This window comes from Cyclobacterium lianum (assembly GCF_900143075.1).
Classification (GTDB): domain Bacteria; phylum Bacteroidota; class Bacteroidia; order Cytophagales; family Cyclobacteriaceae; genus Cyclobacterium; species Cyclobacterium lianum.
Window position 1 is genome coordinate 403,701 of record NZ_FRCY01000004.1, and the last position, 57,671, is coordinate 461,371.

47 protein-coding genes and 1 riboswitch (2 of these 48 cut by a window edge) are annotated in these 57,671 nt (G+C 45.7%); of the genes, 24 read left to right on the top strand and 23 right to left on the bottom strand.

The features are described 5' to 3' along the window. The 3 genes in view from BUB19_RS08845 to BUB19_RS08855 are tightly spaced (at most 13 nt apart) and all read left to right on the top strand, a layout consistent with a single transcriptional unit that may run on beyond the window. On the top strand, positions 1 to 2,871 hold the 3' portion of the coding sequence (locus BUB19_RS08845; RefSeq protein ID WP_073094133.1) for a TonB-dependent receptor. It extends 18 nt beyond the left edge of the window; only the last 2,871 of its 2,889 coding nucleotides appear in the window; the start codon falls outside the window, past its left edge; the stop codon is at positions 2,869 to 2,871. Between the two features lie 11 nt (positions 2,872 to 2,882). Next, the gene (locus BUB19_RS08850; protein WP_073094134.1) at positions 2,883 to 4,355 is read left to right on the top strand and encodes an SGNH/GDSL hydrolase family protein; all 1,473 of its coding nucleotides are present in this window, start codon (positions 2,883 to 2,885) and stop codon (positions 4,353 to 4,355) included. Positions 4,356 to 4,368: 13 nt separating this feature from the next. Further along, positions 4,369 to 4,974: a nucleotidyltransferase family protein gene (locus BUB19_RS08855; RefSeq protein WP_073094135.1), complete on the top strand. Its 606-nt coding sequence runs from the start codon at positions 4,369 to 4,371 to the stop codon at positions 4,972 to 4,974. A gap of 1 nt (position 4,975) precedes the next feature. Here the strand turns inward: BUB19_RS08855 and BUB19_RS08860 are convergent, their stop codons facing one another. From BUB19_RS08860 to BUB19_RS08870, 3 genes are all read right to left on the bottom strand, one after another. After that, entirely contained in the window at positions 4,976 to 6,292 is a 1,317-nt protein-coding gene (locus BUB19_RS08860) for a sugar MFS transporter (RefSeq protein WP_073094136.1), read from the bottom strand. A gap of 15 nt (positions 6,293 to 6,307) precedes the next feature. Continuing rightward, positions 6,308 to 7,060 (bottom strand): glucosamine-6-phosphate deaminase, encoded by a 753-nt coding sequence (locus BUB19_RS08865; RefSeq protein WP_073094137.1) that lies wholly within the window; start codon positions 7,058 to 7,060, stop codon positions 6,308 to 6,310. 79 nt (positions 7,061 to 7,139) lie between these two features. Beyond that, a complete protein-coding gene (locus BUB19_RS08870; RefSeq protein ID WP_073094138.1) occupies positions 7,140 to 8,540 on the bottom strand; it encodes a Gfo/Idh/MocA family protein in 1,401 nt (466 codons plus the stop codon). Between the two features lie 172 nt (positions 8,541 to 8,712). Between BUB19_RS08870 and BUB19_RS08875 the strand changes: the two genes are divergently transcribed. Next, positions 8,713 to 9,870 carry an acyltransferase family protein gene (locus BUB19_RS08875; protein WP_143155970.1) on the top strand — a complete coding sequence of 386 codons (1,158 nt, stop codon included), beginning with the start codon at positions 8,713 to 8,715 and terminating at the stop codon, positions 9,868 to 9,870. Between the two features lie 4 nt (positions 9,871 to 9,874). On the opposite strand, the gene BUB19_RS08880 is transcribed toward BUB19_RS08875, so the two are convergent. Then, positions 9,875 to 10,330 carry a GAF domain-containing protein gene (locus BUB19_RS08880; RefSeq protein ID WP_073094139.1) on the bottom strand — a complete coding sequence of 152 codons (456 nt, stop codon included), beginning with the start codon at positions 10,328 to 10,330 and terminating at the stop codon, positions 9,875 to 9,877. A 101-nt stretch (positions 10,331 to 10,431) separates the two neighbouring features. On the opposite strand from BUB19_RS08880, the gene BUB19_RS08885 reads away from it, so the two are divergent. After that, positions 10,432 to 11,136 carry a 16S rRNA (uracil(1498)-N(3))-methyltransferase gene (locus BUB19_RS08885; RefSeq protein WP_073094140.1) on the top strand — a complete coding sequence of 235 codons (705 nt, stop codon included), beginning with the start codon at positions 10,432 to 10,434 and terminating at the stop codon, positions 11,134 to 11,136. A gap of 37 nt (positions 11,137 to 11,173) precedes the next feature. On the opposite strand, the gene kdsB is transcribed toward BUB19_RS08885, so the two are convergent. Further along, positions 11,174 to 11,908 carry a 3-deoxy-manno-octulosonate cytidylyltransferase gene (gene kdsB / locus BUB19_RS08890; protein WP_073094141.1) on the bottom strand — a complete coding sequence of 245 codons (735 nt, stop codon included), beginning with the start codon at positions 11,906 to 11,908 and terminating at the stop codon, positions 11,174 to 11,176. Positions 11,909 to 12,074: 166 nt separating this feature from the next. Between kdsB and BUB19_RS08895 the strand changes: the two genes are divergently transcribed. The 3 genes from BUB19_RS08895 (at position 12,075) to BUB19_RS08905 (ending at position 15,244) form a co-directional block, all read left to right on the top strand. After that, a complete protein-coding gene (locus tag BUB19_RS08895) occupies positions 12,075 to 13,964 on the top strand; it encodes a CocE/NonD family hydrolase (RefSeq protein ID WP_073094142.1) in 1,890 nt (629 codons plus the stop codon). 18 nt (positions 13,965 to 13,982) lie between these two features. Beyond that, a complete protein-coding gene (locus tag BUB19_RS08900) occupies positions 13,983 to 14,528 on the top strand; it encodes a ferritin (RefSeq protein WP_073094143.1) in 546 nt (181 codons plus the stop codon). Between the two features lie 164 nt (positions 14,529 to 14,692). Continuing rightward, a complete protein-coding gene (locus tag BUB19_RS08905; RefSeq protein WP_073094144.1) occupies positions 14,693 to 15,244 on the top strand; it encodes an META domain-containing protein in 552 nt (183 codons plus the stop codon). A gap of 57 nt (positions 15,245 to 15,301) precedes the next feature. On the opposite strand, the gene BUB19_RS08910 is transcribed toward BUB19_RS08905, so the two are convergent. Together BUB19_RS08910 and BUB19_RS08915 are read right to left on the bottom strand one after the other, a co-directional pair. Beyond that, entirely contained in the window at positions 15,302 to 16,783 is a 1,482-nt protein-coding gene (locus BUB19_RS08910; RefSeq protein WP_073094145.1) for a nicotinate phosphoribosyltransferase, read from the bottom strand. 61 nt (positions 16,784 to 16,844) lie between these two features. Then, on the bottom strand, positions 16,845 to 17,666 hold the full coding sequence (locus tag BUB19_RS08915; protein ID WP_073094146.1) for a DMT family transporter: 822 nt from the start codon (positions 17,664 to 17,666) through the stop codon (positions 16,845 to 16,847). A gap of 153 nt (positions 17,667 to 17,819) precedes the next feature. Between BUB19_RS08915 and BUB19_RS08920 the strand changes: the two genes are divergently transcribed. After that, complete coding sequence (locus tag BUB19_RS08920) at positions 17,820 to 18,263, top strand: peroxiredoxin (protein WP_073094147.1); 444 nt, start codon at positions 17,820 to 17,822, stop codon at positions 18,261 to 18,263. Positions 18,264 to 18,298: 35 nt separating this feature from the next. On the opposite strand, the gene BUB19_RS08925 is transcribed toward BUB19_RS08920, so the two are convergent. After that, on the bottom strand, positions 18,299 to 19,642 hold the full coding sequence (locus tag BUB19_RS08925; RefSeq protein WP_073094256.1) for a Gfo/Idh/MocA family protein: 1,344 nt from the start codon (positions 19,640 to 19,642) through the stop codon (positions 18,299 to 18,301). Between the two features lie 23 nt (positions 19,643 to 19,665). Further along, positions 19,666 to 20,427, bottom strand: a complete 762-nt coding sequence (locus BUB19_RS08930; protein WP_073094148.1) for a 3-keto-disaccharide hydrolase — start codon at positions 20,425 to 20,427, stop codon at positions 19,666 to 19,668. Positions 20,428 to 20,668: 241 nt separating this feature from the next. On the opposite strand from BUB19_RS08930, the gene BUB19_RS08935 reads away from it, so the two are divergent. The 5 genes from BUB19_RS08935 to BUB19_RS08955 all read left to right on the top strand — a co-directional run bounded on the left by BUB19_RS08935 (position 20,669) and on the right by BUB19_RS08955 (position 24,908). After that, positions 20,669 to 21,862, top strand: coding sequence for an aspartate aminotransferase family protein (locus BUB19_RS08935; RefSeq protein ID WP_073094149.1), 1,194 nt, complete (start codon positions 20,669 to 20,671; stop codon positions 21,860 to 21,862). A 320-nt stretch (positions 21,863 to 22,182) separates the two neighbouring features. Further along, a complete protein-coding gene (gene msrB / locus BUB19_RS08940; protein ID WP_073094257.1) occupies positions 22,183 to 22,596 on the top strand; it encodes a peptide-methionine (R)-S-oxide reductase MsrB in 414 nt (137 codons plus the stop codon). 103 nt (positions 22,597 to 22,699) lie between these two features. After that, positions 22,700 to 23,302 (top strand): hypothetical protein, encoded by a 603-nt coding sequence (locus tag BUB19_RS08945; protein WP_073094150.1) that lies wholly within the window; start codon positions 22,700 to 22,702, stop codon positions 23,300 to 23,302. Next, a complete protein-coding gene (locus tag BUB19_RS08950; RefSeq protein WP_073094151.1) occupies positions 23,299 to 23,814 on the top strand; it encodes a 5' nucleotidase, NT5C type in 516 nt (171 codons plus the stop codon). The genes BUB19_RS08945 and BUB19_RS08950 overlap by 4 nt, the downstream gene beginning before the upstream one ends. 8 nt (positions 23,815 to 23,822) lie before the next feature. Further along, positions 23,823 to 24,908, top strand: a complete 1,086-nt coding sequence (locus tag BUB19_RS08955; RefSeq protein ID WP_245802815.1) for an MBL fold metallo-hydrolase — start codon at positions 23,823 to 23,825, stop codon at positions 24,906 to 24,908. 146 nt (positions 24,909 to 25,054) lie between these two features. On the opposite strand, the gene BUB19_RS08960 is transcribed toward BUB19_RS08955, so the two are convergent. The 5 genes from BUB19_RS08960 to BUB19_RS08980 form a co-directional block, all read right to left on the bottom strand. Then, a complete protein-coding gene (locus BUB19_RS08960; RefSeq protein WP_073094152.1) occupies positions 25,055 to 25,513 on the bottom strand; it encodes a cold-shock protein in 459 nt (152 codons plus the stop codon). 326 nt (positions 25,514 to 25,839) lie between these two features. Further along, complete coding sequence (locus BUB19_RS08965) at positions 25,840 to 27,576, bottom strand: FAD-dependent oxidoreductase (RefSeq protein WP_073094153.1); 1,737 nt, start codon at positions 27,574 to 27,576, stop codon at positions 25,840 to 25,842. A 36-nt stretch (positions 27,577 to 27,612) separates the two neighbouring features. After that, complete coding sequence (locus BUB19_RS08970; protein WP_073094154.1) at positions 27,613 to 28,767, bottom strand: n-acyl-d-glucosamine 2-epimerase; 1,155 nt, start codon at positions 28,765 to 28,767, stop codon at positions 27,613 to 27,615. 11 nt (positions 28,768 to 28,778) lie between these two features. Beyond that, a complete protein-coding gene (locus BUB19_RS08975; protein ID WP_073094155.1) occupies positions 28,779 to 30,182 on the bottom strand; it encodes a sugar porter family MFS transporter in 1,404 nt (467 codons plus the stop codon). A gap of 25 nt (positions 30,183 to 30,207) precedes the next feature. Continuing rightward, positions 30,208 to 31,317 carry an o-succinylbenzoate synthase gene (locus BUB19_RS08980; RefSeq protein ID WP_073094156.1) on the bottom strand — a complete coding sequence of 370 codons (1,110 nt, stop codon included), beginning with the start codon at positions 31,315 to 31,317 and terminating at the stop codon, positions 30,208 to 30,210. Between the two features lie 486 nt (positions 31,318 to 31,803). Between BUB19_RS08980 and BUB19_RS08985 the strand changes: the two genes are divergently transcribed. Further along, positions 31,804 to 33,039, top strand: coding sequence for an S-adenosylmethionine:tRNA ribosyltransferase-isomerase (locus tag BUB19_RS08985; protein WP_073094157.1), 1,236 nt, complete (start codon positions 31,804 to 31,806; stop codon positions 33,037 to 33,039). Here the strand turns inward: BUB19_RS08985 and BUB19_RS08990 are convergent. Then, positions 33,036 to 33,449, bottom strand: coding sequence for a LytR/AlgR family response regulator transcription factor (locus BUB19_RS08990; RefSeq protein WP_073094259.1), 414 nt, complete (start codon positions 33,447 to 33,449; stop codon positions 33,036 to 33,038). The two genes, BUB19_RS08985 and BUB19_RS08990, sit on opposite strands and share 4 nt — an antisense overlap. 648 nt (positions 33,450 to 34,097) lie before the next feature. Between BUB19_RS08990 and BUB19_RS08995 the strand changes: the two genes are divergently transcribed. Beyond that, positions 34,098 to 34,448, top strand: a complete 351-nt coding sequence (locus BUB19_RS08995) for a hypothetical protein (protein ID WP_073094158.1) — start codon at positions 34,098 to 34,100, stop codon at positions 34,446 to 34,448. A 164-nt stretch (positions 34,449 to 34,612) separates the two neighbouring features. Here BUB19_RS08995 and BUB19_RS09000 read toward each other — a convergent pair whose 3' ends face one another. Next, positions 34,613 to 35,953, bottom strand: a complete 1,341-nt coding sequence (locus tag BUB19_RS09000) for an NAD(P)/FAD-dependent oxidoreductase (RefSeq protein WP_143155971.1) — start codon at positions 35,951 to 35,953, stop codon at positions 34,613 to 34,615. Positions 35,954 to 36,340: 387 nt separating this feature from the next. On the opposite strand from BUB19_RS09000, the gene BUB19_RS09005 reads away from it, so the two are divergent. The 5 genes from BUB19_RS09005 (at position 36,341) to BUB19_RS09025 (ending at position 43,330) form a co-directional block, all read left to right on the top strand. Then, positions 36,341 to 37,054 carry a hypothetical protein gene (locus BUB19_RS09005; protein WP_143155972.1) on the top strand — a complete coding sequence of 238 codons (714 nt, stop codon included), beginning with the start codon at positions 36,341 to 36,343 and terminating at the stop codon, positions 37,052 to 37,054. After that, positions 37,047 to 39,806, top strand: coding sequence for a TonB-dependent receptor (locus BUB19_RS09010; protein WP_073094161.1), 2,760 nt, complete (start codon positions 37,047 to 37,049; stop codon positions 39,804 to 39,806). The genes BUB19_RS09005 and BUB19_RS09010 overlap by 8 nt, the downstream gene beginning before the upstream one ends. Then, on the top strand, positions 39,806 to 40,966 hold the full coding sequence (locus BUB19_RS09015; RefSeq protein ID WP_084097120.1) for a DUF4249 domain-containing protein: 1,161 nt from the start codon (positions 39,806 to 39,808) through the stop codon (positions 40,964 to 40,966). Before BUB19_RS09010 ends, BUB19_RS09015 begins: the two co-directional genes overlap by 1 nt. A 25-nt stretch (positions 40,967 to 40,991) precedes the next feature. Further along, positions 40,992 to 42,602: a hypothetical protein gene (locus BUB19_RS09020; protein WP_143155973.1), complete on the top strand. Its 1,611-nt coding sequence runs from the start codon at positions 40,992 to 40,994 to the stop codon at positions 42,600 to 42,602. A gap of 80 nt (positions 42,603 to 42,682) precedes the next feature. Beyond that, on the top strand, positions 42,683 to 43,330 hold the full coding sequence (locus tag BUB19_RS09025; protein ID WP_073094164.1) for a peroxiredoxin: 648 nt from the start codon (positions 42,683 to 42,685) through the stop codon (positions 43,328 to 43,330). A 67-nt stretch (positions 43,331 to 43,397) separates the two neighbouring features. Here BUB19_RS09025 and BUB19_RS09030 read toward each other — a convergent pair whose 3' ends face one another. From BUB19_RS09030 to BUB19_RS09040, 3 genes are all read right to left on the bottom strand, one after another. Then, positions 43,398 to 43,703 carry a hypothetical protein gene (locus BUB19_RS09030; protein ID WP_143155974.1) on the bottom strand — a complete coding sequence of 102 codons (306 nt, stop codon included), beginning with the start codon at positions 43,701 to 43,703 and terminating at the stop codon, positions 43,398 to 43,400. Between the two features lie 227 nt (positions 43,704 to 43,930). Next, positions 43,931 to 44,158, bottom strand: a complete 228-nt coding sequence (locus BUB19_RS09035; protein ID WP_073094166.1) for a hypothetical protein — start codon at positions 44,156 to 44,158, stop codon at positions 43,931 to 43,933. Between the two features lie 155 nt (positions 44,159 to 44,313). Next, entirely contained in the window at positions 44,314 to 45,387 is a 1,074-nt protein-coding gene (locus BUB19_RS09040) for a DUF4407 domain-containing protein (protein ID WP_073094167.1), read from the bottom strand. 323 nt (positions 45,388 to 45,710) lie between these two features. Here BUB19_RS09040 and BUB19_RS09045 point away from each other — a divergent pair, with 323 nt between their 5' ends. The 3 genes from BUB19_RS09045 (at position 45,711) to BUB19_RS09060 (ending at position 50,210) form a co-directional block, all read left to right on the top strand. Then, on the top strand, positions 45,711 to 46,358 hold the full coding sequence (locus BUB19_RS09045) for an SGNH/GDSL hydrolase family protein (protein WP_073094168.1): 648 nt from the start codon (positions 45,711 to 45,713) through the stop codon (positions 46,356 to 46,358). Positions 46,359 to 47,528: 1,170 nt separating this feature from the next. Beyond that, positions 47,529 to 48,728: an OprO/OprP family phosphate-selective porin gene (locus BUB19_RS09055; protein ID WP_073094170.1), complete on the top strand. Its 1,200-nt coding sequence runs from the start codon at positions 47,529 to 47,531 to the stop codon at positions 48,726 to 48,728. 71 nt (positions 48,729 to 48,799) lie between these two features. After that, a riboswitch (SAM riboswitch) is annotated at positions 48,800 to 48,900 on the top strand. 128 nt (positions 48,901 to 49,028) lie between these two features. Beyond that, entirely contained in the window at positions 49,029 to 50,210 is a 1,182-nt protein-coding gene (locus tag BUB19_RS09060; protein ID WP_073094171.1) for a trans-sulfuration enzyme family protein, read from the top strand. A 91-nt stretch (positions 50,211 to 50,301) separates the two neighbouring features. Here BUB19_RS09060 and BUB19_RS09065 read toward each other — a convergent pair whose 3' ends face one another. From BUB19_RS09065 to BUB19_RS09080, 4 genes are all read right to left on the bottom strand, one after another. Next, positions 50,302 to 51,750 carry a DUF1501 domain-containing protein gene (locus BUB19_RS09065; RefSeq protein WP_073094172.1) on the bottom strand — a complete coding sequence of 483 codons (1,449 nt, stop codon included), beginning with the start codon at positions 51,748 to 51,750 and terminating at the stop codon, positions 50,302 to 50,304. A gap of 10 nt (positions 51,751 to 51,760) precedes the next feature. Next, on the bottom strand, positions 51,761 to 54,940 hold the full coding sequence (locus BUB19_RS09070; protein ID WP_245802816.1) for a DUF1553 domain-containing protein: 3,180 nt from the start codon (positions 54,938 to 54,940) through the stop codon (positions 51,761 to 51,763). 181 nt (positions 54,941 to 55,121) lie between these two features. Then, complete coding sequence (locus BUB19_RS09075; RefSeq protein WP_073094174.1) at positions 55,122 to 56,423, bottom strand: efflux RND transporter periplasmic adaptor subunit; 1,302 nt, start codon at positions 56,421 to 56,423, stop codon at positions 55,122 to 55,124. 13 nt (positions 56,424 to 56,436) lie between these two features. After that, a protein-coding gene (locus BUB19_RS09080) for a TolC family protein (RefSeq protein ID WP_073094175.1) crosses the window boundary here: on the bottom strand, positions 56,437 to 57,671 show its 3' portion. It continues 103 nt past the right edge of the window; only the last 1,235 of its 1,338 coding nucleotides appear in the window; the start codon falls outside the window, past its right edge; its stop codon occupies positions 56,437 to 56,439.

A 57,671-nucleotide genomic window follows, 5' to 3' on the forward strand; every position in this document is an offset into this window, starting at 1 on the left:
GCATATAGATTATCCTTCTGGATCGCAATACTGGGTTATTTCCTTTTTAATGCTCAGACCAAAGCCCAGAATACGGTATCCATTTCAGGAAAAGTAATTGAATCCGAAACCAAAGAGCCTTTAATCGGGGTCAATATTTTGGTTAAGGGTAAAGTTATTGGAACCATTACAGATGGGAATGGTAATTACAACCTTACTGTCAGCCAGGCCCCACCACTGACTTTGATTTTTTCCATGATTGGCTTTGCCAGTAAGGAAGTCGAAATAACGGATAATGAGGTAAGCGGGCTACAGGTAATTCTGGAAGAACAAACCATGCTGGGCCAGGAGGTGGTCGTCTCCGCATCGAGAGTAGAGGAAAGCATCCTGCAATCTCCGGTGACCATTGAGAAGATGGATATCCTGGATGTTCGGGAAACGGCAAGTGATACCTACTACAAGGCAATTGCAAACCTCAAAGGAGTAGATGTAACGAGTACTTCCATCAATTTTCAAATTTTGAATGCAAGGGGCTTTAATTCCACCGGCAATACACGTTTTGTACAATTGACGGATGGGATGGACACCCAGGCCCCCGCATTGAATTTTCCCATTGGCAATCTCAATGGACCGTCGGAGCTGGATGTTGAGAGCGTTGAATTTATTCCGGGAGCTTCCTCGGCTTTGTATGGACCCAATGCATTCAATGGCATATTGCTGATCAACAGCAAAAGTCCATTTGAATACCAGGGCCTGAGTGCTTCCTACAAGCAGGGCATAAACCACATTGGGGGCAGAGCTGGCGAGCCTGCTTCTCCTCAACCGATGTTTGAGGGATCTATTCGCTATGCACATGCTTTTAACAACAAGCTGGCTTTTAAATTGAGCGCTTCGTTTATGGAGGCAGAGGACTGGTATGGTACCGATCAGACAGATCTGAACGCGGCCGCTCAGGGAGACCTTCCCTTTAATCCCGGCGAAAACCGGGTTCATGTTTTTGGAGATGAAGTCGCTAACAATATAGGCCTGTTAAGAAACGTTAGCTCCCTGCAACAGCAGGCCAACGCATTCGGATTAGGAGGGTATATCGCCAGTATTCCGGACCAGGTGGTATCCCGAACCGGGTACGATGAGCGTGATCTGGTGGACTACGGCGCGAAAAATTACAAAGTAAGCGGCGCCGTTCATTACCGGATCAATGATGCCACCGAACTCTCTTATACCCTCAATTATGGCTCGGGTACTTCTGTCTATACCGGAGCTCAGCGTTATTCCCTGAACAATTTCAACATCACTCAGCACAAACTTGAGCTGAAAACAGACAATTATTTTATTCGGGGGTACACTACCCGGGAAAATTCAGGTGATTCGTACATTGCAGACCTTACAGGAGTGAATATCAACGATGAATGGAAAGGGAATGCGCAGTGGTTTGGCGAATACACCTTAAACTATATGGCTGCGCTTGCGCTGCAACAGGTGGCTCCCGGAGCCGCCGGATCTACCGAACAGCAGGCTGAGGCCCATCGTTTTGCCAGGATACAGGCAGATCAGGGACGTTATTTGCCTGGATCAGGTGAATTTCAGAACGCTGAGCGAAATATACGTTCAGACTTCATACCGCAGGGTTCCCTGTTCAATGACAGGTCCAGAATGTATATGGCTGAGGGACAATATGACTTTAAAAATGAAGTTGATTTTATGGACTTACAGGTAGGAGCTTCCTACCGGATATATGACCTACGTTCCAACGGGACTATTTTTGCAGATGTTGAAGGAAATGATATTTCGGTGACGGAGTTTGGAGGCTATGCTCAGGCTTCGAAGCGCGTTTTGCAGGAAAAATTAAAACTCACCGGATCGGTCAGGTACGATAAAAATGAGAATTTTGAAGGTCAATTCAGCCCCAGGATCTCCGGTGTGTATACGGAAGGCAACAGTAATTTCCGACTTTCCTACCAGACCGGTTTCCGGATGCCAACCACCCAGGCCCAGCACATTGACCTGAATGTGGTCTCAGCACGTTTGATTTCAGGACTTCCCTATTACAGAGAAAAATACAATGTCTTTGAAAACGCCCTTTCCCTGGCCTCTGTGCAGCAATACACAGCAGCCGTGGCCGCAGGAGCCAGCCCCGTCGCAGCATCCGCTACCAATCTGCTGCAAGCGGTGACAGAGCTCCCGGCATTGAGACCCGAACAAGTCAATTCCGTTGAAATCGGTTTCAAAGGATTGCTGGCCGATAACAGATTGTTGATAGATATGGCTTATTACTACAACATTTACAACGACTTCATTTCTCAGACCGCGATCAGGAAAGCACCCGGGCCGGTATTCCCGGGCGCATCTCCGAGCTCGGATCAGGGTGCCATCAATGCGATCAATGCCCCTACCCTTCTGACTCCCGTCACCATTCCCGGCCAGGAAAACACCTTTCAGACTTACACCAATATCGTAGACCGGGAAGTGAGGGCGCATGGCGCAGTGCTGGGCTTCACCTATAATCTTCCCAAAAACTACACCATAGGTGGAAATTATAATTTCAACCGACTGATAACGGCGTTTGAGGAGGGCTTTCTCTCAGAGTTTAATACCCCTGAACACAAATACAACATCCAGTTTGGAAACAGAAAAGTTTTCGAAAAGATGGGCTTTAACCTGAGCTACCGCTACCAAACTGCGTTCAGGTGGGAATCCTCTTTTGCCAGGGGCGAAGTGCCAGAGATCCATAATGTTGACGCTCAGGTATCATACAAATTGAAGAGCCTTAAAACCGTGGTTAAATTGGGTGGGTCCAATATGCTCAATAACCGGTATTTTCTCAATTTCGGAGGACCTACCATTGGTGCCATTTATTACCTTTCCCTAACCTTCGACGAGCTTTTGAATTAACCCCAGGAAAAATGAAACGAAACTTCTATTACTTTCCTTTATTTCTTCTGTTGGCATTTGGAGCATGTGACGGTTTCTATGAATTTCCGGAACCAACAGATGCCGATCCAAGCTCCGGCCAGGTAGATTTCAGCAAAACCATTGCTATCGGGAGTTCTGTAACAGCCGGAGTAATGGATGGTGCCTTGTACAATCGGGGTCAGCAAAATTCCTATGCAGCCATACTGGCAGAGCAATTGAAGGCTGTTGGCGGAGGTGATTTTAACCTGCCGGATGTAAATGCCGAAGTTGGACAATACGTGCTGAGTCCGCCGGGAAGCAATATCGGACGACTGATTTTGCGCATCAACCCAAATACAGGCGCGGTAGTACCCGCGCCTATAATGCCTGGTAACCCACTTCAACCCTTTGAAGGAAATCGTTCCGAAATCAACAATTTTGGGGTGAATGGCATGAATCTGGCTGCTGCGCTATCTCCAGAAACCGGAAACACCAATGCTCCTTCAAACCCCCAATTTAACCTGCATTATGCCAGATTTGCCAGTAATCCCGGTACCTCCACCCTCGTCGGCGATGCGGCTGCTGCTTTAGCCAATGGGGGTACCTTCTTCCTCTTTTGGCTGGGCAAAAACGACGTACTACCCTATGCACTACAAGGAGGGGCCAATGAATCGCTGCTGCCCTCGGACGAAGACTTCGAATTATTGTACAATACTGCTTTAGAAAGTATGCTGCAGGCCAATCCGGATGCTAAGGGTGCGGTAGGAAATATTCCTGATTTGAACAGCCTGCCTTTTTTCAGTACCATCAGTTGGAATGCGCTGCCGCTGAACCAGGCCTTTGCCAGCCTGGCAAACGGTGCGTTTGGGGAATACAACCAGGCGCTGGATGACGTTGAACAGGCCGGTTTGATCAGCACCGAGGAGAAAAGCCTCCGGCGGATCAGCTTTCAGCCCGGATTGAATGGCTTTGTGATGGAAGACAAAACCCTCACGGACCTCCGGGGAATGGGTATCCCATCTATCCGGCTCAGCAATCCCGGGGACAAGGTAGCACTAACCCTGGCAACCGTACTCGGTGAGGCGGTGGATGGCAGTCCGACGGCCATACGGGGCGTCACGGTACCAGTCGGCGATGAATATGTTCTGTTACCCCAGGAACAGGAGTTTTTAGAGGAAAAAACAAATACCTTCAATGGTGTCATTCAAGCTGCCGTGAGTGCCCGGAATGAAAGATTGGTTTTGGTCGACGTCAATGATTTTCTCAACCAGGTAGCCTCGGGATTGGTCAATGCAGGATCGGTACCCCTTTCCAATTCCATCATTCCTCCTAACGGGGCTTTCTCGACAGACGGTGTTCATACCAATGCCAGAGGAAATGCATTCCTGGCCAATTATTTCATGGATGCACTGAATCAGAAATGGGGAAGCGTGATCCCGAAAGTGAACCCCAATGCCTTTATAGGAAACGATCTTCCCAGGTGATTCTGATACATACATGATACAGACAGCAGCCATCATCCTTTCCGCAGGAAATTCAAGCCGCCTGGGAACGCCAAAACAGCTCCTTAGCTATGAAGGACAAACCCTGATTGAAAGGGCAATAGCGACGGCGAAAACGGCAGGTTGCGACCCGATAATCGTGGTGACCGGCGCTTTCAGAAAGGAGATTGAAGCGATTATCCGCAATCTGGAAGTTGAAATCGTCAAAAACCATGATTGGGAACAGGGAATGGGCAATTCTATAAGCATGGGCATCTCGGTTCTCCAGAAAATATCCCAGGCAAAGCAAGCCATTGTCATGCTATCTGATCAGCCTTTGGTACCTGCTAAGCACCTGGAGACCCTGATACAGACCAAATCCCGGGGTACAAAAGACATCGTGGCCTCTCTTTATAAAACCAGGTTAGGTGTTCCGGCTCTTTTTGATCAAAACTGTTTCGCCTTGCTTCGTGGATTAAAAGGTCCGGAAGGAGCCAGGAAAATGATTGGATCGCAAAAAGACAATACGGAGTCCGTGCTCTTCGAAAACGGAAAAGTTGACATCGACACCCGTGAGGATTACCATGCACTACTGGCCGGCGATCTGGACCATTTCGACTGATTCAGGACCATTTTCGGATACTGTGACCTTTAAAAGCATAAAACATCAGGTAAATGTAACAGGGTACCAATACCCAATATGCTTCTCTTAGCCCGATTTCGTCTGCAAAGTAACCATAGATCATTGGCAGAATGGCATTGCCACAAAGGCCCATGATCAAAATTGACGCACCAAGTTTGGTGAATTTTCCCAATCCATCCAGGGCTAAAGGCCAGATGCCGGCCCATACAAGAGAGTTTGCCAGGCCCAAAAGTACTACGAACCATATCGAGATGTCGACCTGCATGCCCTGAAAAGAGACACCACCTTCAATCCACAATATGGCAAAAGTAAACAGCAGGCCCATGGTGGTAAAGGCCTTCAAAACAGTGACCTGTGAAAGGTACTTCGGAATTGTGATGATGCCGAAAATATAGCCGGCTATCATCGCTGCGAGGGTGTAGGAAGGAAAGACCTTCGCATCCAGCAGAGAAATATCCATGGATATGGCATAGCTCATGATGGTGTCAATGGCGATCACCTGAGTCCCCACATGCAAGAAAATGGCAAGTGCGCCCAATATCAAATGGGGAAATTGAAGGATATAGGATTTATTCGCATTCGCCCTGGAGACCGAATCGGTCTCTGTCTCGGTATTGATCTCCGGCAGGGGAGAAATCCGAACCAGAACTCCCAATATGACCAGTACCGCACCCACCAGGCTATAGGGAAGGATTACCCGGCTGATCAACTCATCCAGAAACATATTCTTCTCCAGTTCGCCCATCGCCGGTAACTGGGAAATGATCTCATCGTCCGACACACGGAGAATCACGGCAGCAAATAGTAGTGGTGCCAGTATCCCGGCACCTTTATTAAGAATACCCATGATACTGATCCGCTGTGCTGCACTTTCCTTTGGACCCAAAATGGTAATGTAGGGATTGGCGGCGGTTTGCAATACTGCCAGTCCGGCACCGATCATAAATAAACCCAATAGAAACAGCTCGTAGGTTCTAACCATGGCTGCAGGAACGAAAACGAAAGCACCCAGAGCCATGATCCAGAAACCTACCATCATGCCCTTCTTAAAGCCCACCGCCTTTAACAAATACGAGGCCGGCACTGAGAAAATAAAATAGGAAATGTAAAAAGCAAAGGCCACCAGGTACGATTGAAAATTATTCAGTTCGCAGGCGATTTTGAAATAGGGTATCAATATGGCATTGACCCAGGAGACAAAACCAAAAATAAAGAATAATCCTCCTATAATGGCTATGGAAATGTACGTCTGCCTTGGATTCAGCGAGCCTATTTCTACCGTTTGGGTTTTTGACATGCTTGTATCTGAGGGTCAATTAAAGGTATATCCGCCATCCAGCATGGAGGCCGCTGCCTCATCCAGATAGAGCGCACAGTCTGGATGCTCCTGAAGGATACTGGCTGGAAATTCAGGGCTAACCTTGTTTTCCAGACAGGATTTGACTGCTCCAGCTTTTCTTTCGTCCGGAACGGAGCAAATGATTTTTTTAGATTTCATGATCTGCCGGATAGACATGCTGATGGCTTTTTTGGGAACTGCCTGAAGGTCGGGAAACCAACCCTCGCCCAACTGCTGTTTTCTGCAGGCCTCATCCAGATCCACAACCAGATAGGGTTCTTCTGTTTCAAAATCTGCTGGAGGGTCATTGAATGCCAGATGTCCATTCTCTCCTATACCTACCAGTGCGACATCTATGGGATGGTCTTGAATCAGGGCTCCCAGGCGGGATGTTTCTTCTTCAGGGTTCTTCTCTCCATCTATCAGATAATAGTCCTTCAAGGCTTTCACTTTACCCAAAAATCGTTCCTTCAGGTATTTTCGAAAACTGGCCGGATGGGTGATGGGCAAACCCAAATATTCATCCAGATGAAACATGCTCACTTTCGTCCAATCGATTTCCTGGTGACTCAGGAGGGTGTTCAATGTTTCAAATTGGCTGGTTCCGGTCGCTAAAATAATATTCGCTGAGCCTTTCTTGTCAATTGCGGACTGAATTGCCGCCGCGGCATGATCACCTGCCAGCTTACCTAATTCTTTTGGGTCTTTTCGTTTATAAATTTTCATTAAAATGATTTATTGATGGTATAAAACTTAAAAATGGTTGAAAAAAGGGGCAATACCAAAGCCTTTTACAGCTATGGTATCAGCCGGTAAGTATATTTGTATTGCCTCCTTTGCTCAATGAGACATCTACCGGTTCATTGTTTCTCCATGCTCCTCTGGTAAAATCCGGTATGTCTATGGTTTCACTGCGATTGGCTACCGACCATTCGCTCAGAGGTGCCACTGCACTCCAACTGGCAGCGTCATAAACGTCCATATCCAGGGGAATGCCGTTTCTCAGACAGTCTATCAGTCGCCAGTCCATCAAAAAGTCCATGCCGCCATGGCCTCCGATTTGTTTGGCAAGTTCACCAATTTTCTGGACAATAGGCGGATAGTAGCCCTGCTCCAATTCTCTCATGGCATCTTCCGAAAGCCAGCCTTCATGTCCGGTAGATATTTTACCGGGTTCGGGGTATTTCTGGGCAAATGCTTTGGTGCCGCTGATGGTATGCAGTCTGGAATAAGGTCTGGGAGAGCTGACATCGTGCTGAAGCATAATTGTACGACCCAAATGTGTTTTTATAGTGGTCGTATTCATATTGCCACGATAGCTCTTGCCGGCAAATTGCTTGTAAAAATCATCTTCAGCAGCAAGCGCCTGCGCCTTTTTTCCCATCATAAAATCATCACTCGAAACGGCTACCAGATAATCCATCTGGTCTCCCCTGTTGATATTCATGAGCTGGGCCACCGGGCCGAGGCCATGGGTGGGATACAGGTTTCCGTTCCTGAAGTTTTGCTTCAGGCGCCACATGTCAAAATACTTGGTCTTGGAAAAGTTTCCCTCCAATATGTCGTGAATGTAGGCCCCCTCTCCATGTATGAGCTCACCAAAATACCCTTGCCGCGCAAGATTCAGGGTGAGCAGTTCAAAAAAATCGTAGCAAGTGTTCTCCAACATCATGCAATGCTTGCGGGTCTTTTCAGAAACCTCTACCAGTTGCCAGCACTCCTCCAGGCTGATTGCCGCAGGCACTTCAGTAGCCGCATGTTTTCCCTGCTCCATGGCATATACGGCCATGGGTGTATGTAAATACCAGGGAGTAGCGATATAGATCAAGTCCAGATCTCCGGAGGTGCACATTTCTTTCCAGGCATCTTCAGAACCTGTATAAACCGCCGGATTATGTGGGGTATCCTTAATTCTTTCCTTTACATGTGCTATCCTGTCTGCTCGGAGATCACAGAGGGCCTTAATTTCGACTCCCTCAATTTTGCTCATCCTGACGACTGCTCCAGGACCGCGATTTCCGAGTCCTACAAAACCTATTCTAACTTTTTCCAGAGGCGGCGCTGCATATCCACTCATATTGAACTCAGCAGCCGGTGCAGCAGGGCCACTTTTAGTAGCTGCCTTGATTTCTGAAGACCAGCCAGATAGACCCGCTAACCCCAGTAAACTTCCTACTTTCAGAAAATCTCTCCTGTTCTTTTTCATCATAAAATTGGACACTTAATTTACAAATACAAGCCATTGGCAGTATATACCAACATCCAATGGAAGGAATAAAAATACTTTTTAAATTCAGAAAAATAAAATATATTGGAAGCAATCCTCTAAATCAAAGGATTTTTGTGTATAAAAGCCCAAATCACCTAATATATTAATCATGAATAAAACCACCCCTAAAGGTCCCAAAAAAGACCCGGAACTGGAATCACCCGTATCCGCCGATCCTCAGAAATCCAAACGATTACTTTCCATCGACGCTCTCCGGGGTTTCGATATGTTACTGATCGCCGGAGGAGGTACCTTTTTGGTTCTGCTCAAGGGTAAGACAGGTATCGCTGCGCTGGACTGGGTAGCAAACCAGCTCACACATCCGGCCTGGAATGGATTTACCTTCTACGACTTCATCTTCCCCTTGTTCCTGTTTATAGCCGGAGTTTCCCTCACATTTTCGCTGAACAAAGGCCGCTCTCTGGGCCTGTCAAAAGCTACCTTATACAGAAAAACATTCATCCGAATGTTGATTTTGATTTTACTGGGGATCTTGTATAAGAATGCGCCCATCACTTTTTTTGAACCCCAGCAAATCAGGCTGGGAAGTGTACTGGGAAGAATCGGTCTGGCCACTTTTGTATCTACCCTTCTCTTTCTCAACCTGGATTTCACGAAAAGACTGCTAACAGGACTGGGAATCCTGCTCCTGTATTATGCTGCTTTGTACCTCATCCCGGTACCCGGCTACGGAGCCGGAGACCTCAGCATAGAAGGAAATCTGGTAGGTTGGTTTGACAGGACTTTTCTTCCCGGAAGGCTGCTACAGGGCAACTATGATGAACTGGGTTTGCTGACTCAGTTTCCTGCACTTTGCCTTACCCTCTTTGGCACATTGGCTGGTGAGATCCTCGGCAGAGCCTGGCTGGATCACCGCAAAATCAAATACCTGGCCATAGCAGGAATTGCTGTCGGACTATTGTGGAGCCTTCATTTCCCTATCAACAAGCACCTCTGGACCAGCTCGTTTATCCTGCTCACCACAGGGATGGCCTTTTTATTTCTGTTGATATTTTACCTGATCATTGATGTCTGGAAAATCCGTAAGTGGGCTTTCTTCTTTCAGGTGATCGGGCTGAATTCGTTGACGGTGTATTTTGCCTACAGTTTTATCAATTTTAATTATACCAGTGAAAAATTATTTGGCGGCTTGTATGCGCCCCTACCCGAAGGCTGGCAGGAGGTATTTCAGGCATTTGGTGCATTTTTACTGGTCTGGATTTTCTTGTATATCCTCTACAGGCTGAAAATATTTGTCAAAGTATAGCCGGCTAAATGGCTTTTGCCATGGATGCGGCTACTTGCATCAGCATGCTGGCTTCTTGCGCGGAGAATTCATAGGGATCCTTTTTGGCAATTCCCAGGGTTCCAAAGAGAATACCCTCCTTCAGCATGGGAGCTGTAATGGCCCCTTCCACCTTGGTGTCTTTGGCTCCCGGCCTTACTACTCCTGTATCATCAGATTGCAGGTTACATACCTGCACGGCCTCTTTCCTTTCTGCGGCGATGCCTGCCATTCCTTTTCCTATGGGGATCTGAGACATTTTTGGCAATAGAAAATCCGGTATACCCACCTGTGCTTTCAGCTCCAGTAGGTTGCTTGCTTTGTCAAGCACATGGACGGTGCCGGTGACACATGAAAATGCTTCCAGTGTTTCTTCCAGCCAGGCCTGCCAGTCCGGATTGCTAGTCTTTTTGATCAAATGTGTATGCATTCTGGATTCCATATCAGATAATTGTACGCTCGCTCATAGCCTGCAATAATACGGATTTACTCCTTATCTTTTATGCGAAATTGCATAAATTCGTAAAAACAAACATCCGGCCTATGCAACTGTTTTTTGAAGCAAATATCAGTGGTGAATCTTTTGAATTGGAGAAAAAAGAATCGCATCACCTGATCAAGGTCCTGAGAAAAAATAAAGGTGATACCGTACTTTTCACCAACGGGAAAGGATCTTTTTTCACATGTATGATTGAGGACAACAATCCTAAAAAATGTCGGTTAAAAATCATCGGACAGGATTTTTTTCCCCTGGAGGAGTTTCACATCCATTTGGCCATAGCCCCTACCAAAAACCTGGATCGTATGGAGTGGATGATGGAAAAGATCACAGAAATAGGATTTAATGAAATCACCTTTTTGAAAACTACCCATATAGAACGAAATCAGGTAAACGTAGACCGCCTGACCAAAAAATTGGTTGCTGCCTGCAAGCAAAGCCAGAAAGCATGGCTGCCGGTATTGAATGAAATGGTAGATTTTGCAGATTTTATTTCTGACCAGTCGTTTGCTACCCATGAACGATTTATTGCTTATCTGGACAAGGAAAACAGCAAACACTTGTTTCAACTGGCCAGTCCCAACCAATCCTATCTGGTCCTTGTCGGACCCGAAGGAGATTTCAGCCCTGGAGAAATTACCCTGGCATTGGAAAAAGGCTTCCGGCCCTGTTCTCTGGGTAAACATCGATTGAGGACGGAAACAGCAGGATTGGCTGTGGTCCATTCCCTGAATTTGCTGCATGCATGAGCCTATAAGCGGATACTTATCAAAACCTTAGACCGAGCTATTTCGAAAATTCAGTGTCATAATAGGCTAGCGCTTTTTCCAGATCTGCAGGTACATCGATGGCTACGGCCTGGTGCAGGGTCTTTACCATTTTGATCTTGTGCCCGTTTTCGAGCAAGCGCAACTGTTCCAACATTTCGATTTTTTCAAGGGCTGACTTCTCCCACTGCGTAAAAGCCATTAGCAGCTCTTTTTTGTAGGCATAAATACCTATGTGCCTGAAATAGGAAGGAACACTCTCCTCATTTCGTTGAAAAGGTACCGCAGAACGGCTGAAATACAGGGAGAAACCGTTTGCGTCGACCACCACCTTGACAATGTTCGGATTTTGGATCAGATCCTGACCGCTGATGGGACTCATCAGGGATGCCACCTCAACATCCGGCTCATCAAATGCTGCAATCAGGTCCGACAGGGAAGTCCGGTCCTGAAAAGGCTCATCACCCTGAACATTTACGATGATATCTGCTTCAATCGATGCGGCGGCCTCAGCTATCCTGTCAGAACCACTTTCATGTTGCTGCTGACTAAAAAACACTTTCCCTCCCTCTTTTTTCACAGCCCTGGCAATGTCATCGTGATCGGTCACTACCATGACATCATCAAAAACCCCTGTAGCCAGCGTGCTCAAATAGGTTCTTGAAATCAAAGGCTTACCGCGAAGGTCGGCCAGCAGCTTGGCTGGGAATCTTGTCGCTCCAAACCTCGCAGGAATTAATGCAATGGTCTTCATTTATTCAAATTACTGTTTTAACTTTATACACGATCTGCTTCTGTCGGAAACCAGCATTCCGGAAGTCTGGATCCATAAAACCGTAAAACTAATCATTTTTACTCCAAAATCAGGTTTTGCGCCTGGGTATTGGAGGTAAAACAACCAGTCAACCAAACCAAATCGCATGAATAGTACCGATTTAAATAACTTCCGGCTTACTGCCCTGATTTTTATATTAACCAGCACACTCTCCTTCGGGCAGGAACAAAACGATTATGTCGCTCAGCATTACCAAAAGAAAGAATACTCCATACCCATGCGGGATGGCGTTAACCTTCACACCGTGGTATACAGCCCACTGGATGAGTCGCAGCCGTATCCCATTCTTATGCAGCGGACGCCCTATAGCGCAGGACCTTATGGTGAGGGTAACCTAAAGAATAGCCTGGGCCCCTCCCCTTTCCTGATGCGTGATGGCTATATATTTGTTTATCAGGATGTTCGTGGCAGGTGGATGTCAGAAGGCAGCTATGACAACATGCGTCCAACCCTAAATGAAAGAACGGCTGACCCGAATGCTATTGATGAAAGTACCGATACTTTTGATACCATCGAATGGTTACTCGCCAATGTAGCCAACCACAATGGGAAAGTGGGTCAGTGGGGCATCAGTTATCCCGGATTCTACAGCGCTGCCGCTTTGCCTTTTGCCCATCCCAATTTGAAGGCCGTGTCTCCGCAAGCTCCCATCGGAGATTTTTATTTTGATGATTTTCACCACAATGGAGCATATTTTCTGAGTTATTGGTTGGCCACCAGCGTTTTCGGGTACCAGAAGGACGAGCCGACTACAGAGGCCTGGTACGACATGGTAAATCCCGGAACCAACGACGGTTATCAGTTCTTTATGGATATGGGTTCGTTAAAAAATGCAGACAAATACTATGGAGAGGATAACTTTTTCTGGCAGCAATTAAAAGAAAACCCACATTACAACGAATTCTGGCAGAAAAGAAGCATCATCCCCCACCTGAAAGATGTAAGTCCGGCGGTATTGGTAGTCGGAGGATGGTTTGATGCAGAAGACCTTTACGGGCCATTGACCATATACAAGACCATAGAAAAAAACAATCCCGAAACCTACAATAGCCTCGTTATGGGCCCCTGGTCTCATGGAGATTGGTCCAGAGAGCAGGGAGCCCAGGTGGTTTCCAACATGTATTTTGGCGATTCCATTTCCACCTGGTACCAGCTAGAAATCGAAAGGGAATTTTTCGATCATTTTCTGAAAAAATCAGGGAACGGTGGCCCGGGCTTGCCCGAAGCGTACATGTTTGACACCGGCTTGAACAAATGGACAGCCTTCGATGAATGGCCCCCAAAAGAAAGTGAATGGACCAGCTTTTACCTGGGGGAAGAGGGAGCGCTTAGCAGCGATATGCCCTCGGGCAACAGGTTTTCGTCCTTTGTGTCGGATCCTGCCAAGCCTGTCCCCTATACGCAAGATATTAAAATCAATTTTACCCCAAGGAAATACATGGCAGACGACCAACGATTCGCGGCCAGGAGACCGGATGTGTTGACCTTTGAAACCGAAGTGCTGGAGGAAGATATTACACTGGCAGGCGAAATTATGGCCCAATTGCAGGTTGCCACCTCCCAGACAGATGCAGACTGGGTAGTCAAGCTCATCGATGTTTTACCGGGCGACTACCCCAATCACGAGTACGTGCTGGATGGGGTTGATATGGGAAATTATCATCTGATGGTAAGATCAGAAGTCATACGGGGTAGATACAGGGAAAGTTTTGAATGCCCAAGTCCTTTCGTTCCCGATCAAATCACGGCGGTTGATTTTCAGTTACAGGATGTTTATCATACCTTTAAGAAAGGACATAAAATTCAAATCCAGATTCAAAGTACCTGGTTTCCGCTGATCGACCGTAATCCTCAGAAATATGTGGAAAATATCTTTGAAGCTTCGGAGGAGTACTTCGTAAAGGCATTGCACAAAGTGTTCCACTCGGAAAATTTTCCTAGCAAAATAAATGTTATGGTACTACCCAATGAATAAAACAAATATAAAAAGCATATGAAAACCAAAGAAAAAGAAATCGTGACCCTAAAGCGCTCATTGCTTTTGGACACAGAAGACAAGCTAAACAAACAGGTGGAAATGGAGGGCAAGTCCTCTGCATACTACCTTTCCATGGCATCCTGGGCTGAAATGCAGGGTTTTACACATTCAGCGCAATTTCTGTACGATCATGCAGAAGAAGAACGCGGCCACATGCTGAAGTTGTTCCGCTACATTAATGAAGCTGGCGGGCATGCCATTCAGCCCGAAATCACCAATATACGGCAGCATTTCAACTCCCTGAGGGAAGTATTTGAGCTTATCCTCGAACATGAAATTGCGGTGACCAAATCTATTAATTCTATTGTAGACCATTGTTTCAATGTGAAAGACTTTGCTACATTTAGTTTTATGCAATGGTACGTGACCGAACAAAGAGAAGAGGAAACACTGGCCAGAAGGGCACTGGAGATATTTGATATCATCGGCGAAGAAGGTATCGGGCTCTGGACCATAGATCAGGAGCTGGGAAAACTTCATAGCAATACGGCCGATCAGTAATTGTTTTTTCCGTCTTACACTACTCCGGGAAGAATTTCCCGGAGTTTTTATGAATACAGGCATTTTCGCAGACTACCGTTTGGAAAATGGCTTAATTTTTGATCAATTTTTTTTTATCTTATCGATAAATCATTATATTTCCCCTGACGATAAACCCTGCACTCATGAAAAGTTTATTCCCTATTTGGATGATCTTATTTTCCCTGATAGCAGGCCTGGGATTTGCCCAGATTCCTGATACCATAGAAGTGGAGCCATTTCCGGAAAGTTCAAAAAAAACTACCTCGCAAAAGGATCTTGAAGGCTTGTGGGAACTGAGCTATATTTATGACAAGTTCAAACCGTTTGAGGAGTTATTCCCTGACAAAAAGCCTACCCTTTATTTTGATACAGTAAACAAGACTGCATTTGGTCACACCGGTTGTAATATTTTCAGTATCCTGACTTACCTGGAAGGAAATGGCATAGACGTACTAGGATTTACCGGGATGACGGAAAAATGGTGTGAAGGAGATGGAGAAGATATTTTTCTTACGGTCTTGAAATCTGCACATACCTTCGAAATTGACGACGAGGGCACGCTGTCGTTTTCCTGTGGCAACCTGGAAATCATGAAGTTGAAGAAGTTGGAAGATAACCAGGACAACCCATTTAATATACCGAAAATCATGGCCCTGGGATCTGTAGCTCCTCCTGCCCTGGATCCGGTACAATAAGTGCCGGCAAACCCGGTACCCCTAAACAGCATCATAAAATCGCCGGCCCAGGCAAAATCAATTCCCATTGTCCAAAGCCTTGGCCTTCAAAACCAGAGCGGTCCTGAATTCGTACAAGCCTGCCTCCAACCCTACCGGATAAATGTGCGGATTGATCAGACGCTTATGGGTCTTGTCAAAGACTGCCAGTCTTTCCTGCGTTCTTTGCCGGATTTGGTGAATAGTTGGGCGTTGGTATACTTTTTCTCCTTTGGAAAATATGGGTTTCAGTAAAGTTTCGGCGGATGCATGTTCCACCGAAATCTTCTTCCTTCTGGTCGGGTCATTTGGGTCAATGATGGTCACCTTGTCGCCATGATCCACTCCTTCCAGATAGATCATATCGGCCATGGCCTTCCCGTTGGCCGTATATCTCACTACATTGTGATATCCGGGGATGTTTATTTTTACTGATTGCTGCGAAAGCTTAATTTTGGGTATCCACTCTCCTTCCTGGTTTTTCAATGCGGAAAGTTTGTAAACGGCCCCCAGGGCAGGTTGGTCGTATGCGGTCACCAGTTTGGTACCCACTCCCCAAATATCGATTGATGCCTCCTGCATTTTCAGGGAAGTAATGATGTGTTCGTCCAGGTCGTTACTGGCCACAATTTTCACCTCGGGAAACCCGGCGCGGTTAAGCATTTCCCGGGCCATGTTGCTGAAATAGGCCAGATCACCTGAATCGATGCGGATCCCCTGCAACTGCCTGCCCCTCTCCCTTAATTTCCTTGCGATGACGATGGCATTTTTTACGCCCTGGCTAATGTCATAGGTGTCCACCAAGAGTATGGTATTGTCGGGAAAGGTAGCCGCATAGGCATCGAATGCTGCCATTTCATTGTCAAAAGACATGATCCAGCTGTGGGCATGTGTACCAGATACGGGGATGTCAAAAAGCTTTCCGGCCATCACATTGGATGTAGAGGAGCAACCTCCGATGTAAGAAGCCCTGCTCGCAGCAAGTGCACCATCAATACCCTGAGCTCTCCGCAAACCAAACTCCATCACCGGGTCTCCATTGGCCGCCAGAACGATCCTCGCTGCCTTGGTAGCAATGAGTGTCTGAAAATTAATAATATTTAATAAAGGCGTCTCCAGAAGCTGACACTGTATCAGCGGACCTTTTACCCTTACCAATGGCATATTGGGGAACACCACCTCTCCTTCTTCCACAGCATCCAGATCACAGCTAAAAGTCAGGTTTTTTAAATACGTAATGAATTCAGGATCAAATGTCGGCTTTCCATTGGCATCCTTCATTTCTGCCAGGTAAGCCAGGTCATGGTCTGTAAATTTGATATTGCGACAATAGTCTATCACATAATCCAGCCCGGCAGCAATCGTAAATCCGCTTTGAAAGGGGTTTTTTCTAAAAAAAAGATTGAAAACTGCTTCTTCTTCCGCTTTGCCGGACTTCCAGTAGGCATAGGCCATGGTAAATTGGTAAAAATCAGTCAGCAGGGTTAGCGAAGTTTGGTAAAGATCCTTGGTGATTTTCATAAAAATAGTGTTGAGAAACCCAAATTTACAGGTTTCAGCGGCTTAATCCACCATTTGAACCCTAATTTATCCGGTTTTTCCTCGAATTAAACAAATTCATGATCACCCCGGAAAGTACAAGCAACATTCCACCGTAGGTCCATACATTATAGGTTTCGCCAAAAAGCACAAAACCAAATCCAAGGGCGTAAATGATCCCGATGTAGTTCAGGCTGGCCACTTTGGCCAGATTGGCATTTTGGTAGGCCATGGTCATGAAGTATTGGGCAAATTGGGTCAATATCCCTATCAGCAACAGCAGCAGCCAATCCCATCCTTCCGGACTGACCCAAAAATAATAACTCAGCAGCCCGGCAATGGGTATTGTCACCAGGGGAAAGTAAAATACAATCACCAGCGGGTGTTCGGTATTTTTCAATTTACGTATCACATTATAGGCCAATCCTGAGAAAAGGGCAGATGTGATACCGATACTTAAGTATAGGGGGTCTATCCGCGAATCAAAACCCTCAATCATCAGCACCCCGGAAAACGCTATCGCAAAATAAAAAAATTGAATCGGCCGGACCTTTTCGCGTACAATAAAGATACCCAGTATACTGGTAAATATCGGACCCAGGTACTGAATCGTAACAGCACTTGCCAGTGGAATCTTCTGAAGGGTATAGAAAAATGTAATCAAACCTACAGAACCCACTGCTCCTCTTGTGATCAATAATTTCTTGTTATTGCCCAATACAGGTACTTTTTGCTTTTTGAGGATCAAAAAGCTGAAAATAAAACTGAATACAGATCGAAAAAGAATGATCTCAATGGCTGGAATATGAGGCAGATATTTGACCGTCACATTCATTAAAGCGAAGAAAAAACTTGCCAGCAACATGTGCCGCACACTTGCATTGCTCAAAACAGTTTAGATTTTCATGAAAACAAAATTCTTATAGTAAAGCCCGTGTGGTAATAAATGGTTCCTTACTGACAAAAAACAGCCTTCGGGAAAACTTAATTCGGCAAGTATTGTTATCCAATTAAAAAAATGGGATTAAAGAAAGGACAAAAAGCACCTGATTTTACTTTGCCATCCACTTCAGGCAGTGATTTTAAACTTTCCAGGGATCTTTTTGGCAAAGCCTGCGTGATCTATTTTTATCCGAAAGATTTTACCGGAGGATGTACCGCTCAAGCCTGCGAATTCAGAGATCAGTTTGCTGATTTTAAAGACCTGGATTTGCCGGTGATCGGCATCAGCCGAGACGATATTGCCACCCATCAGCGGTTTAAAAAGGCCCACAACCTGCCCTTCGAACTACTATCAGACCAATCGGGCGAAGTATGCAAAAAATATGATGCGTTGGTGCCTTTAATTGGTATACCCAAAAGAATTACTTATCTGCTGGATAAGGGACATGTGATCAAGGATGTATTTCAAGACATGTTCGATGCCAGAGCCCATATCCAAAAAATGTTAGACAATTATTAAATGAAAAAGGGGCCTTTCCGGCCCCTTTTTCATTTTTACACTGACGGAAGCTTCCATCCATTGTGGTAATCGGCCTGAATCATCTTATTGGCTTTTCCACTGGTAAATTTACCCTTGTTTGAATCCCAATAAATTTTCTCCCCCAGTTTATAGGCCACATTGCCCATGTGGGCATTTATCGCTGCTATGGATCCGGTTTGGATACCACAGTTCAGCATTCCGGGATCATTGCTCTTGATGGCTTCTACAAAATTTTTGCAATGTATCCGCTGAGCATTACCTTCCGGTCTGACCAGCTCCATGGCCTCGATTTTCTCCTTTCGTTCTCCATCGACATTTTCAGTCTCAGCAATTACCTTCCAGCCCCCACGGTTTACCACCAACGTGCCATTATTTCCAATAAAAGCAATACCTTCGGTAGTACCATAATTGCCGCCATCTATACCGGTAGCATGCTCCCAAAGCATATTGAAACCATCGTATTCGTACACGGTTTGAAGCGTATCTGGAGTTTCGGATGCATCGTCCGGATAGGCGAGTTTGCCACCCGAAGCCATCACTGACTTTGGTGCACTTACCCCCATGGCATAGAGCGCAATGTCTATTTCGTGCACCCCCCAGTCTGTCATCAGCCCACCGGCATAGTCCCAAAACCAACGGAAATTAAAATGAAACCTATTGGCATTGAATGGTCTGTCGGGAGCGGGTCCCAGCCACATTTTGTAATCCACTCCTGCAGGCGGCTGACTATCCGGAACCACAGGGACAGGTTTCATCCAGCCCTGATAGGCCCAGGTCTTGACCAGCCTGATATTTCCAAGTTTACCCGACCTGACCATATCTATAGCCTGCTCGTATTGGGAGCCACTCCTCTGCCACTGTCCTACCTGCACGAGTTTTCCGTACCGATCGGCCGCTTTAACCATGAGGTTGCACTCCTCAATACTATTGGCCAGTGGCTTTTCTGTGTAAGCGTGCTTTCCTGCGGCAAGGCTATCTACCAGATTCAAACAATGCCAGTGGTCTGGTGTTCCGATGATGACGGCATCGATATCCGGGTCCTCCAGCATTTGCCGGTAATCCCTGTATTGCCTTGGTTTCTTACCCCTAAGTTTCTCTACATCCGCCGTCCGCTGGTCAAGTACAGATTGATCTACGTCTGCCAGGGCTACGCAGTTCACCTCAGGCAACAACAAATGACTGTTCATATTGGACCAGCCCATGCCCTTGCAGCCAATCAATCCAAAATTTAGCTGATCAGAGGCAGGCACTTTGGTATTCATGGCCTGCAGGTGGCCAGCAGTGACCAGATTGGGCAAAGCTGCAGCTCCCAATGATGCCCAGGCGGACTTTTGTATGAATTTTCTTCTTGACTTCATGATATGATATCTTTTTTGAGGATTCAGTCCAGTCTTCTGACCCATATATTCCTAAAACTTACCGGATTGCTGTGGTCCTGAATATGAAACGGAAGCTGCTCCGGATGGGCCACATAATTGGGAATGCCGATATATTCGGTGGGACCTTTTAATTCGACATTATTCTGGACTAATATACCGTTGTGAAAAACAGTGATTCTTGCCGGAGAGATCAACATGCCGTTGCTGTTAAATCTGGGTGCGGTAAAAACAGCATCATAGGTATTCCATTCTCCGGGAGGCCTCATCGCATTCACCAGGGGAGGATGTTGCTTGTAAATACTTGCTGCCTGACCATTGGAGTAGGTTTTATTGTCGTAGGAGTCCAGAATCTGCAATTCATACTTTCCCATAAAGAAAAAACCCGAATTGCCCCTACCCTGTCCATTTCCGGAAACTTCGCTTGGAGCACGCCATTCCAGATGTACCTGCACGTCGCCAAAAGCTTCTTTTGTTTTTATTCCACCGGTTTTGGGTGCTACTGTTAGTATGCCGTCTTCAACTTTCCACTTGGGAAAACTCCCATCGCGCTCACTCACCCAGGCATTCAGGTCATTCCCACCGAAGAGAACTATGGCATCTGCAGGAGGAAGGTGGTTTTCCTGTCCGGGAGTCACGGGCTTTACTTCGGGCTCGTAGAATTCTGTAGCCTGAGGAGGTAATTTCGTTTCGTTTTGTTGCGCCAACACGGCTCCGGAAAAAAATATCCCTGCAAGAAGGGACAAACAATAACATTGGAATTTCATAGGTATTTTAAGTTTATGGTTTTGAAGTAGTCAAAATAAATGAATTGTCACAAATAAACCCACATCCTCCGGGATAAATTTCGGGCCTCCAAAAAAATAATGATAGCCGGTTCATTTTCAAACCGGCCTCATGCGGCAAAGGGGTTCTGTGAAAGGGCCAGTTTCAAAGCAGGAAAGATATGCTTACTTTTGCTTCAGGAGCCGGGTAAAATCAATCCAGCAGAAAAAATCTCCAATTTATATGAATAACCGACAGCTCTTCCTATCCCATCTGGCGCAAACCACCGATTTTCCACTGATGATCGAAATCGAGCGGGCTTCCGGGGTATACCTGTATGGCCCGGAGGGCAAAACCTACATCGACCTGATTTCGGGCATTGGAGTTAGCAATGTGGGCCATCGGCATCCACAGGTGATGGCAGCCATTCAGAAACAACTCGATAAATACCTCCATTTGATGGTTTATGGAGAATATGTGCAGCAGGCCCAAACATCATTGGCAGAAGCGCTGGTCAATACCCTTCCTTCACCATTGGACAACGTGTATCTGGTCAATAGTGGCAGCGAGGCAGTGGAAGGCGCACTAAAGCTGGCGAAAAGGTATACCAACAGAAGGGAAATAATTTCCTGTATAGATGCTTACCATGGTTCCTCACATGGAGCGCTTTCCGTAGGTGGCAACGAGATATTCAAGCGGGCATACCGACCGCTTTTGCCGGGCATTGGCCATATCCGGTACGGTGAAATGGATCAACTGGAGAAAATCAACACAGAGACCGCTGCGGTGATTATCGAAACGGTACAGGGGGAAGCCGGTATCAGGGTGGGCAGCAAGGCCTATTTCCAGGCTTTAAGACAAAGGTGTACCGAGACAGGCACGCTGCTGATTCTGGACGAAATACAGGCGGGATTTGGACGGACTGGTAGTTTCTGGGCCTTTGAAGCTTATGACATTCAACCCGACATTCTGGTCTGTGCCAAAGGCATGGGAGGAGGCATGCCTATCGGTGCTTTTGTATCCTCCCGGGAGATCATGACTGCCTTCAAAAACAATCCCTTGTTGGGACATATTACCACTTTTGGCGGACATCCGGTGAGCGCAGCCGCATCTCTGGCCACTATACAGGTCATCCATAAGGAGAACCTCACCGCTCAGGTAGCCCAAAAGGCGCAGTTATTTAAAGAGCTCCTGGTACATCCAAAAATCAAGGGAATTCGCTACAAAGGTTTAATGATGGCGTTGGAATTCGAATCCTTTGAGGTACTCAAACCCATTATCGACCGATGCATAGCCAAGGGCGTGATCACCGATTGGTTCTTGTTCTGCGATGATTCCATGCGCATCGCCCCCCCTCTTACCATTAGCATGGAAGAAATCCGCATGGCCTGTACCCTTATCCTGGAATCTATCGACGAAGTCGGGAAACCATTGTGATATTAATCTGGTTGAATGGTTGATGAATGAAATATTTGGAGCCGAGGCGACTAACTTCGTCCTTAAAAACAGGTGTCAATGGTTTTTTAACCGCTTTCACTCTGATGATTTTCCGGTTATTGGTTTCGGCTGAAAGCGAGACAAAATCAGACAGTTTGAATACGGTAACTGTACGGTGAAATTGAAATCTGCATTGGATGAAGTTATTTTGAAGTAATCGCGGTGGACGACGTTATTCCCATTGAGTAAATCAGATTTAATCGATGAATATTTCCCGCCGTCCCGGCCAGAAAATTGGACACAAATCGAAAGGTAAACAAATGGCAGAAAAACAAAAATTATCAAAAAGCGAAGCCGAATGGAAAGAAAAGCTGGGGCCTGATGCCTACCAGGTTCTGAGACAAAAAGGTACAGAGCGGGCATTTACCGGCGAATACTACCTCAACAAGGCTACAGGGATCTATGAATGTAAGGGATGTGGCAACGAAATCTTTCACAGCCGGGATAAGTACGACAGCGGATGTGGCTGGCCGAGCTTCACCCATCCGGTTTCAGCCGATGCGATCAGCGTGTCTATGGACTATTCTCATGGCATGATCCGGGAGGAAATTTGCTGCGCGGTATGTGGCGGCCATCTGGGGCACCGGTTTCCGGATGGTCCGGAAGACAAAGGAGGAATTAGGTATTGCATCAACTCAATATCGATGGATTTCAGGAAAAAAGGGGACGAGTAGTACTTTATCCCTGAAATCAGGCAGCTCAATTTACATTTTTGTTTAGTTTTGCATCATTATTGATACGGACACCGCATCTGATCATCAAATTGAAAACAGCACCATGAAAACTAAATTCAACTACTTTTTCTTCGCAGCCTTATTGACATTCAACATCAATCTGATTGCGCAGGTTGAGCCGGAAGCTAGTTCTTCGCTGGATAGCGGCACTATAGAAGAACAATTTGAATACCTGAAAAGCGTTTCTTCCAATTATCAGGAGTATAAAGTAATAAGGAGAAGCCAGCTGGATAAGATTCAATCCAATATCCTTGATTCTATCGGAGCTTACCAGTCGAATATTCAGGAACTACGGCAAACCCTGGATGAAAACAACAATGAGATCCAGTCCCTAAATGAAAAATTAAGTGCTACAGCAGCCGATTACGAACAGGCAGTTGCAGAGAGAGATAGTTTTACCCTTTTTGGGATGTTACTGCACAAAAATTATTACAATAACCTGGTTTGGGGCATCATTATACTCTTACTCCTCGTGCTGCTGGTATCTTTTTTCCGGTTTAAAAGAAGCCACAAGATAACTGCAGAAACACAACAAACGCTGGAGGATCTGCGGGAAGAATTTGAACAACACAGAAGAAATACACTGGAACGAGAAAGAAAACTCAACAGGCAGTTGGTAGATGCCCTGAACAATAAAGATTCATGAGGTCGATTGCGGTAGACATGGATGGTGTATTAGCAGATGTATACCATCAATTTATAGACATGCACCTTCAGGAGACCGGCAAAAAGTTGCAGTTAAAGGCATTGAAGGGGCTGAGTGAGCGAGCGGCCTTCCCTTTTCTGGAAAAGCATGTAAACTCAAAAGGATTTTTTATAAATGCTCCGATGGTACCTGACTCCAGGCGGGTTCTGGAACTTTTACACAACCAGTACCGGGTATTTATCGTCTCGGCAGCCACAGAGTTTCCGCTGAGTCTTTCCGAAAAACAGGCATGGCTGAACAGGCATTTTCCGTTTATCAGTTGGCGGCAAATGGTCTTCTGTGGTTCTAAGGAAATCATACATACCGATATCATGATTGACGACCATTTTAAAAATCTGGATCATTTTCGCGGAGAGGGATATCTTTTTACCCAGCCGCACAATGAATTGTCACCTGCGGGAAAACACAAAAGGGTAGACTCCTGGAGAGCATTGGAAAAGCTGCTGCTGTAAGGTACTACATGGCTAAACTATTGAAACTGAATCAGTTTTTAATGCGCATCAAGGTGTGGGTGCCGGTATTTCTACTATTGGGCTGTGCTTCAGCTGAGGAGGATCTAAAAGTGAGCTATATGCATAACCCTGCATTGAAAACCATCCACCCCGCTGAGAGCTGGAAAGGCAATCCTGTGGACCAGGATGGTAGGTTTCTCAATTTATACCATAAGTTTGATTCCAGCTTTGGTGATCTGTGGAAATGGAAAACCTCAGCAAACCCACAAAAAGAGGAAAAGGAATCGGAAACGAGGAAACTTGAGGTCAATGAACAGGCCAACATCCCGGAAGATGATGAGGATTATCTCATCTGGCTGGGCCATGCCAGCTTTCTGATACGGATCAATGGAAAGGTCATGATCACTGACCCGATTTTATTTGATAATTTCTTTCTTAAGAGAGAGAGTCCGCTGCCCTTCCCTGCCGAAGATCTCCCTGCGATAGACTACCTGCTGATCTCACATAACCACCGGGACCACTGCGACAAAAAGAGCATCCAATTTTTGTCAGAAAAAAATCCAGGCATGGAAATTTTAACCGGGCTGAAGCTGGGTAAAGTCATCCGGGATTGGACCCGGGGCCAGGAAATCCAGGAAGCAGGCTGGTACCAACAATACCAAACAGCTGATCTGACCATTACCTACCTTCCCAGCCGGCACTGGTCGCGCCGCTGGCTTTGGGATTTAAATGAAAATTTATGGGGAGGTTTCCACATCGCTCATAATGGAAAAACTGTTTATTTTATGGGTGATAGTGGTTTTGGGAAGCATTTTGAAGATATCAGGCAGATCATGGGAAATCCTGAGTATTGCCTGATGGGCGTAGGAGCCTATAAACCGGAGTGGTTCATGTCACAGGCACACATCAGCCCCCAAGATGCGATCGAGGCCTTCAATATACTTGGAGGAAGATACTTTATCCCCATGCATTACGGCACTTTTGATCTTTCAGACGAACCGAGAATGGAGCCCTGGGATATATTAAACAGCAATCAAAAGGAAATCAATGGTAACCTTATTGCTCCAGTGCTGGGCAATAATTTGTTTCAATGAGATTCTCCCTGTATTTGGAGAGAGGGCTGAAAAAGCAGAACGTAACAATTGTGCGCAAAGAAGCGGAGATGACATCGCTGTCCTCCACCACTAAGCTATTCACAATTTTTATGGGATTATAGGAATGGCCACCATTGGCCGATGTGTTATTTGGCCAGCTTCACATCAATGGCACTCAAGCCCTTCGGTGTCTTTTCTGTTTCGAAAGTAACCTGGTCATTTTCTCTCACATCGTCCACCAGGCCCTTGACATGGACAAATACACTATCCTGAGATTCCAAATCCTTGATAAATCCATAACCTTTGGATTCGTTAAAAAAGGTAACTTTTCCCTTTCTTCTCAGGTCTTCCGGATCTACCGGCGCTTGTTTGGATACACTTACCTCAATATCCTCCAACTCAATTTTCTTTTTCTTCTGCGTTGGATCGGGTGGTGTAGAGGTAATGTTTCCGTCCTCATCCACGTAGGCAATCATGTCATCAAGATCACCTCCCTTGTTGGACGAAGATTTTCTGGCTTCCTTCTTTTCTTCCTTCTCTTTCTTCTTCCTTAATCTTTTCTTTTCTTTTTCTTTTTTATTAAAAGTTTCTTTCGATTTTGCCATAAATTAGATTTTGATGAAACGTAATTTTTGTTTAATGATAACAGCTTGTATCCGCAAAAGGTTGCCCACATGATTGAAACTTCAATCCTTTTGAAAATTTAAAGAATTGAAGAAAAAAATAAAAAGCAATTCGTATCACAGTTCCGGATAATATGGCTTTATTCATTAAGCAGGTACAAATTTGACTAAAATAATGGATTATTCCTATCTGAATTCCTGATTAAATTTTGCGAATTAGGGTTTTTATGTGTCTGGCTATGTCTTCAGATTGGCCCACAGCTGGCAGCATGTACCCCAGCAGCCACATTTCCGAAAAACGCCCATCCTCAGCCGTTACCTTTTTCCGGCCAGGCAGTTTCAACGCCCTGTTCGTGAAGAAAGCTTTGAAATTCTGCCAGTAATGAGCGGTCGGACCTCACCCTTGCCGGGGCTACCTGCCGGTCAAGAATAAAGGGCACCAGCATGCCTACCGCTTCACCTATACTCCACTCTACAGGATGCAGGCGGTAGCAGCCATTCGTAATGTGGGTAGTACCGATGTTTTTATTGGCCGGAAACAGATTTTCTGTCTTCTGGGGGATCAAAGCACCAAGCGGTATCTGGAAGGGCAATGAACCAAAATCAATGTAATTGTCTCCTCCGCTGCTGGGGTGCAGGTCTATGTGGTAATAGCCTATCCCCACACTGTCGAAAAAATGGGCCGATTCCAGCTCAGCTCCCGATAGTCCCGAAACCTGCGCCCTTTGTTCCGCCCCTACATGTTCTTCCAGCACGGTAAAGAGCGGCTTGATCCTTCTTGATTCTCTCACGTAGGGATACTTTGCCAGGCCGTCCGCCGTACCCATGAGGTCATTCCTCAACCTCAGTCCAGGCCAGCCTTTACCGCCATCAGGTCTGGGAGCCTCGGTTTGCAACCAATACAGTAGAGAAAGACTTTGCTGCTTTCCGCCCTGCACATGCCTGTCAAATTCGGAAGCGCTGACATCCACGATGTTTCCGGAAACATAGTCGTTCTGTGGCCAGTTGACGATAGTGGCGTCTCCCTGATAAAATTCTTTCTGAAAATTATTCTGATCTAAAATCCTTCTGTACAACATCAGGTTCAGGCTGTCGCCGGTTTTGAGGCCTTCGGGATGGAATCCCAACTCTTTGGGTTCCAAATTTCGTGGATTGCTATAGTTGAGCTCCAGCATTTTGCCTGCCCAGGGAGGATTCATTTGTGGTCGGAAATTCCTCCAGTAATCGTATTCCTCTGGTTTGGGAATGGTCCAATCCTCACCTTTCACATAATCCATAGCAAAACACACCGTAAAAGCCTGATTGTTATCCGGCCGATGCTCGGTACCTGCATGCAATTCACCGGTAGCCGATTTGGCTTCACTTCCTGTGACGTAGGCTGTTCCCGTCATCGGCAGCAGTTCACCGAGCTCGGTAGCATCTACAAAGTAATCTGCTTTTAACAGCAACTCGGTTCCGGACTTCAAATCCTTCGCGGCGAGTTCACTGACCCGGGCTCCATTGACGGTCGCAGCAGTTATTTTGTGTTCCTTCAAGATAAGTACTTTCCGGGCACTCTCGTAGGGTGCAAACATTTCTTCCAAAACCCTGTGGGCCACCTTGGGTTCATGGCAAAGCCTGGACACGGATCCATTACCAGGATTCAGGCGCTCATTGGCTGCAGCCTGCTCGGTCAGCGGATAGTGCCGGCGGTAGTAAGCCCGTACTTTTTCCCGAAATTCCCGGTACAGGGCCGGGGCTCCGTGGGTTTCTATCCATTGGTGCTCATCGGGAGGAACTCCCTGCTGAGAGAGCTGCCCTCCTATCCAATCCGTTTCTTCTGTCACAATTACAGAAAGACCATTTCTCAAGGCAGCAAAGGCTGCCGCGCAGCCACCCAATCCACCTCCTGCGATCACCAGATCAGCATGTATCATTTTCCCGCTTTCATGCTGCCAAACCTTTCTCTGAGACTCCCTTGCATGTAGCGGTAAGCCGGTCAGGGAGGTAGAAACGACCGTTCCACCCCCTATCGCCAGCTTTCCAATAAAACTTCTTCTTTTCATTTTTTGACACGTTGATAATTAAACCACAATATTATTCTATAATTTCTCCAGGGTCTTCCACACCTGAAACAATCCCCTCGGCACATGGAAGCATCCTTTCCACTTGCCTCCCTTCAGGGGCAGTTGTACCTTTCCATACCGATCCAGATATCCGTACCATTCCGCATAATCCGGATCCCTGAAATGCGACCAGGTATACTCATGCACTTTTTCAAACCAATTCAGGGATTGAAGGTTACCGCTCATTTCATAGGCCTTGGCCAGAAAAACCAGGGTCTCCAGATGCACCCACCACAGTTTTTGATTCCATTCCAGTTTATCGGGCGGGTATCCTTTACTGTCCAGAAAATAATAAATCCCACCGTAAGGAGGATCCCAGCCATATTCCAAAGTTCGCAGGCCCCGCTCAATGGCTTTGTCTCTCAACGCTGTGTCGCCATACCGCCTGGCAAGATCCAGCATAAACCACATGGCTTCTATGGCATGACCAGGACTGGTAAGTCTTCCGTCAAATGAATCCGAAAAGCTACCGTCTTCCAGTACGTTTTCCAGGATCAGACCGGATTCCGGTTGGTAAAAAACCTCCATGACCTCCTCGATTATGTTCCGGGACGTTTCATTTACCCTTTCTTCGCCCAACAAATGCTCCAATTCCAGGGTCAGATTACTCAAAATCATCGGCAATGCAAAACTCTTCAGGTTTCTGGTGCCCGGATAAGTTTTGTTGTACCGGCCTTTCGGATTTGCACTGCGCTGCAGAATATTGTCAAAAGTAGCCAGGGCCAGATCAGCATATTCCTGTACCGGATCAACCCTGTAACAGGCAGCAAAGGCCATGGCCGCAAAACAGTCCGAAAAGATATTGTAGGGCTGTATGAGTGGATTTCCTTTCTGGTCCAGTGAGAAGTAAAAATTTCCTTCTTTGTCCTTTGCCTTTTCCTTCAGGAACGAAAGCCCATGGCGGGCCATTTCCAGCCATTCTGCTCTCGCTTCCACTTTGTCGAATAACGTGGCAAACATCCAGACCTCTCTTGCCTGCAACCAGACAAATTTGTCGGTATCATATACCTGGCCTTTTCGATCCAGACAGGTAAAATAGCCTCCATATGAACTGTCCTTACTGTGTTGTAGCCAAAAAGGTATGACGCTTTCCAGCAGTTCTTGTTTGTATGTGTTCAGATATCTCTTCATCTCTCAGAATATTATTTCCTTTCTTCTCCCAGCCAGTAGGCTTCTATTTCTTCCAGACTTCGACCCGCAGTTTCGGGAATTTTTCTCCAGATGATATACATGTAGGGTATACACATGCAGGCGAAAAAAAGAAAGGTTCCCGATGGACCCAGATTTTCCAGAAACCAGGGTGTGAGCTGTCCTATCAGATATGTTCCCAGCCAAAGCGAGAATCCGGCAATAGACATGGCCAATCCCCGGATTTTATTGGGGTACATTTCGGAAAGCAGGACAAATATTACTGCAGAAATAGAAATTGCAGTGCAGAAAATATAAAACAGAAATAGGATAAGCAGTACAAAGGAGGTCCATCCCAAAGCCTCCCCATAAGAAAAATAAATACTGATGGACAGCAGACTGACGATCATTCCCGAAACGCCAAAATATACCAATTGCTTTCTGCCCACCTTATCAATAATCAGCAGGGCCAGGACCGTGGTCAACACATTCACCAGCCCCACCATCACCTGATAATAAAGTGCATCCCCACCAGAAAGACCGCTTTGCTCAAAAATACCAGGTCCGTAATATAGCACCGCATTCACGCCCATAAACTGGCCCAATAGGGCAATAGCCATTCCATAGAGTACGGGTTTCAATATTTTTGGATTTTTCAGCAGTATCCACGGTGTAGTAGCTGTCCTGGCGGCATTTTCCTGAACTTCAGCAATCTTACTGCGGGCAAGCTCGCCACTACCATACAATAGTTGAAAAACACTCTGGGCGGCATCATGTCTCTGGCAGATAACCAGCCACCTGGGACTCTCAGGAATGCCAAACAAAACGACAAGAAACAGGACTGAGGGCAATAGCTCCATCCCTAACATACCTCGCCATACTTCCTGTTGAAATACGAGATGCAGCAAGGTATGCTCATTAAAATCCGCTGTAGCGGACCATTTCAACAACTGGTAATTGACCAGATAAGCACCCAGGAAACCTACCGTAATGGCCAACTGATACAGTGCCACCAAACTTCCCCGGTACCTGGAAGGTGCTACTTCGGAAATATACATGGGAGATACAATAGAGACCATCCCTATGCCTGCGCCCCCGATGATCCTGTACACCACCAATGCTTCGAAACTCGCGGTAATGGCGCAGCCCAGGGCCGATACCGCAAACAAAAGCGCTGACAAAAGCATCACTTTTTTCCTTCCTATCTGGTCGGAAAGCTTTCCTGCCACTGCTACGCCTATTATGGACCCTACAAGTGCGCAGCCTACATACCAGCCCTGCTCAAGTGCGTTCAAATCAAATTGTGCGCCCACCTGGCCGATCGTTCCGGAGATCACGGCCGTATCGTAACCAAAAAGAAATCCGCCCACCGCCGCGGTGAGGGAAAGGAACAGGATATAAAGTATTGATTTATTCATCACCTAAGAATTTTAACAAGCAATTTCATTCCTTTCCAAAAAAATCAGGAACAGACCATGGTTTTTGTGGGGCATAAATAAGGTTTCCTTTTTCGATGGTAAGGGGTGAGGGAAAATTGTTGTGATACAACTGACCCGTACCCAAACCCTGCGGCAGCTCCGGCCTCAGGGAGGAGGCCAACTGGGCTATGGCATTGAGACCAATATTGCTCTCCAGGGCAGATGTCAGCCACCAGGAGATTCCGATGTCCCCGGCAATTTCAATCCATTCCCTGCAAGCAGTTATGCCACCCAGTAAAGAGGGCTTGAGGATCAGATAGGAAGGTTTGATCTTGCGGAGCAGGCTTTCTTTTTCCTCTTTACTCCTTATACCGATCAATTCTTCGTCCAGGGCAACAGGAACCGGAGATTGCCTGCACAGCTTAGCCATTGCGGCAATATTTCCAACCGGAATTGGCTGTTCGATACTGTGAATGCTGAACTCACTCAGCCTTCTTAATTTCCCGAGAGCTTCCTCCGGTCCGAAGGCCCCATTTGCATCTACCCGAATGGATACCTGATCTTCCGAATAACGCTCCCGCAAAGTTTTCAGAATGCCACACTCCAGATCAAAATCCAATGCGCCTATCTTCATTTTGATACAATCGAATCCAGCGTTCAGCTTTTCGTCGATTTGTTGCTGCATGAATTGCCTGTCACCCATCCAGATCAGACCATTTATCGGAATGGGTTTCTTACTGTCATAAAATGCGTTGGGGAGCAATCTTTTTTTGCCTCCGTGATGCAAATCCAGTATAGCTGTTTCCAGTCCAAACTGCAGGCTTGGAAAGGCTATCAATTCAGCAACTGATCCAATCTGCTGCAGCAACGCATCGGTATCCCGGGGAAATGTCAGCGCTTCTACCTTTTTAATGATTTTGCGGGCTTCCTGAAGGAAGTCTCCTCGATCATCCGGGCTGAGGCCTTTAAGTGGTCCGGCTTCACCCAAACCAATTGCATCAGGAAAAGCATCTGAAAATACAGTCAAAATATAGGTGGATTTTTCTTTTAATATCCCTCTACTGGTCCCGGCATCAAATTTAAAATCTAAGGTATAAGGATTGATACGTATGTTAACACTAAAATTATTTTCCATTTTTCTGCTTTGTACTGAGCCATCCGTTTACCGGGTATGCAAAAACTTTTGATATCGCTTATGCAGAAATGATGGGCTGAACGCGGCGGCCTAGCCTAATCCCCTGAGCTTTCAGCATTTCTGGCCTGGTGCCCGCTTATCACCCCTGCTTTCGGACGGCATGTTTCCAAAGATGGCTATTTTCCCTGACTTTTGCAGTAAGGTAAACCGAAATTATACCATTAGGTCAATGGGTTTAGGAGCCGAATACAACAGGTCTTCTCTTGAAACCGGATAGTGAAAAAAATGCTATCTGGAAACATAATGATGGCAGGGACTGAAAAAATTGACTGAAAATATAAAGCCCGGATTCCGGATACAAATAAATAGCCTGTACCCTAACCGGCTAATACAATTAAGCGGCAAAAGAAAATCAGGCGTAAATTTTCAATTGGAGGGAAAGGGCTATATTTGTGCGGAAATTTAGCACAAACCAATAGACGACGGATGCCACTGGACCACTCCCCTAAATTACAGGACTACTTCTATGATTTGCCTGAAGAATTCATTGCTAAATTCCCCCTCGAAAAAAGGGATGCTTCCAGGCTATTGCATTTTGAAGAAAATAGTCTCAGTCATCATCAGTTCTCGGCACTCCCTTCACTATTGCCGCCAAACAGTCACTTGTTTTTTAACGATACCAAGGTCATACCTGCAAGAATTTTTTTTAAAAAAGCGACTGGTGCGCTAATTGAACTGTTTCTCCTCGATCCAGTCCGTCCCTCCATCCAGATCCAGCAATGTATGGAGAGTACCGGACCGGTGTTGTGGCATTGCTTGATCGGTAACCTCAAAAAGTGGAAGCAGGATGAAGTATTGATCACGGAAATAAGCGTTGGCAACCAGGATTACCGCCTGGAAGCCATACTGGCTGACAGGGATAAAAAATACGTTCAACTCAGTTGGTCCCCCGGGGGATTGCCCTTTGCCAGCCTGGTGGAAGCTTGCGGCGAGGTACCACTTCCTCCCTACCTGAAGCGCAGGGCCTTGCCCTCTGATAAAACCAGGTACCAGACCATCTATTCTAGAATGGATGGAGCCGTAGCCGCGCCCACCGCCGGACTGCACTTTACCGACAAGACCATCGGCGAAATCCGGGAGAAAGGGATATTGATAAATTATCTGACGCTACATGTAGGGGCAGGAACCTTTCAGCCCGTCAAGCACGGGAATGTACTGGATCATCCCATGCATCGGGAACAAATGATTTTCACGAGAGAAAATATTGAAAATTTGCTTTCAGCAAGCGGAAATATAGTAGCTGTAGGTACAACGTCTATGCGGTCGCTGGAAAGCCTCTATTGGTTTGGGGTGAAACTATTAAAAAACGAGAGCGCCGAATTCTTCATAGACAAGTTATACCCCTACCAGCAACAAACACATTTGCCGGACAGGCATCAGAGTGTTGAGGCGGTGTTGAAGTACCTGGATAAATCGGGGATGAATCAATTGAGCGGAGCGACGGAGATATTTATTTTTCCAGGATACGATTTTAAGATTTGTAATGGTCTGATCACCAATTTTCACCAGCCCGGATCAACCTTGATGCTTTTGGTTGCTGCATTTACCAAAAACAGGTGGCGACAAATCTACCAGGAAGCGATAAACGAGAAATACCGCTTTCTGAGCTATGGTGACAGTAGCCTGTTGTGGTACGACAAGATCAATAACCCATCCCTCTAGTCAAAACCATTGCTACCCAGTTTCTGCACACCGTTGATCAGTGTCTGGTAATAGGTTCGTCCCACAGGTACTTTTTGATTGTTCACAGTTACCTCTTTTGGTGATATCGTATTGATTTCGTCAAGGTTGACGATGAAAGATTTGTGTATCCTCAGAAAACGTGTTGCAGGCAACATTTCTTCGAATTCCTTCAAAATATTTCTTAAGGAATAACTCTTCTCTCTCGTGACCAGTGTTGTATAATTTCCATCCCCTTTGAGGTAAATGATATTCTGGTATTTTACCTTAGTTAGGCAGCCCTTATCGCGTATAAAAATCGCATCCCTGATAAGCAGATCCTTCGATTCATTACGCTCTCCAAACAAACCATTCATTGAATGCTCTGCCAATTCCTGTATATTCTCTTTCATTCCCATGTTTGTAATGCTTACTGTTTTCCTGTGAAGTAAACCCAGTGAGGAATCAATTGTTTACCACCGGTCAAAAATAATTCGATACCGTAAAGGGGTAATTTCGCACGGATAGAATATCGCTTGTTAATTTTCTGTACAATCATTTTTTGTACTTCAAACAGCTTGAATGTAGCCGCTGTTCAATCAACCCAAGTCATTTTTTTAGCAGAAAATCAACTGTTTTCAAATTAAAGCCTCCGGCAAAAATGGAAAAATTACAGCGGCGGGCTATTTGTTCCGGAAACAGGGAAGAAATGATAAATTGGAATAATTTTCCGCAGTATTTTTTGGTCGGAAATATAATAACCGCGTCAAAGGCGCAACTGATCAGGGAAACCTGGATCGCAATTTAAGTCCATTGGTCAGCTGCGTTTTTCCTGCGCATGTGACCGGCATGTCAGCCACTTTATGTTTTTTTGTATCACTTGCGGACATGTGGCACTTTTTCTTCTTTGAGCCTGGCATCCCCGCCATCAGATACCAACGGACTCCTATTTACGTAACTATTATTACGCCTTTTGATATTATTTTTCTGTATTTGATTTTTTGAACTCAGTTTAATTAACTACATTAGAAGAAACTAATTTAAACATTAATACAACCTTTATGTCTTATTTTAGAAAAATTCATTTGGTAAATATCTTCATTCTGACCTTTAGCGCATTTTTCTTCAGTTGCTCGTCTGAGGATACTGAACCCACTGCCTGCTCAGTACAGTGGGCCACTGAATTACAGGATGAGATAAATGCGCTGCAGCAAGCTGCAATAACCCACGGTCAGACACAGACCAATGCAAGTTGTGAAAATTTAAGAACTGCAGCACGCGCTTACCTGGACGCACTAAGACCTTATGGTAGCTGTCAGGCACTTACAGGCCAGTCCCGAACAGACTGGCAGAATGCTGTCGCGGAAGCGGAGCAGCAGATAGATGATCTGGACTGTGAGATAGAAGCCTAAGTACTCCATCTGCACCGAGACAATTTACGCATTTCGATATCATGGGATCTGAAAAATAAGGATCGAAAACCGGTTTCTTTTCAGGTACTCTTTTTGATGAAGAAAAAGGGATTGCATTGTCTCTTCCTGAAAGCCCCTGAAAAAAATGATTGCAGGCAAACCCATCAAAAAAGCCTCTCCATGATTCGCTCGAAGATAGAGGGGTTATTTTCTTTGATCACCTTTTTGGATTCTACCGTAAAGGCTTTGGATATGAGGGAAAAGATTTCAGGCAGGGCCTCCTGATTCACTATACCCCTTTCCAAATTTTGTATCAGCTCCTCTGCTTTCCATTGGCCAGTCACAAACTGCCGGCGAAAATGTTCGGTAAACTTAATTCCCAGAGAGGCCATGCATTGGATCGAAAAATCTCGCTGGTCGTACAACAGCCTGAACGATATTTGTCCATTTGGATGCTCCCAATAAAAGTTTTGTGTATGTTTTCCCCATTTGGTGCAAAGATCCCCATAGACTGTCCAACTCATGCCCAAAAGATTATAGTGAACACTCCTGACCATGGGTTTGGCTGTGCCAGCGGGAAATTGAAAAAAAATATCTTTACCTGGATACCTTGCGGTTTCATTATTCAATTCACCCGAACTCCTTTCCCCCTGTTTTTCATTACACGAGTCTTGTCCGAAAACAAATACATCCTCTAGAGCGGGAATTCTCGAAAATCGATCCACATCAAACGTTTCCCCGGAATAAAAGGGCGTTGTTTTCAGAAACGAAAAATCGGGGAACTGGCCTTCTGCATGAACCACCTGCTGACAGGCAATCGTTCTGCCTTCGCTCAGCTCTACTCCAGAAACGTTTCCCAGATCATCGAGTAGATATCTTTCAATCTTTTGTTCAAACAAGATGTCAATGGATTTATTCTTCAAATGCTTTGCCAGCAGACATGCTTCCTCTTCCGGCAGTAAAGCATCGGTGAAATTTTTGAGGTTACAGACCAGGTAGGTTTGGAAGCCCTCCAGGGCCAGGGATACCACCAATGCCAGGGCAGAGAAACCGCTGCCTTCTACTACGGCAGCATTTGTACCGCCTTCATTTTTGCAATCATGCGCCTGGCCAGATTTAATTTTTCTGCGCTTTTTCTGATTTTCATGGTCTAAGACCTTTGGTCTTTTTTCGTTTACCAAAACCAAAGCATCGTAGCCTAGGGTGCCTGACGGATAGATGATCGTTTTATGTTCAAAATCAACCTGCTGTATATCCAGGGTGGTAAAATAGATCCCATAGTCTGCAGGAATTTGGTCTGGATCAACCAGATTGATTTCCAGATTTACCTCCATCAATGCACAAAGGCTTCGGAAAAAGAACAGATCTGCGTGTGACGAGCCGATAATGGTGACCCTACCTGTTAACGGATTCTTTTGCAGCTCGCAAAGAAAAGTTGCAGCGGATCTTCCTGTGCCTATCAACACGGTATGGGAAGCATTTCTTTGATTTGAACAATTTTCCATATCTTCAAAAAGTATTCAGTTTCTTAGGTTACTGGTTTTCCAAGAATCAGGCCAAAAGTATTGTCGGTCCCATTTTTACACCCCAGTAATCCGGACATCGCTTGCCATTTTGATTAACAAGTATGCTTTATTTGATCCACCATCTTAACAGCAAATAATAATTATAAGGGAATGATCCTGTCATCCGACATTTAGTAAAAAGATGCAATCTTTCTGTGGGAAAAACTGGAAGAAGCGTAGGTTCCGGCTGCATATCCGTTGAGCAGCCGGAAAAACAACTTTGTAAAATGAAAGAAATAAAATTTAAATAACTATTCAATACGGGGGAAATTGAACTATATTTAAAAATTATAATAGCGACCGAAAAGAACGCCCTTTGATCCTACCATGAATAACCGACTGTTTTATATTTTAATACTTTGTTTTGTTCAGGTGAATAGCCTTATGGGGCAAAGGGAGGTTAAACCCGCATTTGTCAATCAATACGAAAAAATCATTCAATCCTATCCAGAAATACATACTGGTACGCAATATATAGAAACCAGAAGATCGCTCGACGGTCACCCCTATTATGCTGATGCACAAATGGAAAAGGGTTCACTTTCAATAGACGGATTTGTTTTTAACAATCTTCCCCTCCAATACGAGATATGGGATGACCTGGTCTTGTCATTCTCCGACTCCTTCAAACAAAAAATGATTTTAAACCATGCCAAAATCGATCGATTTGTGCTGTCAGAGGGCAGCGTATTTGTCAAAAAACCTCAACCTGAAGGATACTCCTTTCACAAAAGCGGATTTTACCGGGAAATTGAGAACGGGATAATCGGACTTTATTGCAAGCACCGTAAACAACGAAAGCAGGAAACCTCCACTGCAGAATTGATCAGAAGCTACGAAGAGGTGGAAAAATTTTTTGTGGAAATTAAAGAGCAAATGCTGCCGGTTCCGGCCAAAAGAAAGGTTTTTGCCTTACTGGGCATTGACAAAAAAATCGCAAAAAAACAATTGCGAAAAGAAGGCTTACGCTTCCGGAAACACAAAGAGGCTTACCTACAAGCTTTGGTAACCCTGGCTAATCAGAAAGAAAATAATGACTAAATTTTTCCTCTCCGGCATTTTTATTTTTCTAAGCCTGACTTTCCAGGTCTTCGCCCGGCAGACGGATCAGGAGCGCGTCAGCGGAATTTTTTCTGGCTTATCCTTCGACCGTTTTGCAAAAATGATAGAGGACCAATCTGCTTTCCGTCTCTATTATTTATCCGAAGACGTGGAAGGGCTTGTTGTAAATGTAAATGCCTATGAAAGCCTCATTTCAGACCTGCTTCAGGAAATACTTTCCCCTGCAGGCATCTATTTTACCATAGATAGCCAGCATCGGATATTTCTCAGTAAGGAACGCCCCCTGTCTGTTAACCTGCGCGCTGATTTTTTTAATAGGCAAAAACAGGACGACGCTGACAGTGAAAATACTGCTGGAGATGCCGGGTCAAAGAACCGGAATTTTTCCAAGAACAGGCTGTGGGAAGTGGGAGATGGCAGTACCAGGCCAGAAAGGGCAAATGGCACGATTAGCGGTAGGGTAACAAGTTTTGAATCTGGCGAACCCATAATCGGAGCCCTGGTCTACACATCCGGGCAGGAAGCACGGTCCATTACTGATGAATCGGGTAACTATGTCATTACCTTGCCCAAAGGCCGGCATACACTGATTTTCCAAAACTTCGGGGCTTACCAGGAGCAAAGGCAAATCAATTTGTCAGGCGATGGACGGCTCGATGTTGCTATGGATGACAATATCATCTCCCTGTCCGAAGTTACAGTTACTTCTGAAAAATCCGCCAATATCGAAAGACCCGAAATGGGCCTGGCCAACATTACTGTCCAATCGCTGAAAAAACTGCCGGCGGTCCTGGGCGAGGTGGATGTCTTGAGAGCCGTGCTGACCTTACCGGGTGTGAAAACGGTGGGCGAAGCCAGTGCCGGATTTAATGTACGTGGGGGCGCCGCAGATCAAAACCTGATCTTGTACAACGAGGCGACCGTCTACAATCCCACTCACCTTTTTGGGATGTTTTCCGCCTTCAATCCGGATATGATCGAAAGTGTAGACCTCTACAAAGCCGGTATTCCCGTGCAATTTGGTGGAAGGCTTTCTTCCGTCCTGGATGTAAAAAGCAAATTTGGCAATAAGGAAAAAATTCAGGGCGGTGGAGGAATCGGGTTGATGACCAGCCGCATGTATGTGGAGGGGCCGCTGTCAGCAAACACCAGCTTTGCCATTGGCGGCAGGGGCACCTATTCCAATTGGCTGTTTGGATTCCTGGATGAAGATTCGGAATTCAGGGACAGCAGGGCATCTTTTCATGATTTAAACCTGAATTTCAAACATTCTCCGGATCCAAACAATGAATTCAGGCTTTCGGCTTACTGGAGCCAGGATGCATTTCGTTTTGACAGGGATACTTCCTTCAATTACCAAAATCTAAACATCAATGTGGGCTGGACACATTATTTCAACGACAAATTAGAAGGCCATTTCCACCTGGGCCATGATCAATATGGTTTTGGCATCTTAAGTGAACAGGACCCACTCAATGCTTTTCGTTTCGGTTTTGCCATGGACCAAAGCAGCTGGAAAAACCACTTTACCTATGAGCTCAGCGACAAACACCGGCTTAGCTTTGGTATGAATCATTTGTTTTACAACCTCAATCCGGGAAAACAGACTCCACAGGGCCCTGAATCTATTGTATTAAACGAAAGGGTAAACAGGGAAAAAGCCCTTGAATCCGCATTTTACATCGGGGATGAATTTGAGGTAAACCCTAAATTGCTGATAAACTATGGAATGCGGTATGTTATTTACAATTACCTGGGCCCAAACAGCATCAATGAATACCCCTTCAATTCCATCAGGACCGAAGACACTAAAACCGGCGAAAGCAGCTACGGTGCCGGTGAAATCATCAATACCTACCATGGACCCGAAATAAGGATTTCTGCCAGGTATGCCATAGACAATTTCACCTCCGTCAAAGCAGGTTTCAATACCATGAGGCAGCACTTGCACATGTTGACCAATACGGCGGCCATCGCTCCCACCGACACCTGGAAATTGAGTGATCCTTACCTGATGCCCCAGACTGGAAGGCAGTTTGCCATAGGCTATTTTAAAAATTTCAAAAACAATGTCATTGAAACTTCCGCAGAAGTCTATTACAGAAATATGCAAAACCTGGTAGATTTCAGAAGTGGGGCTACCCTGATCCTGAACAATGATTTGGAGCAGGATGTGCTCAATACCCGGGGCCGGGCCTATGGCATCGAACTGATGGCCAAGAAAACCCAGGGCAAGTTAAATGGGTGGATCAGCTATACCTATTCGAGGTCCCTGCTCCAAACCAATCCCGAAGAATGGGGGGAACAGGTCAATTCCGGGAAATGGTATCCGAGCAATTTCGATCAGCCACATGACATCATGCTGGCAGGAAATTTTGAATTTACCAAAAGGATCAATACCTCCCTCAATGCCAATTACAGTACAGGTAGGCCTATTACCTATCCCGTGGCCAAATTCAATTACAACGGCTCAGAACGGGTATTTTATTCGGATAGAAATGCCTACCGCATCCTGGATTATTTCCGGGTCGACCTGTCTTTCAATATAGAAGGGAACCACAAGATCCGCAAACTCGCCCATGCCTCCTGGTCGCTGGGTATTTACAATATCCTGGGCAGAGCAAACCCGTATTCTGTTTATTTTTCTCCTGTGAATGGAAATATACAGGGATACCAACTTTCCATTTTTGCCAGGCCCATTCCTTTTGTCACTTATAATTTTAGATTCTAATGGCGATATCAGGTAACATAACGTTGTTTTACATCATCGGTATCCTGGTTCTTTGCAATTTGGGATGCCGGGAGCCCTTTTCCCCCGAAATCAGTGATTTTGACCAAAACATACTGGTGGTGGAAGGATATATAGAAGTGGGTGGAGGCACGACTCAGATCCATCTGAGTAGCACTTCCTCCCTGTATGCAGGTGGAGATGCAGGCTTTGTTGTACCTCAGGCAGAACTGACGATCAGGGGAGAAAGGGAAGGAAGCTGGCCGCTGCAGCAGGTGGGCTATGGTGCCTATGAAGTATCAGATTACCTACCGGAAGACCAGTCTTATATCCTGAGTATAAACCTGGCGAATGGGGATAGCTACCGGACAGACCCCATCAGCCCAATGCGCAGTCCTGAATTTGACCTCAGTTTCACCAAAGAAGCCGGAGATGTACAGGTCTATGCCAATACCCGCGGTGATGCACAAAATCAGTATTTTTTGTGGGTATTCGAAGAAACCTGGATGTACCGTACACCGCACATTTCCTACTACAACTATGATGAAACGAGGGGCGGTATGGTCATGATCGACCGGGAGGATTTGACCTACCTCTGCTGGAATTTCAATCGTTCCAGGAGGATCATTCTGGAATCTTCTGCCAGGTACGAAGACAATCGGATTTTTCAGAAGGAGCTATTGACGATAGATAGTCTTTCCGAAAAACTGGGCATCCGTTACCGGATCAATGCCCGACAATATGTTTTAGACAGAGAAGCTTATGTATTCTGGGAAGGCCTGCGCAGGAATTCAGACGATATAGGGAGTATTTTCAGTCCTCTGCCTTCTGCTGTCAGCAGTAACATTTACCATACGCAAAATGCGGACATTCCGGTGATCGGCTACATATCAGCAGGCCTGTCCAGGGAGAAGGAAATGTATATCGATCGCGAAGCTGTCAGCCCATGGCGTACAGTAATTGCTGATTATCAGGGCTGCCAGATCGATACGGTATCCGTAGCCGAGTACGAGGAAAAATTTGGCCGCGGCAATTATGTGCCGCTGTATGAAGATTGTGAGACTTTTCCCTGTTCGGGTTACTTTGCTTCCACAGCAGGCTGTACCGATTGCAGATTGAGAGGAGGAACCACCACAAGACCTGAAGATTGGCAAGATGATTAAAAAGAATAAAAGCTTACGGGTTTTCATGAGCAAAGTCTTTGGCATGGCTACCGGAATGGTGTTAGCCATTGCGTTTCCATTGCCGGCCCAGGAGATTGCTACAATTCCTAAAGAAGATATTGCTGTGCAGCTGTCCAATAGGGTTGTATTAACGGAAGAACTGCTTTGGTTGGATATCAAGGTATGGGCACAAAATGAGCCCAGCCCTTCAAAAGTAATCTACATGGAGCTGTTGGATAGAGAGGGAGTACCTGTAATTCAGGATATGGCCAATTTGAATAAGGGAAGAAGCCAGGCATATCTGGAAATTCCTTCCACCATAAATTCAGACCATTACCTGCTCAGGGTGTATACCAGGATCAGCCCATTTACTTCTGGAAGCGAAGGAGTATTTCAGGGTATTATTGCGATTATCAATCCAGAAAAACCACCAACAATCAGCGATAAACCCCGGACTGTTACCAATAAAGAATTGGAATATCCCGCCTATCCCGGTAGTATCGAAAACAGTTCTTCGGATCAGATCAGACTCACCTTAGCCAAAACCCCATGGACTTCGGTGGTCATCCGTAAGGCCAACCCGACCCTTCAACCGGAAGTAGCCCTGGATTTTGAGAAAATGTATGGACAGATCGACTCAAATAGCCCGCTAATACCTGAGCTTTACGGACATATCATCAAAGGAAGGGTACTGGATAAAACTGTAGATCCGGAGAGATATTATTACCTGACCGCTCATGGCAAACAATTTCATCTTTTTATCAGCAGACCGGACAGTACGGGTACCTGCTATTTTGAAACCGGTAATTTCAGGCATTACGACTATGTGGTCATTCAGGCTTCAGCGGCAGAACGGGAAGTAAACTTTATCCTGGATTCCCCTTTTTGGGAAGCACGGCCCAGTGAAAGCTTTGAACTTCCCGAATTGATCATGAGTCCCGGGGACAGGGTATTTCTGGAAGAACGCTTGTTGGCAAGGGCCAGCCATAATTATTTCCTGGCTCCGGAAAAAGTGCCCCGGGATTCCACTCCTTTTCAGTTTGTAACAGATTTCAGCTACCTGCTTGACGACTACAATCGTTTTGATGACATGGCCACGGTGATCAGGGAATACGTCCCTACAGTGCTGGTAAGGAGCCAGAACCGGAAGACCATTTTCAAGAACTTCAATATTCCCTTTGATGAGGTTTTCCGGGAAAACCCACTGCTATTGATAGATGGCATGCCTGTTTTTGAAAGCGATGATTTTGCCAAATTCAATCCCAAAAATATCCGCAAAATGGATATCATCAACAGAAATTTTTATATCAAGGACCACAGCTTCAGTGGTATGGTGAGCCTGAGTTCCTTTGAAAATGATTTTGGACGTTTTGATTTACCTGAGAAGGCATTGTTTATCGAATACAAGGGTGTCCAACAAAATAAAAAATTTAGAACAGAAATACCGCTAGGGGAAAAGGAATCGCATCTACCGGATTTTCGAAACATCCTATATTGGGGTCATGCAAACGAAGCCGGGCATGAGCTGTATTTTACCCCATCGGCGCTTAAAGGCCCCTTCATCATGAACGTTCAATACAGGGATAGTCTGGAAAGCAACTGGGAAAATAAAAATTACCTGATCGATTTGGAATAGAAGCCGGCTGAGGTGATAAAAATCACAGGTGGAGAATTAAAAATGCTGCAATTTTATGGTATTCATTAAATAAAAATACCATGAACGAAGAAGATATAATGACCATGCCTAGAATAGGCGATCAGGCTCCGGATTTTGAAGCCATGACGACTACCGGTCCCATGAAGTTTTCAGAATACATCAGGGACAGTTGGGCCATACTCTTTTCTCACCCGGCAGATTTCACGCCCGTTTGTACTACAGAAATGAGTGGTTTTGCCCTTGAGCAAAGTTTCTTTGATGAGAAAAAAACCAAATTGATAGGATTAAGTATCGATTCTATCCATTCCCACATCGCATGGGTCAATAATGTCAAAAAGAACACAGGTGTCTTGTTTGAGTTTCCCATCATCGCAGACATTGACATGAAGGTTTCAAAAAAATATGGCATGCTGCAACCAGGGGAAAGTGAAACCGCAGCCGTAAGAGCGGTATTTTTCATTGATCCTAAGGGGAAGATCAGGTTGATCATGTATTACCCCTTGAATGTAGGGAGGAATATGGATGAGATTAAAAGATCGCTGGTAGCTTTACAAACGGCCGACAAGCACAAGGTGGCCGTGCCCCTGGACTGGCGCGAAGGAGATAAAGTCATCGTTCCCCCACCAAAAACCGTAGCAGAAATGCAGGAGCGGGAAAATAGCGATTTGGAAATGGTAGATTTCTACCTGGCTAAAAAAAGCATTTGAATTCGATCAGCGATACAGTAAGCAGGCAGGCTCGAAAAGGGTCTGCCTGTTTATTTAACACCATATATCATTCATAAAATGCATCATCAATTACCCCCAATTCAGGGGTAAATATCAGGTACCTGAACATTTCCTCGTCGTAATCCGGATCAAAAATATTGTTCATAGAGAGGTATAAACCTTTTTTTCCTACAAAGCGATTACTTAAGGTATAAATCTGAAATTTATCAAAAACATGCTCCCCGATAATATTAAGGTCACTATCCAAGACCATCACACCTAAGTAAGGTCGGGATATTATCAAATCTCTGTAATTCAAATCTTCTCCTAATTGATCCATTTCAAAACCAGGAAAGAACAATCTGTAAAACACATTGCGATATTTATCATATAAATTCAAAAAATCGGGTAAATCCATTGTATGTGATTAGAAATTCACCGGAATCAGTTTCAACCAATTGCGTATAACCTGAATTTACTAAGGAAGTACTATCTGCCTTAAAAGTTAAAATTTCCGTTTTAAACTCAAGTGAACGATTTTTACTTTTATTACAGGCAAAAAATAAAAACGCAAAAGAAAATATATAGAACAAGCAGGGATCATTTCCAGTCTTCTTCATGGATGTTTTCACAACAGGATTTTATTGTTTTCTCCATTTCTTCCCCTTCTTCTTTGGTCAAAACCCCTAAAAGATCATAAACAGATGGCTGCTGGACTTCTTTCTGCTTTTCCTTTTTCAATAAAGATTCCAGCTTACCAATGATCTTTTCATCACTAACCGATAACAGATCCTGTATAAAATTTAGTTTTCTGGTAGATACGTCCATTCTTTTTACGGATTTATTCTAATGATGTAAATATAACATTTTTATGGTTATACTTAGTTTCCTTAATTCGTTCCCTCCTACCAGAGGAATCCCAGCCATCCGGACAATGAGTGCTGGCCAGGCTCAGGCAATTCCGGCTACAAATACTAACAGTTTTATTTTTCCCCAAGCATACCCAGTTCAAAATCCACACGTCGCGCCTTTCTTTTATCATACAAGCCATCAAAAACCTCTTTTCTCACTGCGCTATCGCCGGATTTTTTGTACCATTGCTCCTCCCCTGTCAGGACAATGCCTGCCTCATGGAAATCCAGCAACTGATCATAAGGCCCCCTGCTTCCCATCAGCTTTACCAGGATGGGTGCCATCTCAATCATGACAAACAAAAAAACAATCATCCAGTTGGCCCAATAAATGGCCGTATTTTTTAGCATCAAATCCCTGAAAGCCTGTAACCGGGCTGCCAATCCATCATAGGCATCCAGGGAGACCATCTGGTTTTGAAATTCCTGTTCCTTCAATACATTGATTCTCCTGATTTCCTCCTCTAAATCCTGAATCCTGCCCTCATTCAGCTTCTGGGTATATTGGTAATCCTGCTCTGCCTGATCCAGTTGCTTTTCTTTCTTCTCAGCATTAATTCCAATGCCCGCAAGCCCGGTGGTCCCTTCCGTTTTTACGCCAAACCTTTCCTGATCATACTCCACCTGCTTTTGGTTCCGAAAATCCTCCTTTGCGGCAATACCTGCCCTGAGATTTTCGATTTTACTTTCCAATTCATTGATTTCCGGATATCCTGCTGCTATTTTTTCCCGGCTATTTTCTATCGTTGCCAGACGTTGTTCATCCAGTTCTCTGTTGATTTCCTTTTCAAAAATCCGTAGCTCCAATGGTTTGGCAATAACCAGCGCAATCAGCAAAGCCAAAACCAGGCGGGGAAGGGCTTGTTTGAATTCCGGAAAAAATTGATCCTGCTTTTTCAGGGTAGAAACAATATACCGGTCCAAATTAAAAATCATTAAAGCCCAGATCAAAGCAATACCCAAAATCACCCAAAAAGAGGAAAAAACGGTAGACAAGGCATAACTCACGGCCAGTCCCGCAAAAATAGCCGTAAACAGCACCGTTGCGCCAATCCCCATAAACCGGTTGATACTTGCAGGACACCTCCGGACCAATGGCAGGTAAGCTCCGGAACAAAAAATCAGGAATTTTTCGAAATTATTCATGAATAGATAAATGTTTAGCGGAATTCATTTCAAAACGCATACCATGCCTGCTTGTGTATTGATTCGAGAAAAACAATTGTCATTCAAAAACCTATTAAAACCATAAATATTTGATAATCATTTTATTATAATTATTTTATCTGATAAACGACTGGAATTTCCCGATTAAAATATGCTATAAATTGTAAATTTTTATCCTCAAATCGATTCAATACTCAGTTCTGTCCGCTTAATGTGTCCGCTTTTGAGGCAGCCCATATTATTATCTGGTTTTAATATTCAAATTATTGTAGTAGTTTTAGACCTGCATTATACACCAACCTATGAAAAATTTCTTCTACCTGTCCCTGCTGTTTGTTATCAGCAGTTCCCTGGCATTTGCCCAGGACCCTACCCGCTTTTCCGATCAGGTCAGCCAGATCTCCAAAGACTATCCGGCCTCCGATTTCCAATCCTCGGTAGTTTTTACCGGTAGCTCCACTATCCGGATGTGGAAAAGTTTGCAGCAGGATTTCCCGGGTGAAAAAATTGTCAATTCAGGCTTTGGCGGCTCCCAGGCCAGTGATTTACTGCATTATCTGGATGAGCTGGTATTGGACTACAAACCGGAAAAGGTATTCATATATGAGGGCGATAACGACATATCTGCAGGTAAATCTACCGAAGAAATTATCACGACATATAACCTGATCGTAGAACAAATTGAAAATGAATCGCCAAATACCGAAATCGTGCTGATCAGTGCCAAGCCCAGTGTGGCCAGGTGGAATCTGGCCGATGAATACATTGCGCTTAATGCGGCCATGAAAAAGTATGCCCGTGGCAAGAAGAAAGTCAAATATGCTGATCTGTGGAAGCCGATGTTGAATTCAGAAAAAAGACCAATGGAAGATATTTTTTTAAAGGACAACCTGCACATGAACGAGAAGGGGTATGCCATCTGGGCCAAAACCATCGGCAGGTTTTTGTAATTCAAACCTGAGTTTAATTTACGACCATTCTTAAACCCTGCCTCTTTGTCGCTGCACTTTCCACCCATCATCGCGACAATCCCTGAGCGGAGCCGAAGGGAGCGGAGCCGGGCTTCGGCAGGCTCAGCCTAAAAAGGGAGCGATCTGAATAGAAGCGAAGGTATAAATCCATCGAGAATAGGGATTAGGATAGTGATTCGATTTACGTACGGCTTTAGACCGCCGCGGGTAGAAAGGGCTCAAAGATCCCAAAAGGGCACAGCGTTTTGTTTGATATTACTTCGAGTTCTTTGTGCAACCTTTGTGTTCTTTGTGACTCCTCTTAGCTTTTCGTTCCCATTCTCTTCGTCCCTATGTCTTTCCGCCTACCTTTGATGTCCAATGAGTTTCAAAAGCTCATCGTCATGCCTATTTCTGCGTTTTATAAAAAGTTAATTTTCCCTGTGACAGTAGAGCCAGGTATCGGTAAAGATTTCAAAATAAGTAACAATTAACGAATTGATATTTTAAGATATCGCCGAAAAAATCCCCCTTTCCCCCTTAAAAGGGGGATTTGCTAATTGCCGATGACGTATTAAATTCCGATTTATAGAGAAAAACCACCGAAAAAATTAATAGAAATCGAAGAATCATATTTATTTACGCAAAGAGCGTAGGCCCGACAAAAAACCGGGGGTGCGGCAGGTTTGCGGGGGGAAGGATTTTTTTGTCTTGATTTTTTGGTTCTTTTGCATCAAGGCAAAAGAACAGATAATTAAAAGAATAATAGTTGCTTTCGAGGCATAATCCTGGTACCACAAACACCTCTATATTGCAAAAAAAAACCATCCTCATCCCGTTTTTTGCATTTAAGAAAATGTAATTCTCGTGGTGACGACATCCACCGTCATCGCAATATCCGTGTTTATAAAATACAAGGTCTCGGGATGAGGATTTTAATATAAAAGTTAGGTAGACTTCACCTGATTCATCATCCTCAAATCCCGTTTCAACTGCAAAAAACAATTGGACTTTGATTTTGTATCATTAACTTTGTAGGGAAATTAACAATTAGGTAATATTCAATTAATATATGCTTAATCTTACCCCCCTTTGCACCATCCGTAACTTTGTACCTCCCTATCTGAAAAACCTGCCGATTTACCTTTTAGGAATTAATATCCGGCTGGCATGAAAAATAAAATTTGGTTGTTTTTCATTGTGGGGCTTCCCCACTTTGCGTTTGCTGTTCCTGGAGAAAACGATTCTATTCCGAAACAGACTGTCCGCTATGGTTCCCGGGGTTTTCAATTTTCCTCAGCAGATGGCAAATACCAGCTCAATTTTGGCGGCAGGCTTCAGTTTCGTTTTGCCACGCCGAGTGACCAGGATCCGATCACGTATGACGATTTCTTTGAGCAGAAACAAAACCTGTTTAAGATCAACCGGGCGAGGCTTAAGGTGGGCGGACATGCCTACCAGCCCTGGCTGAAATATTATTTTGAATACGAACTTGGTGCCTCAAGATTACTGGATTTCAGGGTAATGGTAGAAAAATGGCCCTGGCTTAGTTTTAAAGTGGGACAATGGAAATCCGAGTACTCCCGGGAACGGGTAATATCCAGTGGCAATCAGCAAATGATGGAGCGTTCTATCATCAACAGACCCTTTACCCTGGACAGGCAGCAGGGCGTCACAATTTATGGCAGATGGGATGGCGGCGGATTGGCGGATTTCAATTATCACCTGATGGTGCTGACAGGAGCCGGAATCGGAGCCAGAAACAATGATGACGAAAAATTAATGTATTCAGGTAGGTTGCAGTGGAACATCCTGGGAGATGGCGTAGCGATGTCCGGTTCTGCATTGACCCATTACAAAAGACCGGTAGCATCGCTGGCCTGGGCAGGGGCTACCAATACCAGTCAGTATACCCGGTATTCCTCTCAAGGGGGAGGGCAACTTGTGGGATTTGAAGGGAGCAATGCCGGGCAATATCAGATCGACCAATACCTGCTGGAAAGTACATTGAAGTACAAAAGCTTTAGCTGGCACAGCGAATTTCACCGAAAAAGTATTTTTGATAACCAACTGCTGGAATTGACAAAATTGCAGGGCTGGTTTGTGCAGGGAGGTTTTATCCTCAATCCTCAGGCGATAGATAAAAAAAAGCCCCTGCTCGAATTGGCTTCCCGATATGCCTTTTTCCAACCCAATCGCGCTCTTCAGAGAAACAATGAAGAAGAGATATCATTGGCCTTCAACTGCTTTTTCAGCGGTCACCAAAACAAACTGACTGCTGACATCACTCATTTTGATTTTGAGCAAAAATCAGTAAACCGTGAGGCGAGCGGCTGGCGCTTCAGGATTCAGTATGATTTTTCATTTTAACTGCCTAAAACCGCCTGCGAATTTGGATAAAAGAGACACAGTCTGTTTATTTGCATAAATTTCAGGTGACTGATTTATGAAGAAGAGGTGAGAGAACAGGCTCTGTGAACCTCTGGCAACCTTCCACTTAAGGGAAAGGTGCCAATACCTGCCCGAATGGGACCGATAAATTAGCCTTTATGATGCAAAAAACACCATTTCCTTCCCCGTTTAAGTTTTCCGATTGCCTTAATCCTATTTCCTGTCGCCAATTTGACCGGCCGGGGATAAGTACGTCCTTTCACCCAGAAATACATATTCATGTCCGAAAATAAGCATTTTGAAACAGAGGCCGTTCGTATCAATGTGTCCTCTTCCGACCAAAGAGAACATTCCGCTCCCATTTACCTGAGCTCCAGTTTTGTTTTTGATTCCGCGGAGCAAGCCAGACAAATGTTTGCCGATGAAATCCCCGGAAACATCTATTCCCGATATGCCAATCCCAATACCAGTGACCTGATCCAGAAGATATGTGCAGCCGAAGGAACAGAAAATGGTGTTTGCACGGCCTCTGGTATGGCCGCCATGTTTGGCAGCATGGCGGCTCTACTGCAACAAGGCGATCATATTTTGGCAGCAAGATCCCTATTTGGCTCTACCCATCAGTTGTTAACTCGGGTATTTCCGAAATGGGGAATTTCCCACACCTATGGAGATATATCTGACATAGCGAATTGGGAAAAATTGCTCCGACCCAATACAAAAATGATATTTATCGAAACGCCTTCCAATCCGGGGCTGGAGATAATTGACCTGGAATACATTGCCAATTTCGCCAATGCCCACAACCTGATTCTGGTGGTAGACAACTGTTTTGCCACGCCTTACCTGCAGCAGCCCGCCAAATGGGGAGCACATATCGTTACCCACAGTGCTACCAAATTTATTGATGGACAGGGAAGGGTGCTCGGAGGTCTTATCCTGGGCAAAAAGGAATTGATCGATGAGGTCCAATTTTTCATGCGACATACCGGACCTTCACTTTCCCCATTCAATGCCTGGGTTTTGGCCAAGAGCATGGAAACACTGGCGGTACGTATGGACCGGCATTGTGAAAACGCCTTAAAAATTGCTCAATATTTTGAAGGTAATGCGGAAGTAGAAATGGTCAAATACCCCTTTCTTGCCTCCCACCCGCAATTCCAGCTTGCAAAAAAGCAAATGCGGCACGGTGGTGGGATCATCACACTTACCCTTAAGGGAGGCCTGGCCAGAGCCAAAAGATTCATTGATCAATTGCAAATGATAACCGTAACGGCAAACCTGGGCGACAGCCGCAGCATCATAACCCACCCCGCCTCTACCACCCATAGTAAACTCAGCGAGGAAGAAAGAGAAAGGGTGGGAATATTGAATGGCTTGGTAAGGCTATCTGTGGGCCTGGAACATGTGGACGATATCATACTCGATATCGAACGGGCTCTGGAAGGGTCAAAAACGTAAATTTTCGGAGGCTTCCAACATATCAACAATAAATTGGGAACCTGCTCATCATACGCTCCTGAATTTCCCTTTGTTTAGACCTGAATTGTAATCAGGAGAGAATACCTTTGACAAGCTTGCCGTGTACATCTGTTAGCCGGTACCGCCTGCCCTGATGTTTAAAAGTAAGCTTTTCATGATCTACGCCAAGCAAGTGTAGCAATGTGGCCTGAAAGTCGTGAACATGAACAGGGTCACGGACCACATTGTATCCCAGTTCATCGGTTTCGCCATAGGAGATACCCTTTTTTACCCCAGCACCGGCCATCCACATGGTGAAGCAATTGGGGTGATGGTCACGTCCATAGTTGTCTGCGGAAAGTCTGCCTTGTGAATAACTGGTCCTGCCAAACTCCCCACCCCATATCACCAGCGTATCTTCAAGCATACCCCTTTGTTTTAAGTCGCGAATGAGGGCAGCGGTGGGTCGGTCCATACTTTGCGCCATTTTTTTGATGTCATTGGGCAGGTTCCCGTGTTGGTCCCAGCCCTTGTGATAAAGCTGTATAAATTTCACATCGTTCTCGGAGAGTTTCCTGGCCAGCAGGCAATTGGCCGCATAGGTACCGGGCTGTAATACCTCAGGTCCGTACATATCGGTAATGTAGGCGGGTTCATTGGAGATGTCCATGGTCTCAGGCACCGAAGTCTGCATGCGGTAGGCCATTTCGTACTGGGCAATTTTCGCATCGATCTCTGCATCTCCGGATTGAGAAGATTCCAGTTCGTACAGCCTCTGAAGGTGATCGAGAAAATTCCTGCGACCAGTACCGGAAATACCCGGTGGATCATTCAGGTACAACACCGGGTCTTTGCCGGATCGGAACTGTACTCCCTGATGCAGGCTGGGTAGAAATCCATTGCCCCAGAGCCGGCTGTAAACCGGTTGCGCACCTTGTTTCCCCTGTGAAAGCAAAACACAAAATGCCGGAAGATTTTCATTTTCCGAGCCCAGCCCATAACTCACCCAGGAGCCAATAGACGGCCTGCCAGGTTGCTGGGAGCCTGTCTGAAAAAAGGTGATTGCCGGATCGTGGTTGATTGCCTCTGTAAACATGGATTTGATCATGCAGATATCATCAGTGATCCCGGCGATATGCGGCAAAAGCTCGCTTACCCAGGCACCGGAGGCCCCATGTTGCTGAAAATCATATACAGAACCTACCATGGGTATGGATTTCTGCCCGGCAGTCATTCCGGTAAGCCGCTGTCCCTGTCGTACGCTATCAGGTAACTGCTCCCCATTCCTTTTTATCAGTTCGGGCTTATAATCAAACAATTCCAACTGAGAAGGACCACCACTTTGAAACAAATAAATGACCCGTTTGACTTTGGGAGAAAAGTGAGTGCCCAGCGGATCATTCAATGCTTCCATACTGCTGGCTTGCAGATCTAAAGGACCAATCAGGGATGAAAGAGCCAGTCCGCCCAAACCAAGCCCCGTTTTACTTAAAAATTCCCTTCGCGAATAGCGGTTGGTATGTTGGCATAAGTGATCCATGCTTACTTTTTTACTTTTTGGTATAAAATTCGTAATGGTTGAACAAGAGGCTGGCCACCATGGTCATGGCAGCAGTTTTTTCAGGTGGAATTCGGGTATCTGCCGGATGCTCTCCCACAGCCAGCAGATCTTTGGCTGCCGCCAAATCCTTTCCAAAACGCTCCAATTCGGACGCGTACAGACTGCTTAGCACGTCTAATTCCTCTCTTTCGGGATCTCTTCCCAGGGAATTCCTTATGCCCACTGTCAACTGCTGCTCCAATTCATCGGATTGAAGCATCCTCTCTGCGAGTACCCGGGCTGCCTCAACCACCTGCGGATCGTTCATTAACACAAGGGGCTGCAAGGGAGTATTGGTTTCCTGGCGGGACACCAGGCACTCCTCCCGGTTTGGCACATCGAAAGTAGTCATTGCAGGAGGTGGGGCTGTACGCCGGATAAAGGTGTACATGCTCCGTCGGTATAAATCTTGACCGGTGTCCTGTTCATAATTGTACAGGAAATAAGAAAATTCGCCTTTTTCTTCCCAAAGACCTGGAGGCTGATAGGGTTTCACGCTGGGTCCTCCTACCTTGTGCACCAATAGGCCACTGGATTTTAGGTAATTGTCCCGTATAAACTCGCCCTGCAACCGGCTCCTTGGCGCTCTTGCCAATAGCACATTGTCCGGGTCCTTTTCCATCAATATTTCGGTGGGTTCAGAGGACTGCCGGTAAGTCGCTGACATGACCATCTTTTTGATCAGGTATTTTACATCCCAACCATTCTCCATAAAGTCCACTGCCAACCAATCCAGCAATTCCGGATGGCTGGGCAGTTGCCCCTGACTGCCAAAATCATCCACCGTGGGCACGATGCCTCTTCCAAATATACGGTACCAATAGCGGTTTACGGTTACTCTGGCCACCAGAGGATTGTCGGGACTGCTCAGCCATTTGGCCAGACCCAGACGGTCTTGTGACCAATCCGGCGAAAAGCCGGCCAATACTTCAGGCACTGCCGGACTGACCTCTTCCAGCGGAGCATCGTAAGCTCCCCTGTCCAGGATGAATGTTTTTCTCGGGCTGGAGTTTTCCTGCATCACCATCACCTCTTCTATTCCTTCCATCAATTTCAATTTACTCGCCCGCCAATAGGAAAGGGAATCCCTTATACCTTCCAGTTCGGCATTTTCCCAATAGTTTTTGTGAACAAGTGCCGCGGGCTTACCGGCCATCGCTTTTCCATCCTCTTCAGAAAACAACCAGGCTACTTCCCATTCAGTCAATGTCCTGTCGTAAATGGACAGATCCGCAAGGCTACCGGTATAGATACCGTCATCACCACTAAACACCCGGTAACTTCTAGCCAGCCGGAGGGCCTTCTTCACTGGTGTATAACTGGTATTGACAGGAAGGATGCTTTTGTACAAATTGTCTTTCTCAATACTTACTTCCGTGAGCTTCCCATTGATGAAAATCCGCAGGCCGCTGGCTTTTCCGGAACCATCGTAGGTAAAGGCTACCTGGGTCCACTTACCGGCGGGAATAGGCAATTCACCTGTAACATGCAAGGCATTGTGGGGAAGGGCATGGATCAATCTGACATTGACCTTATTTGAATGATCCAGGTAAAATTCATATCCCCTCCAGTAGGTGTTTTTATTGCCGATATTCCCTAAGATAAACCTATACGGCTCAATGGTTTCGGGATTGATCCATATGCTGTAGGAAAAGGGCATGTCCATCTCGAATAGCCCGGTTTCCGGTATTTCAATGAAATCGAAATCGTCCTTAAATCGCAATGCGGACCGATCGGCATTTGGAGCGGGAACAGCTTCCGGATTTCCGGAAACCCTGGCTTCCCGGGTCCCTGTTTTTGATAGGGTCGTTTCATTATTATGGTTGTCGAGTGGGAAATCCGCGACCAACCCTTTCTTCAGCGTAACCGGAGGGAGGTTTTCAGCGCTTACCGGCGCATCACTGCTGAGGAGCTTCTGCTGGTCAGCTTCCAGTACCATAATTTTCGCTTTGATTTCAGCGATTTCCGCATCGGTTTTTTCATCTGTAAACAACATCATCGGACCGGCATTCATGTCATCGCCAGTCATGCCAACCTCGTCCACATTGTTGTAGAATGCGGCCAGACTGAAATAATCCTTCTGAGACAACGGATCGAATTTATGGTCATGGCATTTGGCACATTCCATGGTAAGGCCCAAAAATGCCTTGGCGGTGGTCTCAGACCGGTCAAAAACATATTCCAGGCGATATTCCTCATCAATGATCCCGCCTTCGGCCGTCATTTGATGGTTGCGGTTAAATGCAGTCGCCAGGACCTGATCTTTGGTCTTTTCCGGCATCATGTCACCAGCAATCTGCCACTGTATAAATTGATCGTAGGGCATGTTTGACCGAAAAGCATTGATTACCCAGTCCCTCCAGGGCCACATCATGCGGATACCATCGGCATGCAGACCATGGGAATCTGCATAGCGGGCCACATCCAGCCAATCCAGGGCCATTCGCTCGGCATAGGCATCCGAAGCAAGCAAATTGTTTACCACCTTTTCATAAGCTTCCGCAGAGGGGTCTTTTACAAAACGCTGAACCATTTCCCAATCGGGAGGCAAGCCGGTAAGGTCAAATGACAGCCGGCGTATCAGCGTGGCCGCTTCTGCCTCCGGAGAGGGTGTCAGGCCTTCCCTTTCCAGCCGATTCAGGATAAATGCATCCACTTCATTTTTTACCCAATTCTGGTATTTTGAAGCAGGAAGTGCCACTTTTTCAGGAGGGAGATAAGCCCAATGCGCCTGGTACTCAGCTCCCTGCTCGATCCAGCGGATCAGTATGGCTTTTTCCTCGTCTGACAAGCCTAGATTTGATTCCGGAGGTGGCATCTGCACGTAGGGATCTTCAGACAGGATGCGGTGCAATACTTCACTGTTCCCAGGTTTGCCGGGATATACGGCTTTGCGCATCCAATTATCCTGAAGGTTTTGGTAGGCTCCCTCTTCCGTGTCGAGCCTCAGTCCTGCTTCCCGGGTATTCGGATCAGGACCATGGCAGGAAAAGCAGCGATCAGACAAAATAGGTTTTACATGCAGGTTGTAGGAAATTTGCTCCGGTATTTGCTTTTCCTGCAGGCGTACCTTTTCCGGAATATCCGGTCCACAGGATGCAAACAGCAATACGGAGACCGGAATCTGCAACAGAGAAGATTTACGATATAATTTAGAAAAAAGCAGCATTGAAAACGTTCGCAGGATGGCACAATACCAGCTAAAATAATAAAAAATTTAGCGTATTCCAGCAAATGCAGTTAAATTTTAACTGATACCTCTTGTTTTCCCCGCAAAAAATTTGTCATTTAAAACGACGACCACATATAATTTACTTATCGCCTTCAGCAGCGACTAAAGTAACTGGCTTATCATTTTCAAGCTGGGTGCTCACCACAAAGTAGGGACCGGTGATGACCTCCTGTCCTTCCTCCAAACCTTCGAGAATTTCAATATTTTCAAAATCAGATATACCGGTTTTCACTTCCTGAATGCTGGCTACTTCCCCCTTTTTCAAAAACACCAATTCCTTCAAATTTCCTTCCTCCTGTCCTGATGCGTATGTCTGATCGGGCCTGGTAGTCACTGCAGCGAGCGGTATGGAGAGCACGTTCTCTTTCTTATCGGTGATGATTTCCACACTCGCGGTCATCCCGGGTCTGAACGGAAAAGGATTATCTTCACTGATCAGATCCTGATAGGATTCGTTAAGAATTCTTATTCTGACCTCAAATTCCGTAACTGCGTCTGCACTCGCCTTTTCATTGGCAGAATTGGCGATCTGGGTGACCACACCCGTAAATTTCTTTCCACTAAACGCATAAGAGTCTACATCAATCAAAGTGGTATCGTTCATGCTGATCCTTACGATGTCGTTCTCATTGACATTTACCCTGACTTCCATACGCGACAAATCGGCTATTCTGAGCATTTCCGTACCGGCCATCTGCGCCGTACCCACTACCCTTTCCCCGGCCTCTACCAATAAGCTGGACACCGTCCCGTCAGTAGGCGAATACACATTGGTCAGGCGCAGGTTTTCTGAAGCTTCGTCTACAGAGGCCTGGGCACTTTTGACGATATACTCCGCTGCCAGCACAGTCTGCCGGGCAGCTTCCAGATCGTTTTCCGCAGTCAGAAAATCAGCCTTGGCCTGTTCAAAATCTGCATCTGAAATCACTTTGTCCTCGTAAAGTTTCTGGTTTCTGTCATAGGCCAGTTCCGCGCGATTAAATTGGGCCTCAGAGCGCTTCAGGCTGGCTTTCGACTGGGCCAGATTGGCCATTTGTTGGTTGAGATTGGCCTGTGCCCGGTCCAGAGCCGAGATGAAGTTATCAGGCCGGATTTTTACCAGCAGGTCACCAACATTTACGGAATCTCCCTCATTCACATTCAATTCGATGATCTCACCGGCTACATCGGGACTCAGCTTGACCTCTTTCTCCGGCTGAACCACACCGGAGGCACTCACCTTTTCTACAATATCCTTCCTGGAAACTTTTCCCGTTTCCACTGCCACAGGCTTCTCTCCGCCTACCCATCCGGCGCTTTTTGCCACAAAGGCAAAAACCACCAACACCACCACCACTGCCAACAATATAAATAGTAATTTATTTGACTTTTTCTTTGCCATTATATGCTTATAATTAAAGTGATAAGGGATTTCCCAGATAAAAATCGAGCACTTTTACCCGGAAGACATATTCATACTTCGCCGTGACCAGGTCTGCCTGAGCGTTGAAAAGATTGTTTTGGGCAACCTGAAAATCAACGGCATTGAGTGCGCCGACTTCAAATCGCTGCCGGGCCATTCTGAATGCTTCCTGCAGGGCTTCGACCCGCATGAGCGAGCTTCTGTAGGATTGTTTGGCAGCATAGGCGGAGGTATATGCGGTTTCGATTTCCTGCCGCAAAAGGTTTTTCGTTTCTGTTTCCTGAATTTCGCTCAAACGCTTCTGCACCCTTGCACGCTGAACTCCGGCCCGGTTTCTGAAATTCGTAAATACCGGAATACTCAACTGCACATTGGCAGATTGGGAAAGGTTATTTTCAAACTGGCTCAGAACCGGATCCGTCGCGCCAAAATTGGTCTGATCTACGTAGTTTGAGAACACATTGGCGCTGAGGTTAAGGCTCGGAGTGAATGCGCCTTTGGCGATACGTACACCCAGCTCTGCCGCATCAACACCCAGTTCTGCTGCCTCGATCTGCGGGAGGTAACCGGAGGCGACACTATATATGTGCTCCACACCCCTGCCATCGATCTCCAGTCCATCTACTTCCACTTCCGGAATTATGATCCCGAAATCGTCAGTAAAGGGCAATTGCAGGGATTGGGAAAGATTCAGGCGGGCAATCCTCAAGCTGTTTTCAGCATTGATCACTTCCAGTTCGTTGGTGGCCAACTGGGCCTGCAGATCCAGTTGGTCGGAGATAGGGATAGAACCCGCCTCTACCAGACTACTTGTCCGTTCCAGTTGATCTTTGCTGGTCTGGAGCTGGGAGTTGGCGATATTTAGCTGTTCCCGCGCAAACGCCACATTGATAAAGAGATTAATGGTGTTCAGCGATATATCATTTCTGCTGGCTTCTACATTCAGGCGGCTGGTTTTCGTGTTGATTTCCGCCTGTTTGATACTGTTGCTGATTTGCCCTCCCGCAAACAAAGGCACACTGGAACTTCCGGAAATATTGATGTTTCCGATTCTTCTGGTTTCAAACGCATTGGTTACCGGATTGATAGATCGACCCCACCGGTAGCCCGAGGAAGCCCCCATATTAAATGATGGGAGCCGCTGGCCCTGAGATTCCAGGAGATTGGACTCGGCATTGAGCAAATTGAGCTCTGCTCTTTTCAGATCAAGGTTGTTTTCCAGCGCAA

Coding starts and splice junctions, on each gene's coding strand:
- BUB19_RS08935 (WP_073094149.1), top strand. CDS start 20,669: ATGAATAACCGACAGCTCTTCCTATCCCATCTGGCGCAAACCACCGAT.
- BUB19_RS09010 (WP_073094161.1), top strand. CDS start 37,047: ATGACTAAATTTTTCCTCTCCGGCATTTTTATTTTTCTAAGCCTGACT.
- BUB19_RS08850 (WP_073094134.1), top strand. CDS start 2,883: ATGAAACGAAACTTCTATTACTTTCCTTTATTTCTTCTGTTGGCATTT.
- BUB19_RS08965 (WP_073094153.1), bottom strand. CDS start 27,576: ATGAAAAGAAGAAGTTTTATTGGAAAGCTGGCGATAGGGGGTGGAACG.
- BUB19_RS08925 (WP_073094256.1), bottom strand. CDS start 19,642: ATGAAGTCAAGAAGAAAATTCATACAAAAGTCCGCCTGGGCATCATTG.
- BUB19_RS09000 (WP_143155971.1), bottom strand. CDS start 35,953: ATGGAAAATTGTTCAAATCAAAGAAATGCTTCCCATACCGTGTTGATA.
- msrB (WP_073094257.1), top strand. CDS start 22,183: ATGGCAGAAAAACAAAAATTATCAAAAAGCGAAGCCGAATGGAAAGAA.
- BUB19_RS09060 (WP_073094171.1), top strand. CDS start 49,029: ATGTCCGAAAATAAGCATTTTGAAACAGAGGCCGTTCGTATCAATGTG.
- BUB19_RS09020 (WP_143155973.1), top strand. CDS start 40,992: ATGAGCAAAGTCTTTGGCATGGCTACCGGAATGGTGTTAGCCATTGCG.
- kdsB (WP_073094141.1), bottom strand. CDS start 11,908: ATGAAGACCATTGCATTAATTCCTGCGAGGTTTGGAGCGACAAGATTC.
- BUB19_RS08910 (WP_073094145.1), bottom strand. CDS start 16,783: ATGAAAATCACCAAGGATCTTTACCAAACTTCGCTAACCCTGCTGACT.
- BUB19_RS09045 (WP_073094168.1), top strand. CDS start 45,711: ATGAAAAATTTCTTCTACCTGTCCCTGCTGTTTGTTATCAGCAGTTCC.
- BUB19_RS09015 (WP_084097120.1), top strand. CDS start 39,806: ATGGCGATATCAGGTAACATAACGTTGTTTTACATCATCGGTATCCTG.
- BUB19_RS08930 (WP_073094148.1), bottom strand. CDS start 20,427: ATGAAATTCCAATGTTATTGTTTGTCCCTTCTTGCAGGGATATTTTTT.
- BUB19_RS08875 (WP_143155970.1), top strand. CDS start 8,713: ATGAATAAAACCACCCCTAAAGGTCCCAAAAAAGACCCGGAACTGGAA.
- BUB19_RS08975 (WP_073094155.1), bottom strand. CDS start 30,182: ATGAATAAATCAATACTTTATATCCTGTTCCTTTCCCTCACCGCGGCG.
- BUB19_RS09040 (WP_073094167.1), bottom strand. CDS start 45,387: ATGAATAATTTCGAAAAATTCCTGATTTTTTGTTCCGGAGCTTACCTG.
- BUB19_RS09075 (WP_073094174.1), bottom strand. CDS start 56,423: ATGGCAAAGAAAAAGTCAAATAAATTACTATTTATATTGTTGGCAGTG.
- BUB19_RS08995 (WP_073094158.1), top strand. CDS start 34,098: ATGTCTTATTTTAGAAAAATTCATTTGGTAAATATCTTCATTCTGACC.
- BUB19_RS08980 (WP_073094156.1), bottom strand. CDS start 31,317: ATGGAAAATAATTTTAGTGTTAACATACGTATCAATCCTTATACCTTA.
- BUB19_RS08885 (WP_073094140.1), top strand. CDS start 10,432: ATGCAACTGTTTTTTGAAGCAAATATCAGTGGTGAATCTTTTGAATTG.
- BUB19_RS08945 (WP_073094150.1), top strand. CDS start 22,700: ATGAAAACTAAATTCAACTACTTTTTCTTCGCAGCCTTATTGACATTC.
- BUB19_RS08950 (WP_073094151.1), top strand. CDS start 23,299: ATGAGGTCGATTGCGGTAGACATGGATGGTGTATTAGCAGATGTATAC.
- BUB19_RS08960 (WP_073094152.1), bottom strand. CDS start 25,513: ATGGCAAAATCGAAAGAAACTTTTAATAAAAAAGAAAAAGAAAAGAAA.
- BUB19_RS08985 (WP_073094157.1), top strand. CDS start 31,804: ATGCCACTGGACCACTCCCCTAAATTACAGGACTACTTCTATGATTTG.
- BUB19_RS08900 (WP_073094143.1), top strand. CDS start 13,983: ATGAAAACCAAAGAAAAAGAAATCGTGACCCTAAAGCGCTCATTGCTT.
- BUB19_RS08970 (WP_073094154.1), bottom strand. CDS start 28,767: ATGAAGAGATATCTGAACACATACAAACAAGAACTGCTGGAAAGCGTC.
- BUB19_RS08920 (WP_073094147.1), top strand. CDS start 17,820: ATGGGATTAAAGAAAGGACAAAAAGCACCTGATTTTACTTTGCCATCC.
- BUB19_RS08895 (WP_073094142.1), top strand. CDS start 12,075: ATGAATAGTACCGATTTAAATAACTTCCGGCTTACTGCCCTGATTTTT.
- BUB19_RS08905 (WP_073094144.1), top strand. CDS start 14,693: ATGAAAAGTTTATTCCCTATTTGGATGATCTTATTTTCCCTGATAGCA.
- BUB19_RS09055 (WP_073094170.1), top strand. CDS start 47,529: ATGAAAAATAAAATTTGGTTGTTTTTCATTGTGGGGCTTCCCCACTTT.
- BUB19_RS09065 (WP_073094172.1), bottom strand. CDS start 51,750: ATGGATCACTTATGCCAACATACCAACCGCTATTCGCGAAGGGAATTT.
- BUB19_RS09005 (WP_143155972.1), top strand. CDS start 36,341: ATGAATAACCGACTGTTTTATATTTTAATACTTTGTTTTGTTCAGGTG.
- BUB19_RS08855 (WP_073094135.1), top strand. CDS start 4,369: ATGATACAGACAGCAGCCATCATCCTTTCCGCAGGAAATTCAAGCCGC.
- BUB19_RS08955 (WP_245802815.1), top strand. CDS start 23,823: ATGGCTAAACTATTGAAACTGAATCAGTTTTTAATGCGCATCAAGGTG.
- BUB19_RS08870 (WP_073094138.1), bottom strand. CDS start 8,540: ATGAAAAAGAACAGGAGAGATTTTCTGAAAGTAGGAAGTTTACTGGGG.
- BUB19_RS08990 (WP_073094259.1), bottom strand. CDS start 33,449: ATGAAAGAGAATATACAGGAATTGGCAGAGCATTCAATGAATGGTTTG.
- BUB19_RS08865 (WP_073094137.1), bottom strand. CDS start 7,060: ATGAAAATTTATAAACGAAAAGACCCAAAAGAATTAGGTAAGCTGGCA.
- BUB19_RS09025 (WP_073094164.1), top strand. CDS start 42,683: ATGAACGAAGAAGATATAATGACCATGCCTAGAATAGGCGATCAGGCT.
- BUB19_RS09035 (WP_073094166.1), bottom strand. CDS start 44,158: ATGGACGTATCTACCAGAAAACTAAATTTTATACAGGATCTGTTATCG.
- BUB19_RS08860 (WP_073094136.1), bottom strand. CDS start 6,292: ATGTCAAAAACCCAAACGGTAGAAATAGGCTCGCTGAATCCAAGGCAG.
- BUB19_RS08880 (WP_073094139.1), bottom strand. CDS start 10,330: ATGGAATCCAGAATGCATACACATTTGATCAAAAAGACTAGCAATCCG.
- BUB19_RS08915 (WP_073094146.1), bottom strand. CDS start 17,666: ATGTTGCTGGCAAGTTTTTTCTTCGCTTTAATGAATGTGACGGTCAAA.